The sequence below is a fragment of the Dankookia sp. GCM10030260 genome, from assembly GCF_042666655.1.
Classification (GTDB): domain Bacteria; phylum Pseudomonadota; class Alphaproteobacteria; order Acetobacterales; family Acetobacteraceae; genus Paracraurococcus.
The window spans coordinates 1-53597 of the sequence record NZ_JBHTDE010000012.1 but is presented as its reverse complement, the minus strand read 5'-3'; the positions used below and the strand labels follow the sequence as shown (position 1 = coordinate 53597).

56 protein-coding genes and 2 pseudogenes (1 of these 58 running past the window's edge) are annotated in these 53597 nt (G+C 72.3%); 37 read left to right on the top strand and 21 right to left on the bottom strand.

Annotation, left to right across the window (positions count from 1 at the left end; translation table 11 throughout):
- On the top strand, positions 1 to 269 hold the end of the coding sequence (locus ACFQS7_RS25150) for an alpha/beta fold hydrolase (protein WP_380069901.1). It extends 577 nt beyond the left edge of the window; 269 of the gene's 846 nt are visible here — the last part of the coding sequence; the start codon falls outside the window, past its left edge; it ends in the stop codon at positions 267 to 269.
- 163 nt (positions 270 to 432) lie between these two features.
- Here ACFQS7_RS25150 and ACFQS7_RS25145 read toward each other — a convergent pair whose 3' ends face one another.
- From ACFQS7_RS25145 to ACFQS7_RS25135, 3 genes are all read right to left on the bottom strand, one after another.
- Positions 433 to 1224 (bottom strand): SDR family NAD(P)-dependent oxidoreductase, encoded by a 792-nt coding sequence (locus tag ACFQS7_RS25145; RefSeq protein ID WP_380069900.1) that lies wholly within the window; start codon positions 1222 to 1224, stop codon positions 433 to 435.
- A gap of 78 nt (positions 1225 to 1302) precedes the next feature.
- Positions 1303 to 2322 carry a porphobilinogen synthase gene (gene hemB, locus ACFQS7_RS25140; protein ID WP_380069899.1) on the bottom strand — a complete coding sequence of 340 codons (1020 nt, stop codon included), beginning with the start codon at positions 2320 to 2322 and terminating at the stop codon, positions 1303 to 1305.
- Positions 2319 to 3620, bottom strand: a complete 1302-nt coding sequence (locus ACFQS7_RS25135) for an O-acetylhomoserine aminocarboxypropyltransferase/cysteine synthase family protein (protein ID WP_380069898.1) — start codon at positions 3618 to 3620, stop codon at positions 2319 to 2321. The genes hemB and ACFQS7_RS25135 overlap by 4 nt, the downstream gene beginning before the upstream one ends.
- 177 nt (positions 3621 to 3797) lie before the next feature.
- Between ACFQS7_RS25135 and ACFQS7_RS25130 the strand changes: the two genes are divergently transcribed.
- The 12 genes from ACFQS7_RS25130 (at position 3798) to thiL (ending at position 14644) form a co-directional block, all read left to right on the top strand.
- Positions 3798 to 4886, top strand: coding sequence for an acyltransferase family protein (locus ACFQS7_RS25130; protein ID WP_380069897.1), 1089 nt, complete (start codon positions 3798 to 3800; stop codon positions 4884 to 4886).
- 154 nt (positions 4887 to 5040) lie between these two features.
- Positions 5041 to 5493 (top strand): ribose 5-phosphate isomerase B, encoded by a 453-nt coding sequence (rpiB, locus tag ACFQS7_RS25125; protein WP_380069896.1) that lies wholly within the window; start codon positions 5041 to 5043, stop codon positions 5491 to 5493.
- A 124-nt stretch (positions 5494 to 5617) separates the two neighbouring features.
- Positions 5618 to 6922 (top strand): serine hydroxymethyltransferase, encoded by a 1305-nt coding sequence (gene glyA / locus ACFQS7_RS25120; protein WP_380069895.1) that lies wholly within the window; start codon positions 5618 to 5620, stop codon positions 6920 to 6922.
- 27 nt (positions 6923 to 6949) lie between these two features.
- The gene (nrdR, locus tag ACFQS7_RS25115) at positions 6950 to 7402 is read left to right on the top strand and encodes a transcriptional regulator NrdR (protein WP_380069894.1); all 453 of its coding nucleotides are present in this window, start codon (positions 6950 to 6952) and stop codon (positions 7400 to 7402) included.
- Between the two features lie 77 nt (positions 7403 to 7479).
- Positions 7480 to 8508, top strand: coding sequence for an alpha/beta fold hydrolase (locus ACFQS7_RS25110; RefSeq protein ID WP_380069893.1), 1029 nt, complete (start codon positions 7480 to 7482; stop codon positions 8506 to 8508).
- 64 nt (positions 8509 to 8572) lie between these two features.
- Positions 8573 to 9562, top strand: a complete 990-nt coding sequence (locus ACFQS7_RS25105) for a Bug family tripartite tricarboxylate transporter substrate binding protein (protein ID WP_380069892.1) — start codon at positions 8573 to 8575, stop codon at positions 9560 to 9562.
- A gap of 80 nt (positions 9563 to 9642) precedes the next feature.
- Complete coding sequence (gene ribD / locus ACFQS7_RS25100; protein ID WP_380069891.1) at positions 9643 to 10755, top strand: bifunctional diaminohydroxyphosphoribosylaminopyrimidine deaminase/5-amino-6-(5-phosphoribosylamino)uracil reductase RibD; 1113 nt, start codon at positions 9643 to 9645, stop codon at positions 10753 to 10755.
- A 2-nt stretch (positions 10756 to 10757) separates the two neighbouring features.
- On the top strand, positions 10758 to 11387 hold the full coding sequence (locus tag ACFQS7_RS25095; RefSeq protein ID WP_380069890.1) for a riboflavin synthase: 630 nt from the start codon (positions 10758 to 10760) through the stop codon (positions 11385 to 11387).
- 12 nt (positions 11388 to 11399) lie between these two features.
- Positions 11400 to 12539 carry a 3,4-dihydroxy-2-butanone-4-phosphate synthase gene (ribB, locus tag ACFQS7_RS25090; RefSeq protein ID WP_380069889.1) on the top strand — a complete coding sequence of 380 codons (1140 nt, stop codon included), beginning with the start codon at positions 11400 to 11402 and terminating at the stop codon, positions 12537 to 12539.
- Positions 12536 to 13018: a 6,7-dimethyl-8-ribityllumazine synthase gene (gene ribH / locus ACFQS7_RS25085; protein ID WP_380069888.1), complete on the top strand. Its 483-nt coding sequence runs from the start codon at positions 12536 to 12538 to the stop codon at positions 13016 to 13018. The genes ribB and ribH overlap by 4 nt, the downstream gene beginning before the upstream one ends.
- Complete coding sequence (gene nusB / locus ACFQS7_RS25080) at positions 13018 to 13668, top strand: transcription antitermination factor NusB (RefSeq protein ID WP_380069887.1); 651 nt, start codon at positions 13018 to 13020, stop codon at positions 13666 to 13668. Before ribH ends, nusB begins: the two co-directional genes overlap by 1 nt.
- Positions 13661 to 14644, top strand: a complete 984-nt coding sequence (gene thiL / locus ACFQS7_RS25075; RefSeq protein ID WP_380069886.1) for a thiamine-phosphate kinase — start codon at positions 13661 to 13663, stop codon at positions 14642 to 14644. The genes nusB and thiL overlap by 8 nt, the downstream gene beginning before the upstream one ends.
- Positions 14645 to 14720: 76 nt before the next feature.
- Here thiL and ACFQS7_RS25070 read toward each other — a convergent pair whose 3' ends face one another.
- Entirely contained in the window at positions 14721 to 15263 is a 543-nt protein-coding gene (locus ACFQS7_RS25070) for an outer membrane protein assembly factor BamE (protein ID WP_380069885.1), read from the bottom strand.
- A gap of 77 nt (positions 15264 to 15340) precedes the next feature.
- Here ACFQS7_RS25070 and ACFQS7_RS25065 point away from each other — a divergent pair, with 77 nt between their 5' ends.
- From ACFQS7_RS25065 to ACFQS7_RS25045, 5 genes are all read left to right on the top strand, one after another.
- Positions 15341 to 15898, top strand: a complete 558-nt coding sequence (locus tag ACFQS7_RS25065) for a ubiquinol-cytochrome C chaperone family protein (RefSeq protein ID WP_380069884.1) — start codon at positions 15341 to 15343, stop codon at positions 15896 to 15898.
- Positions 15888 to 16400 (top strand): YceD family protein, encoded by a 513-nt coding sequence (locus ACFQS7_RS25060; protein ID WP_380069883.1) that lies wholly within the window; start codon positions 15888 to 15890, stop codon positions 16398 to 16400. Before ACFQS7_RS25065 ends, ACFQS7_RS25060 begins: the two co-directional genes overlap by 11 nt.
- A 114-nt stretch (positions 16401 to 16514) precedes the next feature.
- Positions 16515 to 16715, top strand: coding sequence for a 50S ribosomal protein L32 (gene rpmF / locus ACFQS7_RS25055; RefSeq protein WP_380069882.1), 201 nt, complete (start codon positions 16515 to 16517; stop codon positions 16713 to 16715).
- Positions 16716 to 16750: 35 nt separating this feature from the next.
- Entirely contained in the window at positions 16751 to 17800 is a 1050-nt protein-coding gene (plsX, locus tag ACFQS7_RS25050) for a phosphate acyltransferase PlsX (protein ID WP_380069881.1), read from the top strand.
- Positions 17801 to 17814: 14 nt separating this feature from the next.
- A complete protein-coding gene (locus ACFQS7_RS25045) occupies positions 17815 to 18795 on the top strand; it encodes a beta-ketoacyl-ACP synthase III (protein ID WP_380069880.1) in 981 nt (326 codons plus the stop codon).
- Positions 18796 to 18804: 9 nt separating this feature from the next.
- Here the strand turns inward: ACFQS7_RS25045 and ACFQS7_RS25040 are convergent, their stop codons facing one another.
- Both ACFQS7_RS25040 and ACFQS7_RS25035 read right to left on the bottom strand, forming a co-directional pair.
- Entirely contained in the window at positions 18805 to 20700 is a 1896-nt protein-coding gene (locus ACFQS7_RS25040; protein ID WP_380069879.1) for a putative bifunctional diguanylate cyclase/phosphodiesterase, read from the bottom strand.
- Positions 20701 to 20705: 5 nt separating this feature from the next.
- Positions 20706 to 21854, bottom strand: coding sequence for an FIST signal transduction protein (locus ACFQS7_RS25035; RefSeq protein ID WP_380069878.1), 1149 nt, complete (start codon positions 21852 to 21854; stop codon positions 20706 to 20708).
- A gap of 202 nt (positions 21855 to 22056) precedes the next feature.
- Between ACFQS7_RS25035 and ACFQS7_RS25030 the strand changes: the two genes are divergently transcribed.
- The 3 genes and pseudogenes from ACFQS7_RS25030 to ACFQS7_RS25020 all read left to right on the top strand — a co-directional run bounded on the left by ACFQS7_RS25030 (position 22057) and on the right by ACFQS7_RS25020 (position 24232).
- The gene (locus tag ACFQS7_RS25030; RefSeq protein ID WP_380069877.1) at positions 22057 to 22371 is read left to right on the top strand and encodes an integration host factor subunit alpha; all 315 of its coding nucleotides are present in this window, start codon (positions 22057 to 22059) and stop codon (positions 22369 to 22371) included.
- 13 nt (positions 22372 to 22384) lie between these two features.
- A pseudogene (locus ACFQS7_RS25025) lies at positions 22385 to 22661 on the top strand (MerR family transcriptional regulator); the annotation flags it as partial.
- Between the two features lie 239 nt (positions 22662 to 22900).
- On the top strand, positions 22901 to 24232 hold the full coding sequence (locus ACFQS7_RS25020; protein WP_380069876.1) for an acetyl-CoA hydrolase/transferase family protein: 1332 nt from the start codon (positions 22901 to 22903) through the stop codon (positions 24230 to 24232).
- Positions 24233 to 24392: 160 nt separating this feature from the next.
- Here the strand turns inward: ACFQS7_RS25020 and ACFQS7_RS25015 are convergent, their stop codons facing one another.
- From ACFQS7_RS25015 to ACFQS7_RS25005, 3 genes are all read right to left on the bottom strand, one after another.
- Complete coding sequence (locus ACFQS7_RS25015) at positions 24393 to 26006, bottom strand: ABC transporter substrate-binding protein (RefSeq protein WP_380069875.1); 1614 nt, start codon at positions 26004 to 26006, stop codon at positions 24393 to 24395.
- Complete coding sequence (locus ACFQS7_RS25010) at positions 26003 to 26188, bottom strand: hypothetical protein (RefSeq protein ID WP_380069874.1); 186 nt, start codon at positions 26186 to 26188, stop codon at positions 26003 to 26005. Before ACFQS7_RS25010 ends, ACFQS7_RS25015 begins: the two co-directional genes overlap by 4 nt.
- A 259-nt stretch (positions 26189 to 26447) precedes the next feature.
- A complete protein-coding gene (locus ACFQS7_RS25005) occupies positions 26448 to 27866 on the bottom strand; it encodes an amidase (protein WP_380069873.1) in 1419 nt (472 codons plus the stop codon).
- Between the two features lie 175 nt (positions 27867 to 28041).
- Here ACFQS7_RS25005 and folE point away from each other — a divergent pair, with 175 nt between their 5' ends.
- The 6 genes from folE to ACFQS7_RS24975 all read left to right on the top strand — a co-directional run bounded on the left by folE (position 28042) and on the right by ACFQS7_RS24975 (position 31260).
- Positions 28042 to 28653: a GTP cyclohydrolase I FolE gene (folE, locus tag ACFQS7_RS25000; RefSeq protein ID WP_380069872.1), complete on the top strand. Its 612-nt coding sequence runs from the start codon at positions 28042 to 28044 to the stop codon at positions 28651 to 28653.
- A 205-nt stretch (positions 28654 to 28858) separates the two neighbouring features.
- Entirely contained in the window at positions 28859 to 29263 is a 405-nt protein-coding gene (locus ACFQS7_RS24995; RefSeq protein WP_380069871.1) for an AtzH-like domain-containing protein, read from the top strand.
- 185 nt (positions 29264 to 29448) lie between these two features.
- Positions 29449 to 29916 carry a RidA family protein gene (locus tag ACFQS7_RS24990; protein WP_380069870.1) on the top strand — a complete coding sequence of 156 codons (468 nt, stop codon included), beginning with the start codon at positions 29449 to 29451 and terminating at the stop codon, positions 29914 to 29916.
- A gap of 34 nt (positions 29917 to 29950) precedes the next feature.
- Positions 29951 to 30634 carry an alpha/beta fold hydrolase gene (locus tag ACFQS7_RS24985; protein ID WP_380069869.1) on the top strand — a complete coding sequence of 228 codons (684 nt, stop codon included), beginning with the start codon at positions 29951 to 29953 and terminating at the stop codon, positions 30632 to 30634.
- A 165-nt stretch (positions 30635 to 30799) separates the two neighbouring features.
- On the top strand, positions 30800 to 31057 hold the full coding sequence (locus tag ACFQS7_RS24980; RefSeq protein WP_380069868.1) for a hypothetical protein: 258 nt from the start codon (positions 30800 to 30802) through the stop codon (positions 31055 to 31057).
- Between the two features lie 2 nt (positions 31058 to 31059).
- Entirely contained in the window at positions 31060 to 31260 is a 201-nt protein-coding gene (locus tag ACFQS7_RS24975; protein ID WP_380069867.1) for a hypothetical protein, read from the top strand.
- Between the two features lie 18 nt (positions 31261 to 31278).
- On the opposite strand, the gene ACFQS7_RS24970 is transcribed toward ACFQS7_RS24975, so the two are convergent.
- Positions 31279 to 32559, bottom strand: a complete 1281-nt coding sequence (locus ACFQS7_RS24970; RefSeq protein WP_380069866.1) for a M20 family metallo-hydrolase — start codon at positions 32557 to 32559, stop codon at positions 31279 to 31281.
- A 115-nt stretch (positions 32560 to 32674) separates the two neighbouring features.
- On the opposite strand from ACFQS7_RS24970, the gene uraH reads away from it, so the two are divergent.
- Complete coding sequence (uraH, locus tag ACFQS7_RS24965) at positions 32675 to 33031, top strand: hydroxyisourate hydrolase (RefSeq protein ID WP_380069865.1); 357 nt, start codon at positions 32675 to 32677, stop codon at positions 33029 to 33031.
- Positions 33032 to 33101: 70 nt separating this feature from the next.
- Positions 33102 to 33737 (top strand): NAD(P)H:quinone oxidoreductase, encoded by a 636-nt coding sequence (gene wrbA, locus ACFQS7_RS24960; protein WP_380069864.1) that lies wholly within the window; start codon positions 33102 to 33104, stop codon positions 33735 to 33737.
- 173 nt (positions 33738 to 33910) lie between these two features.
- On the opposite strand, the gene ACFQS7_RS24955 is transcribed toward wrbA, so the two are convergent.
- Positions 33911 to 35608 carry a methyl-accepting chemotaxis protein gene (locus tag ACFQS7_RS24955; RefSeq protein ID WP_380069863.1) on the bottom strand — a complete coding sequence of 566 codons (1698 nt, stop codon included), beginning with the start codon at positions 35606 to 35608 and terminating at the stop codon, positions 33911 to 33913.
- Between the two features lie 241 nt (positions 35609 to 35849).
- On the opposite strand from ACFQS7_RS24955, the gene fusA reads away from it, so the two are divergent.
- The 3 genes from fusA (at position 35850) to ACFQS7_RS24940 (ending at position 41843) form a co-directional block, all read left to right on the top strand.
- The gene (gene fusA / locus ACFQS7_RS24950; protein ID WP_380069862.1) at positions 35850 to 37961 is read left to right on the top strand and encodes an elongation factor G; all 2112 of its coding nucleotides are present in this window, start codon (positions 35850 to 35852) and stop codon (positions 37959 to 37961) included.
- 220 nt (positions 37962 to 38181) lie between these two features.
- Complete coding sequence (hldE, locus tag ACFQS7_RS24945; protein WP_380069861.1) at positions 38182 to 39639, top strand: bifunctional D-glycero-beta-D-manno-heptose-7-phosphate kinase/D-glycero-beta-D-manno-heptose 1-phosphate adenylyltransferase HldE; 1458 nt, start codon at positions 38182 to 38184, stop codon at positions 39637 to 39639.
- A 101-nt stretch (positions 39640 to 39740) separates the two neighbouring features.
- Positions 39741 to 41843 carry an ATP-binding protein gene (locus tag ACFQS7_RS24940; protein WP_380069860.1) on the top strand — a complete coding sequence of 701 codons (2103 nt, stop codon included), beginning with the start codon at positions 39741 to 39743 and terminating at the stop codon, positions 41841 to 41843.
- Here the strand turns inward: ACFQS7_RS24940 and ACFQS7_RS24935 are convergent.
- Both ACFQS7_RS24935 and ACFQS7_RS24930 read right to left on the bottom strand, forming a co-directional pair.
- Complete coding sequence (locus ACFQS7_RS24935) at positions 41833 to 42279, bottom strand: MaoC/PaaZ C-terminal domain-containing protein (protein ID WP_380069859.1); 447 nt, start codon at positions 42277 to 42279, stop codon at positions 41833 to 41835. The genes ACFQS7_RS24940 and ACFQS7_RS24935 overlap by 11 nt on opposite strands.
- A 161-nt stretch (positions 42280 to 42440) precedes the next feature.
- Positions 42441 to 43223, bottom strand: coding sequence for an SDR family oxidoreductase (locus tag ACFQS7_RS24930; RefSeq protein ID WP_380069858.1), 783 nt, complete (start codon positions 43221 to 43223; stop codon positions 42441 to 42443).
- A 126-nt stretch (positions 43224 to 43349) separates the two neighbouring features.
- Between ACFQS7_RS24930 and ACFQS7_RS24925 the strand changes: the two genes are divergently transcribed.
- Together ACFQS7_RS24925 and ACFQS7_RS24920 are read left to right on the top strand one after the other, a co-directional pair.
- Complete coding sequence (locus tag ACFQS7_RS24925; protein WP_380069857.1) at positions 43350 to 44300, top strand: SPFH domain-containing protein; 951 nt, start codon at positions 43350 to 43352, stop codon at positions 44298 to 44300.
- A complete protein-coding gene (locus ACFQS7_RS24920; RefSeq protein ID WP_380069856.1) occupies positions 44285 to 44710 on the top strand; it encodes an NfeD family protein in 426 nt (141 codons plus the stop codon). Before ACFQS7_RS24925 ends, ACFQS7_RS24920 begins: the two co-directional genes overlap by 16 nt.
- Positions 44711 to 44713: 3 nt before the next feature.
- Here ACFQS7_RS24920 and ACFQS7_RS24915 read toward each other — a convergent pair whose 3' ends face one another.
- Positions 44714 to 45190, bottom strand: a complete 477-nt coding sequence (locus ACFQS7_RS24915) for an EF-hand domain-containing protein (protein ID WP_380069855.1) — start codon at positions 45188 to 45190, stop codon at positions 44714 to 44716.
- Positions 45191 to 45361: 171 nt separating this feature from the next.
- Positions 45362 to 47053, bottom strand: a complete 1692-nt coding sequence (locus ACFQS7_RS24910) for an L-lactate permease (RefSeq protein ID WP_380069854.1) — start codon at positions 47051 to 47053, stop codon at positions 45362 to 45364.
- A gap of 186 nt (positions 47054 to 47239) precedes the next feature.
- Here ACFQS7_RS24910 and ACFQS7_RS24905 point away from each other — a divergent pair, with 186 nt between their 5' ends.
- The 3 genes from ACFQS7_RS24905 to ACFQS7_RS24895 all read left to right on the top strand — a co-directional run bounded on the left by ACFQS7_RS24905 (position 47240) and on the right by ACFQS7_RS24895 (position 49063).
- Positions 47240 to 47596 (top strand): hypothetical protein, encoded by a 357-nt coding sequence (locus ACFQS7_RS24905; protein ID WP_380069853.1) that lies wholly within the window; start codon positions 47240 to 47242, stop codon positions 47594 to 47596.
- A 180-nt stretch (positions 47597 to 47776) separates the two neighbouring features.
- Positions 47777 to 47977 carry a hypothetical protein gene (locus ACFQS7_RS24900; protein WP_380069852.1) on the top strand — a complete coding sequence of 67 codons (201 nt, stop codon included), beginning with the start codon at positions 47777 to 47779 and terminating at the stop codon, positions 47975 to 47977.
- Between the two features lie 108 nt (positions 47978 to 48085).
- On the top strand, positions 48086 to 49063 hold the full coding sequence (locus tag ACFQS7_RS24895; RefSeq protein ID WP_380069851.1) for a tripartite tricarboxylate transporter substrate binding protein: 978 nt from the start codon (positions 48086 to 48088) through the stop codon (positions 49061 to 49063).
- Between the two features lie 446 nt (positions 49064 to 49509).
- Here the strand turns inward: ACFQS7_RS24895 and ACFQS7_RS24890 are convergent, their stop codons facing one another.
- From ACFQS7_RS24890 to ACFQS7_RS24865, 6 genes and pseudogenes are all read right to left on the bottom strand, one after another.
- Positions 49510 to 50553: an LLM class flavin-dependent oxidoreductase gene (locus ACFQS7_RS24890; protein ID WP_380069850.1), complete on the bottom strand. Its 1044-nt coding sequence runs from the start codon at positions 50551 to 50553 to the stop codon at positions 49510 to 49512.
- A gap of 40 nt (positions 50554 to 50593) precedes the next feature.
- Entirely contained in the window at positions 50594 to 51073 is a 480-nt protein-coding gene (locus tag ACFQS7_RS24885; protein WP_380069849.1) for a PIN domain-containing protein, read from the bottom strand.
- On the bottom strand, positions 50986 to 51216 hold the full coding sequence (locus ACFQS7_RS24880; RefSeq protein WP_380069848.1) for a type II toxin-antitoxin system VapB family antitoxin: 231 nt from the start codon (positions 51214 to 51216) through the stop codon (positions 50986 to 50988). Before ACFQS7_RS24880 ends, ACFQS7_RS24885 begins: the two co-directional genes overlap by 88 nt.
- 42 nt (positions 51217 to 51258) lie before the next feature.
- The gene (locus ACFQS7_RS24875; protein WP_380069847.1) at positions 51259 to 52572 is read right to left on the bottom strand and encodes a DUF445 domain-containing protein; all 1314 of its coding nucleotides are present in this window, start codon (positions 52570 to 52572) and stop codon (positions 51259 to 51261) included.
- A 113-nt stretch (positions 52573 to 52685) separates the two neighbouring features.
- Positions 52686 to 53219: an inorganic diphosphatase gene (gene ppa / locus ACFQS7_RS24870; protein WP_380069846.1), complete on the bottom strand. Its 534-nt coding sequence runs from the start codon at positions 53217 to 53219 to the stop codon at positions 52686 to 52688.
- A gap of 148 nt (positions 53220 to 53367) precedes the next feature.
- Positions 53368 to 53597, bottom strand: a pseudogene (locus ACFQS7_RS24865) (hypothetical protein); the annotation flags it as partial.

Below are 53597 nucleotides of genomic sequence, written 5' to 3'. Positions count from 1 at the left end.
TCGCGCTGCACTACGACCCGGCGATCGCCGTGCCCCTGCGCGGGATCCAGCCGGCGGACATGGACCTCTCGCCGATCTGGACGCGGGTGACGGCGCCGGTGCTGCTGCTGCGCGGGGCGGAGAGCGACCTGCTCTCGGCCGAGACGGCGCGCGCCATGGCGCAGCGTCCGGGGGTGCGGCTGGCGGAGATCGCCGGTTGCGGCCATGCGCCGGCGCTGATGCATGCAGACCAGATCGGGCTGGTCACGGAATTCCTGGCGGGCGCCTGAACCGGCGTGTCTTCGAGGCAAGGCCGGGGAGGAAGTATCCTCCCTGGATCCTCCTCTATTTCTCTGAGTCGGCACCTGCCGCGCGGTAGGTGCCACGCCCAGAAAAAGGAAGGGTGGGGTTTGGGGAGGGAACACTTTTCCCTCCCCAACCTTGCTGACTGCGTCAGAACCCCGGCCGCGGCGTCAGTTCCATCATCACCTGGTCGAGCCCGCCATCCACCAGGATCTCGCCGCCGTTGACATAGGCGCTGCGCGGGCTGGCGAGGAAGATCACCGCGTCGGCGATGTCCTGCGGCGTGCCGATGCGCCGGCTCGGCAGCATCTTCTCCCGCCGCTCCTTCACGTCGGGCTGCTGGTAGAAGGCTTCCGACATCGGGGTGCGGATGAAGCCCGGGCTGACCACGTTGCTGCGGATGCCGTCCGGGCCCCATTCCAGCGCCAGCTGGCGCGACAGCATCGCGGCGGCGGCCTTGGACGCGCTGTAGGCCCCGCTGCGCGGCTGCGGGTTGGTCGCGGCGATGGAGGCGATATGCACCATGGCGCCGCCGCGGCCGATCATCTGGTGGCGGAAGGCCTGGGCGCAGAGCAGGTAGCCGGTCAGGTTCACGTTGAGCAGCGTGTTCCATTCCTCCAACTGCAGGTTGGCGAGCGCGCCCGGCCGCAGGATGCCGGCATTGTTCACCAGGATATCGGCGGCGCCGAGCCGGTCCGAGCTGGTCAGCGCCGCATCGGCGATGCTGCCCTCCGAGCCGGTGTCGCAGAGGATGGCGGTGACCCGGCCGCCGGCGTCGAGCAGCTGGCGTTCCAGCGACTTCAGCGAGTCGAGCTCGCGGTCGAGCAGGGCGACGGCGCAGCCGGCCTCGACGAAGGAGGCGGCGATGGCGCGGCCCATGCCGCCCGCCGCGCCGGTGACGACGGCGATCTTGCCGCCCAGCCCAAGCCAGTCGGTGTTCATGCGCTTATCCTCCCCCAATCCCGGCGCATGAGAGGCACCGGGCGGGGGGAGGTCAAGGGGCGGGGGTGCTGCGCCCGGTCAGCCCGCGCGCAGCAGTTGCGCGGCCTCGACGGCAAAATACGTCAGCACGCCATTGGCGCCGGCGCGCTTGAAGCCGAGAAGGCTCTCCAGCATCGCCCGGTCGTGCTCCAGCCATCCGTTGTTCACCGCGGCCATGATCATCGCGTATTCGCCGCTGACCTGGTAGGCGAAGGTCGGCACGCCGAAGCGGTCCTTCACCCGGCGGACGATATCCAGGTAGGGCATGCCCGGCTTGACCATCACCATGTCGGCGCCCTCGGCGAGGTCGAGCGCCACCTCGCGCAGCGCCTCGTCGGTATTGGCCGGGTCCATCTGGTAGGTCTTCTTGTCGCCGCGCAGCGCGCGGCCCGAGCCCACCGCGTCGCGGAAGGGGCCGTAGAAGGCACTGGCATACTTCGCCGCGTAGGACATGATCCGCGTGTCGATCAGCCCCTTCGCGTCGAGTGCCGCGCGGATCGCGCCGATCCGGCCATCCATCATGTCGGAGGGCGCGATGACGTCGATGCCGGCTTCCGCCTGGTTCACCGCCTGGGTCACCAGGATGCCGACGCTGTCGTCGTTGTGGACATACTCGCCGGCCCGCGTGTCGCGGATCACGCCATCATGGCCGTGGTCGGTGTAGGGGTCGAGCGCCACGTCGCCGACCAGGCCGAGCTCGGGGAATTCCCGCTTCAGCAGGCGCGCCGCGCGGCACATCAGGTTCTCGGGGTTGAGCGCCTCGGTGCCCTCGGCATTCTTGATCTCGGGCGGCGTCATCGGGAACAGCGCGATCGCCGGGATGCCGAGCGCCGCGGCCTTCTCCACGTGCCCCGCCAGCCGGTCGAGCGTGACGCGCACCACGCCGGGCATCGAGCCGACATCGGTGGTCTGGCCGCTGCCCTCGCGGATGAAGATCGGCCAGATCAGGTCGTCCACGCTCAGCGCATTCTCGGCGACCAGGCGGCGGGTCCAGGCATCGCGGCGGTTGCGCCGCATGCGGGTGTTGGGGAAGCTCCCCGTGGGCGTGGCGATGCTCATGCTGCTGCCTTCAGGGCCTGGTCCAGGTCGGCGATGATGTCGTCGATATGCTCGATGCCGATCGACAGCCGGACATAGCCCGGCGTCACGCCGGTCTGCGCCTGTTCCTCGGCCGAGAGCTGGCTGTGGGTGGTGCTGGCGGGGTGGATCGCCAGCGACCGCGCATCGCCGATATTGGCGACGTGGTAGAACATCTGCAGCGCGTCGATGAAGCGCTTGCCGGCCTCCATCCCGCCGGCGAGCTCGAAGCCCATCAGGCTGCCGTAGCCGCCGCGCAGGTGGGCGTCCGCACGGCGCTTCGCCTCGCCGGTCTGCAGGCTGGGGTGGATCACCCGGGTGACGCCCTTCTGCTCCGCCAGCCAGCCGGCGACGCGGATGGCATTGGCGCAGTGGCGCTCCATCCGCAGCGGCAGCGTCTCCAGCCCCTGGATGTGGAAGAAGGCGTTCATCGGCGTGGTCGCCGCGCCCAAGTCGCGCAGCAGGCAGGTGCGCATGCGCAGGATATAGGCGATGGGGCCGAGCGGCTTCACCGCCTGGGTCCACACCGCGCCGTGGTAGCTGGGGTCGGGGGTGTTCAGCGTGGGGAAACGGTCACCACCGGCCTCCCAGTCGAAATTGCCGCCATCGACGACGATGCCGCCGATGCTGGTGCCGTGCCCGCCGATGAACTTGGTGGTCGAGTGCATCACCACAGCCGCGCCATGGTCCAACGGCCGGCAGAGGATCGGCGCCGCGGTGTTGTCCATGATCAGCGGCACGCCGAGCTTGCGGCCGATGGCGGCGACTTCCGCGATCGGGAAGACCTGCAGCTTCGGGTTCGGCAGGACCTCGGCGTAATAGGCGCGGGTCCGGCTGTCGGTGGCGCGGGCGAAGGCCTCGGGGTCCGTGGGGTCCACGAAGCGGACCTCGATGCCCATCTGCTTCAGCGTATTGGCGAAGAGGTTCCAGGACCCGCCGTAGAGGTCGGTGGAGGAGACGATGTTGTCGCCCGCCCCGGCCAGGTTCAGCACGCAGAAGGCGGTGGCCGACTGGCCGGAGGCGACGGCCAGCGCCGCGACCCCGCCCTCGAGCGCCGCGATCCGCGTCTCCAGCGCATCCTGGGTCGGGTTCATGATGCGGGTGTAGATGTTGCCCAGCTCCTGCAGCCCGAACAGCCGGGCGGCATGGCCGGTGTCCTGGAACTGGAAGCTGGTGGTCTGATGGATCGGCACGGCGACCGAGCCGGTGGTGGGGTCCGCCCGGTGGCTGCCACCATGCAGGGCCAGGGTCTCCGGGCTGGTCCAGACGGGCTTCGACATGGTTCTTCTCCGTGCACTTCGATCGGCGTTTCCCGGTTACTCGTCGCATTTCCGGCGCCATCGCGGAAGGGGGAGCGCCGCTCGCCCTGCGGTGTGGCGCACGAATGGATTTGTGAAGGCAATGAGCAGCGCCCCGGGCCTAGATGGACACACCGGGCGAGCCGGCGGGACCAGGGCATGGGCGAGGGGGATCCGGTGGGCCAGGGCGGCGCACCCCGGCGCGCCAAGGAAAGGCTGGCCTGGCCGGACCTGGCGCGCGGCGCCTGCATGGTGCTGGTGGTGCTGCTGCACAGCGACCATGCGCTGCGTCATGTCGGCCAGAACGACGAACACCTGCACCTGCTGAACGAGCTGCTGGTGCCGCTGCGCCAGCCGCTGTTCTTCCTCATCTCGGGCATGCTTGGCGCCGGGGTGCTGGGGCGTGGGGCGCAGGGGGTGCTGGTCCACCGGGTCGGCCGCTATCTCTGGCTGTTCCTGCTGTGGTGGGTGCTGGGGCGGTTCCTCCAGCTCAGGCTCGATCCCTACGGGCCCTTCGGGATGGAGCCGATCTTCACCAGCCCGCCCGACCTGGCCCGGTTGTTCGCCACCGGGCAGGACGACCACTGGTTCTTCTATGCGCTGGCGGCCTTCTTCGGCCTGGCCCTGGTGCTGTCCCGGCTGCCCGGCTGGCTGCATGCCGCCATCGCGCTGCTGCTGGCGGTGCCGGGCCTGCTGGACTGGGGCCGGGCCAGCGGCATCAGCGCGATCGACCAGCTCTGGTACTACCCCTTCTTCGCGTTCGGGGCGCGGCGCTCGGCCTGGCTCTGGACGTTGGCGCCGCGGCTGGGGGGCTGGCCGGCGCTGCTCGGCGTCGGGCTGCTCTGGGCCGCGGGGACGCGGGTCGCGGTGCACTACGACCCGCTGCTCGGCACGCCGGCGACCGCGGCCCTGGCGCTGCTGGCGATGCCGGCGGGGCTGGGCATGGCGGTGCGGCTGGCCGCCTGGGGCGGGCCGCTGGCGCGCGGGCTGATCCTGGTCGGGCGCAACACCCTGCCGATCTACGTGCTGCACCCGCTGGTCATGCGGGTCTTCTTCCTGGTCGTCCCGCGGCCGGAGGCGCTGCCGAGGGCCGGCTGGGTGCTGCTGGCGACGGGGATGGCGGTGGCCGGCTCCTTCCTGCTGGGCCGCGTGCTGGGGCGCATCCCCGGCCTGTTCGGCCTGCCGCCGCTGCCGGTGGCCCTGCTGTCGCCACGCCGTGCCGGCGACCCGCAGCGGGAGTCCGCCTGAACGGCGCCTGTCCCGCGCTGCATGGCGGGTCTGCGCATCCCTGGGCTGGCGGGCCGCCGCCGCCGCTGCCATCTCCGCGGCAAGGCAAGGGTCCGGGGCACAATCCCTGGGGTTTGCCATCGCCCCAACCCCCTGCGCATGGTAGGTTTGCATCATGAGCCCCGCGCCCCTCACCATCGCCATCGGTGGCGACCATGCCGGTCTGCCGCTGAAGACCATCCTGCAGGAGGCCCTGGCCGCCGCCGGCCACGCCGTGGTCGATTTCGGCACCAATGCCACCGTCAGCGTCGATTACCCGGATTTCGCCCACCAAGTCTGCGCCGCGGTGGAAGGCGGCAGGGCCGGCTTCGGCGTGCTGGTCTGCGGCACCGGGATCGGCATGCAGATCGCCGCCAACCGGCATGCCGGCATCCGCGCCACGGTGCTGCACGGCACCACCGAGGCGCGGCTCACCCGGGCACATAACGACGCGAACGTCGCCTGCTTCGGCGCCCGCACCACCGGGCCGGAAGTGGCGCTGGACGCGCTGGCCGCCTTCCTGGCGACCGCATTCGAGGGCGGCCGCCACCAGCGCCGGCTCGACAAGATCAACCAGGCCGCCACGTGAGGATGCGTGGACGCACGCCCTACCGTGGCGAGGTCGCCGGGCGCCGGCACCGGTGCCACCGGGCATCCTTCCGCAGCGCCGCTGCCTCCTGAGCTTCTGACCGCTTCTTCCCAGGGCCGATCCGATGAACGAGACCACCGCCTACCGCATCCCCGAGCGTTTCTTCGCCGCCTCGCTTGCCGAAGCCGACCCCGAGCTGGCCGCCTCGGTCGCCCATGAGCTCGGCCGGCAGCAGGACGGGATCGAGCTGATCGCCTCGGAGAACATCGTCTCCCGGGCGGTGCTGGAGGCCCAGGGCTCGGTCATGACCAACAAGTACGCCGAGGGCTATCCCGGCCGCCGCTACTACGGCGGGTGCGAGTTCGTCGACGTGGCCGAGACCCTCGCGATCGAGCGGGCGACCAGGCTGTTCGGCTGCGGCTTCGCCAATGTCCAGCCGCATAGCGGGGCGCAGGCCAACCAGGCGGTCTTCCTGGCGCTGCTTGCCCCGGGCGATGCCTTCATGGGCCTCGACCTGGCCGCCGGCGGGCACCTCACGCATGGGTCGCCCGCCAACCTCTCGGGCAAGTGGTTCAAGCCGGTGCCCTATACGGTGCGGCGCGAGGATCAGCGGATCGACATGGCGGAGGTCCGCCGCATCGCGCTGGAGGCCAGGCCCAAGCTGATCATCGCCGGCGGCTCGGCCTATGCCCGGGTCTGGGACTTCGCGGCGTTCCGGGCGATCGCCGACGAGGTCGGCGCCTGGTTCATGGTGGACATGGCGCATTTCGCCGGGCTGGTCGCCGGCGGGGCGCATCCGTCGCCCTTCCCGCATGCACATGTCGCGACCACCACGACCCACAAGACCCTGCGTGGGCCCCGCGGCGGCATGATCCTCACCAACGACGAGGCCCTGGCCAAGAAGTTCAACTCGGCGGTCTTCCCCGGCCTGCAGGGCGGCCCCCTGATGCATGTCATCGCCGCCAAGGCCGTGGCCTTCGGGGAGGCGCTGAAGCCGGAATTCCGCAGCTATGCCCGCGCCGTGGTCGGCAATGCCGCGGCCCTGGCGGAGGAGCTGAAGGCGCAGGGCCTCGACCTGGTGACCGGCGGCACCGACAACCACCTGCTGCTGGTCGATCTCCGCCCCAAGAAGCTGACCGGCAAGGCGTCCGAAGCGGCGCTGAACCGCGCCCACCTGACCTGCAACAAGAACGCCATCCCCTTCGACCCGGAGAAGCCGATGGTGACCTCCGGCGTCCGGCTCGGGACGCCTGCCGGCACCACGCGCGGCTTCGGCGAGGCCGAGTTCCGTGAGGTCGGCAAGCTGATCGGCGAGGTGCTGGACGGGCTGGCCCGGGCCAACGACCCGGCGGCGAATTCGGCCGTGGAGGAGAGCGTGAAGGCCCGCGTCCTCGGGCTCTGCCAGCGCTTCCCGATCTACCCGGCCTGACCGGGCGGGAAGGGGGAGGGCAAGGACATGCGCTGCCCCTTCTGCGGGAGCGACGACACCCAGGTGAAGGACAGCCGCCCGGCGGAGGACAATGCCGCCATCCGCCGGCGCCGGTCCTGCCCCGCCTGCGGCAGCCGCTTCACCACCTTCGAGCGCGTCCAGCTGCGCGAGATCACGGTGCTGAAGACCGATGGCCGCCGGGTGCCCTTCGACCGGGAGAAGCTGGCGCGCTCCATCCGCGTCGCGCTGCGCAAGCGGCCGATCGACGAGGACCGCATCGAGCGCATCGTCAACGGCATCCAGCGCAAGCTGGAGACCGAGGCGGAGACCGAGGTCACCTCCCGCCAGATCGGCGAGATCGTGCTGCAGACGCTGAAGGAGGTGGACCAGGTGGCCTATGTCCGCTTCGCCAGCGTCTACCAGAATTTCGGGGAAGCCCGGGATTTCCGGGAATTCCTCGGGAAGATGGACGGCGGGTAGCTGCTGCCGGCTGGACGCCGCCGGCCTCGCCGCCGCACTCTGCCGCCGGGATCGCAGATTTCCCGGGAGGGCCATCGATGGACCAGGCGTGGCGCGAGGGCGCGGTGCGGACGGCGCGCCATACCAGCTTCACCCTGGAATGCGGCCCGGCCGACGGCCCGCTGCTGATCTTCCTGCATGGCTGGCCGGAGCTGTCGTTCAGCTGGCGCCACCAGCTGCCCTGCTTCGCCGCCATGGGCTTTCGCTGCGTCGCGCCCGACATGCGCGGCTATGGCCGCTCCTCCAGCCACCCCGCGCCCTCCGACTACGCGCTGGAGCCGATCACGACCGACATGCTGGAGCTGCTGGCGGGGCTGGGGCGGGAGCGGGCGGTCTGGATCGGCCATGACTGGGGCAGCCCGGTGGTCTGGAGCCTGGCGGCGCACCACCCGGGGCGGTGCCTCGGCGTGGCCAATCTCTGCGTGCCCTACATCCCCGCGGGCTTCACCCTGCCCAACCTGGTCGCGCTGGTCGACCGCCGCACCTACCCGGCGGCCGAATATCCCGCCGGGCAATGGGACTACCAGTACTTCTATGAGGAGAACCCGGCCCGGGCGCGGGCGGTGTTCGAGGCCGACGTGGATGCGACGGTGCGCGCGCTGTTCCGCCGCGGCAACCCGGCGGCGCGCGGCAAGCCCGGCCGGACCGCCACCATCCGCCGCGACGGCGGCTGGTTCGGCGGCGCCGACCGTGCCCCCGACGTGCCGCTGGACGAGGCGGTGCTGACCCCGGCCGACCACGCCCGCTACGTCGCCGCGCTCACCCGCAGCGGCTTCGCCGGGCCGGATTCCTGGTACCTCAACCACGCCGCCAATGCCGCCTATGCCGCCCGCGCCCCGGCGGGCGGCCTGCTGGCCATGCCGGTGCTGTTCCTGCACGGTGCCTACGACACCACCTGCGAGACCATGGACAGCGACCTCGCGCAGCCGATGCGGCAGGCCTGCGCCGACCTGACCGAGGTGGTGGTGCCGTCGGGCCACTGGATGGCGCAGGAGCGGCCCGCGGCGGTGAATGCCGCGCTCGCCCGCTGGCTGGCGCAGCGCGTGCCGGCCGCCTGGCCGGGCTGAGCGCGGCGCTGGACGCCGCCCCGCGGCTCTGGTCTGCTCCCGCGAAACGGGAGGAACCGAGGCCATGCTGCCGCTCCGCCGGCGCGCCCTGCTGGGCGCCCTTGCCGCCGCGCCCGCCATCGCCCGCGCCGCCGAGCCGGCGCCCGCCCCCTGGCCCTCCCGCCCCATCCGGCTGATCGTCGGCTACCCCGCCGGCGCCTCCACCGACCTCTGCGCCCGGATCCTGGCCGAGGACATGCGCGCCCGGCTCGGCCAGCCCGTGCTGGTGGAGAACCGACCCGGCGCCAATGGCAGCCTCGGCGCCGCCGCGGTCGCCGCGGCCGAGCCGGACGGCCATACCCTGCTGCTCAGCAACACCAGCACCATGACGGTCAACCACCTGCTCTACCGCGACATCCGCTACCACCCGCTGAAGGACCTGCTGCCGGTCGCCTCCATCACCCTCAGCCCCTTCATCCTGACTACGTCACCGAAGAGCCCGCGCACGAGATCCATCCGCACGGTGGCCGAGCTGCTGGCCCTGGCCCGCGCCACCCCGGGCGGGCTCAGCTACGGCTCCGGCGGCAACGGCAACCTGCAGCACCTCTACATGGAGCAATTCGCCGGCCTGGCCGGGATCAGGCTGCTCCATGTCCCCTTCCGCGGCGCCGCCCCGGCGGAGAACGCGCTGCTCGCGGGCGACGTGGACCTGGTGCTGCAGACGCCCTCCGCGGTGCCGCTGATGCGCTCCGGCGCCCTGACCCCGATCGCCGCCACCGGCGCCACCCCCTGGCGCGACCTGCCCGAGGTGCCGACCCTGGCGGAATCCGGCTTCCCCGACCTCGTCTTCACCTTCTGGAACGGGCTGGTCGCCCCGGCCGGGCTGCCGCCGGCGGTCCTCGACCGACTTGTCGGGCTGCTGGAAGCGGCCGCCGCGGCGCCCGCCACCCGCCAGCTCCTGCTCAGCCAGGGGGAGGTGATGGTGCTGCGGCCGGAGGCCTTCCGCGCCCGCATCGCCGCCGACATCGCCCGCAACGCCGCGGTCATCCAGGCGGCCGGGATCGAGGTGCAATAGGCCGCCGATGCCCCCCCTTTCCCCGGAACCGCCGCTGCGCCAATTTGCCGGGATGACCGCCTCCATCGCGCGCTGAGTCGATGCCCGATCCCGCCGTGGACCAGGCCCATATGGCCGCCGCCCTCAGCATCGCCCGGCGCGGCCTCGGCAATACCTGGCCCAACCCTGCGGTCGGCTGCGTGCTGGTGCGGGCCGGCCGGGTGGTCGGCCGCGGCTGGACCCAGCCCGGCGGCAGGCCGCATGCCGAGACCGAGGCGCTGGCCCGGGCCGGCGACCTCGCCCGCGGCGCCACCGCCTATGTCACGCTCGAGCCCTGCTCCCATTGGGGCCGCACCCCGCCCTGCTGCGACGCGCTGATCCAGGCCGGCGTGAAGCGGGTGGTGGTGGCGACCGGCGACCCCGACCCGCGGGTCGATGGCCGCGGGCTGCAACGGCTGCGGGACGCCGGGGTGATCGTCGAGCTGGGCCTGGGCGGCGCCGAGGCCCGCGCCATCAATGCCGGCTTCGCCCGCCGCATCACCAAGGGGCTGCCGCTCGTCACCCTGAAGCTGGCGACGACGCTGGACGGCCGCATCGCCACCGCCGGCGGCGAGAGCCAGTGGATCACCGGCCCCGAGGCGCGCCGTGCGGCGCATGCCATCCGCGCCCGGCACGACGCCATCCTGGTCGGCAGCGGCACGGTGCTCGCCGACGACCCAGAGCTCACCGCGCGGCTGCCGGGGACCGCCCGGGTCCCGCTGGCGCGGGTGGTCGCCGATGCCCGGCTGCGCACGCCGCTCGACAGCCGGCTGGTCCGCACCGCGCGGGATGTGCCGACCTGGATCGCCACCCGCACCAACCAGCGGCCCGGCGTCCTCGCCCCCTATATCGAGGCAGGGGTGCAGATCCTCCCGGTGCCGCGCACCCGGCCCGGGCTCGACCTCGGCGCCCTGCTCGGCGCGCTGGCGCAGCGCGGGGTGACCCGGGTGATGGCCGAGGGCGGGGCGGGGCTCGCCGCCGCCCTGCTGCGCGGCGGCCTGGTCGACCGGATCGCCTGGTTCCATGCGCCGGGAATCATGGGCGGGGACGGGCTGCCGGCGGTCCAAGCCTTGCCGCTGGCCGCGCTTTCCGCCATGCCACGCTTCCGCCGGGTGGCAGGCCGTCCCGTCGGCGCCGACTGGCTCAGCGAATTCACCCGCGAGGAGGACGGTTAGCCATGTTCACCGGGATCGTCACGGACCTCGGCACGGTGCGGGAGGTCCAGCCGCTCGGCGACGGCAACGACATGCGCCTGGTGATCGGCACCTCGCCGGCCTTCCTGGCGGAGCCGGCCGCGGCCGTCATCGGCGCCTCGATCGCCTGCTCCGGCTGCTGCCTGACCGCCGTGCAACTGGGCGGCGACTGGTTCGCGGTCGATGCCTCGGCCGAGAGCCTGTCGAAGACCACGCTCGGGCTGCTGCGCGCCGGCAGCCGGATCAACCTCGAACGCTCGCTGCGCCTGGGCGACGAGCTGGGCGGGCACCTGGTCTCCGGCCATGTCGACGGCGTCGCCGAGGTGCTCTCGGCGGTGCCGGAGAATGCCTCCGTGCGCTGGCGCTTCCGGCTGCCGCCCGGTCTGTCGCGCTTCGTCGCCGAGAAGGGCTCGGTCGCGATCGATGGTGTATCGCTGACGGTGAACGAGGTTGACGGGGACGTGTTCGGGGTCAACATCATCCCGCACACCGCCGCCGTCACCACCTTCGCCACCCTGCAGCCGGGCGGCCGGGTGAACATCGAGATCGACACCCTGGCGCGCTACGTCGCCCGGCTGGTGTCGGCAGACCAGGGCGCCACCGGCGTTCGCTAGAGGAATCCGAGCATGACCGCCGCCGCGCCGCAACGCGTCAATTTCTCCGATTTCATCAGCCCGACCGAGGAGCTGATCGAGGAAGCGCGCCGCGGCCGCATGTTCATCCTGGTCGACGACGAGGACCGCGAGAACGAGGGCGACCTGGTCATCCCCGGGCAATTCGCCACGCCCGACGCCATCAACTTCATGGCCCGCTTCGCCCGCGGCCTGATCTGCCTGGCGATGACGCGGCACCGGGTCGACCAGCTCGGCCTGCCGCTGATGGCCGCCGCCAACGGCACCCGCCACAGCACCGCCTTCACGGTCTCGATCGAGGCGAAGGAGGGCGTCACCACCGGCATCTCGGCGGCCGACCGGGCCCACACCATCGCCACCGCGATCAACCAGGAGCTGGGCCGCGAGCATATCGTCACGCCGGGCCATGTCTTCCCGCTGCTGGCGCGCGACGGCGGCACGCTGGTCCGCGCCGGGCACACCGAAGCCTCGGTCGACATCGCCCGCCTGGCCGGCCTCAACCCGTCCGGGGTGATCTGCGAGATCATGAACGACGACGGCACCATGGCCCGCATGCCGGACCTGGTCGCCTTCGCCCAGCACCACGGGCTCAAGCTCGGCACCATCGCCGACCTGATCGCGCATCGGCGGCGCACCGAACGCCTGGTGCGGCGGGTGCAGGAAGGCCAGATCGACCATCCGATCGGCGGCGACTGGCGGCTGGTGGTCTATGCCAACACGCTGGAGTATGCGGAGCACCTGGCGCTGGTGAAGGGCGACGTCTCGGCTCCCGGCCCGGTGCATGTGCGGATGCATGCCGCCAACCTGCTGCACGACATCGTCGCCGGCGACGGCACCGAGGACCTGCACGACGCCATGCGCATGATCGGCGCGGCCGGCCGCGGCGTGGTGGTGGTGATCCGCGACTGGCGGCTCACCAACATGAGCGAGCAGGTGAAGCGCAACAAGGATCGCCGGGTCTCGCCGCCCGAGATCCGCGACTACGGCATCGGCGCGCAGATCCTGGCGGATCTGGGCGTCCGCGACATGGTGCGGCTGTCCAACAACCCGCGGCCGATCGTCGGCCTCGAGGGCTACGGGCTGCGGGTGGTCGAGACCCGGCCGCTGACCAGGACGAACAAGGACAAGGCATGAGCACGATCGACGCGCCGGAGCGCGCGGCCCAGCCGATCCCGGGCCCGGCGCCGCGGCTGCTGACCATCCAGGCGCCCTATTACGACCAGGTGGTCGGCGGCATGCGGCGCGGCGCGGAACGCGTCTTCGCCGAGGCCGGCGCGCTGCACCAGACGGTGGACGTGGCCGGCGGCTACGAGCTGCCGGCGGCGCTGCGCATGGCGCTGGCGCAGACCGCCGAACGCTATGACGGCTACCTGCTGCTCGGCGCCGTGGTGAAGGGCGAGACCGACCACTACACCTTCATCTGCGACGCCATCTGCAACGGCGTGATGCGGATCAGCGCCGAAACGGGGGCGGCCATCGGCTTCGGCCTGCTGACCGTGGACACGCTGCAGCAGGCGATCGCCCGCGCCGCGGACGACAAGCACAACAAGGGGGCCGAGGCGGCGCATGCACTGCTCGGCCAGGTGGCGCTGCGGCGGCGCTGGGGCCTCTGATGCCCGCGCAGAAGACCGAACTCAGCGAGCTCGACCGGTTGCGGGCGGAGCACGAGGCGGAGCAGCGGGCGCAGCAATCGCCGGCGCCCGCGCCGCAGCCGCGCCCGGCCCCCGCCGCGCCGAAGCCGGGGAAGAAGCCAGGCCCGCCCAAGCTGCGCGGCCGGCCGCGCACCGGCGCCCGCGTCGCCGCGGTGCAGGCGCTGTTCCAGAGCGAGCAGAACAACGAGGCGGCCGAGGCCGTCGTCAGCCAGTTCCAGCGGCATCGCCTGGGCACCCAGCCGGGCGACGGCGGCTACGAGGAAGGCCGGGCGCCGGAGGCCGACGCGCCGCTGTTCGCCGCCATCGTCATGCTGGTGGCGAAGGACTCCGAGGCGGTGGACAAGCTGGTCGCCGCGCATCTGGATGCCGCCTGGCCGCTTGCCAAGCTCGACCCGGTGCTGCGCGCCCTGTTGCGGGCCGCGTGCGCCGAGCTGCGCGAGCCGGTCGCCACCGCGCCGCCGGCCAAGGTGCTGATCAACGAGTACCTCGACATCGCGCATGGCTTCTTCGGCGGCGACGAGCCGCGCTTCGCCAACGGCGTGCTGGACGCCATGGCCCGCAGCCTGCGGGCGGCCGAATTCACCGGCCCGCCGCGCCGCCGCGGTGGCTGAGGATCCGGTCTCGCTACCCGGCGAATTCGCCCTCATCGCCCGGCATTTCCGCCGGCTCGCCGGGCCGGGCGCGCTCGATCTCTCGGACGATGCCGCGCTGCTCGACCCGCCCGCTGGCCGGCAGCTCGTGCTGGCGGCCGATGCCATGGTCGCCGGGGTGCATTTCCTGCCCGACGACCCGCCGGAGACGATCGGCCGCAAGCTGCTGCGGGTGAACCTCTCGGACCTAGCGGCGATGGGGGCGGCGCCGCTCGGCTACCTGATGACCACGGCGCTGCCGCGCGACCTGCCGGCGGACTGGCTGGGCCGCTTCGTCGACGGGCTGGCGGCCGACCAGGCCGAATTCGGGCTCTCGGTGCTGGGCGGCGACACGGTCTCGACCCCGGGGCCGGTGGCGCTGTCGCTGACCATCCTCGGCACCGTGACGCCCGGGGCGGCGCTGCGGCGGGGCGGGGCCAGGCCGGGCGATTCGCTCTGGGTCTCGGGCAGCATCGGCGACGGGGCGCTCGGGCTGCTCGTGCTGCAGGGCAAGCTGCCGGCGGATGCGGCGGGGCACCTGGCGGAGCGCTACCGGCTGCCGCGGCCGCGGCTGGCGCTGGGCCAGGCGCTGGCGGGTCTGGCACGGGCGGCGATGGATGTCTCGGACGGGCTGGTGCAGGACCTCGGCCATCTCTGCCGGGCGGCCGGCTGCGGCGCGGTGCTGCGGTCCGCCGAGGTGCCGCTCTCGCCGGCCGCCGCGGCGCTGGTGGCGGCCGACCCGGCGCTGCTAGCGCTCTGCCTGACCGGGGGCGACGACTACGAATTGCTGTTCGCCGCGCCGCCGGAGGCCGATGCCCAGGTGCTGCAGCGCGCCGCCATTGCGGGAGCGCCGGTCACGCGGATCGGGCGCTTCGAAGCTGGGCCTCCCGAAGTTCACGTGCCGGATACGACCGGGATGCCGCTCCGCTTGCCGCAAGGCGGCTGGAGCCATTTCTGACGCCGCGCCGGTGCCGGCGAATCCGGAAGGATGGCTGGGGGTCCGGGGGAATGCCTGCCCCCGGCCTCGTTTCCCCTTACCGCAGCGTCCCCGAGCCGCCACCCGGCGCGTTGCCGCCGCCGGTCTGCAGGTTCGACCCCGGCCCGAACCGGCCGACATTGCCGAACAGCGCCTGCAGCAGGGTCCGGTCGTTGCCCGGGGTCGGGGTTTCCCGCGTCACCATGGTGACGGCCTGCGCCTGGTCCTCGCCGACCCGCTTGATGTCCTGCACCGTGCCGCGGGCATCGAAGGTGATCACCACCGTTTCCTGGTCGGTCACCGACAGCGCCCGGCCCGGCCGCTGCCGGGTCTTGCTGCTGATGTAGTACCAGACGCCATCGCCGAAGGTGCTGGTCTGGGTCGGCGAGCCGAGCACCGCCTGGACATCCTGCCGGGTCTGCACGCCCGGCGTGATCTCGGACAGCTGTTCATCGGTGATGCGGTTGCCGCGCTGGATGGTCGGCGCCTGGAAGAAGCTGCAGCCGGGCAGGGCCAGCAGGGCGACGAGGACGAGTGCCGTGCCGCGCGAAGCGCGCGGACGGCGGGGCGGCGCGTTGACCGGGCGGGAGGGGCGATCCATGTCTTTGCGCGAATGCCACCTCGCCGCGGCATGGTCAACCTCGCTGCGGCATCACCGACCGTAAGGACCCCGCCGCCATGGGCCTCTCCGCCCTGTTCCGCCGCAAGCCGCATGAGCGGGCCGGATTCGAATTATATGGCAGGGCGGTCACCGCTGCCCGTGACCCCTGGTTCTTCGGGACGCTCGGGGTGCCGGATTCCCTGGACGGCCGCTTCGACCTGGTCGGGCTGCACGTCGCGCTGCTGATCCGCCGGCTGCGGAAGGACCCCGACAAGCGCGGCGCGGTGCTGGCCCAGGCGGTGTTCGACGCCATGTTCGCCGACATGGACATCAACCTGCGGGAGATGGGGGTCAGCGACCTGGCCGTCGGCCGCCGGGTGCGGGCGATGTGGGAGGCCTTCCATGGCCGCGCCCAGGCCTACGAGGCCGCGGTCGAGGCCGGCGATGCCGCGGCGCTGGCCGCCGCCCTGCAGCGCAATGTCTGGCGTGCCGAAGGCGCGGCGAGCCCGGCGGCCGGCCTGCTCGCCGCCCGGGCGCTGCAGGTCGCCGCCGCCCTGGCGGAGCAGCCGCTGGCCGCCCTGCTGCGCGGCGAGGTCCGGTTCCCGGCCCCGGAGGTGTCCGCCGATGCCGCCTGAGGCGCCCAAGGGGCCGATCGAATTCTCCCGCCCGCTGCCGCTCGGCCGTGTCGGGCCGGAGGGACGGACCGAAGCGCTGGTGGCGACCGCGGCCGAATGCGCCGCGCTGGCCCGCCGATTCGGCATCCTCGGCGTCGACAGCCTGCGCGCCACGCTGCGGCTGGAGCCGGATGAGGACGGTGCCGTCGTGGTGACCGGCCGGCTGGAGGCGGCGGTGGTGCAGGCGTGCGTGGTGACGCTGGAGCCGGTGCCGCAGCGGGTCGCCGAGGAGATCGTCTGCCGGCTGCTGCCGGCCGGGCGGGAGCCGGCGGAAGGGCCGGACGACCCTGACGAGATCGAATGCGCGCACGACGTGGCCGACCTGGGGGAGGTGGTGGCCGAGCAGCTCGCCTTGGCGCTCGACCCCTATCCGCGGGCGGCGGGGGCGGAATTGCCGGCCGAGGCGACCGACGATTCCGCCGGAGCCTTCGCCGCGCTCGCGGCGTTGCGCCGCAAGGTCTAGAAGGGCCCGCGGCCGGCCGGTCCGGGCCGTGATGCTTGCGTGTGGGGGGGGCTGGTGCTACAGCCGCCCGCTCCCGCAGAACCCTGCTGTTTGTGACAAGAAAGGCTCGGCACCATGGCCGTTCCGAAGAAGAAGGTTTCGCCCTCCCGTCGCGGTATGCGCCGGGCGCATGAGGCGCTGCCTGCCCAGGCACATGCCGAGTGCCCGAACTGCGGCGAACTGAAGCGCCCGCATCATGTCTGCAGCTCCTGCGGTCATTATGACGGTCGTGAAGTGATCGCCGCCGACGCCGTGAAGGGCGTGGTCCGCACCTGAGCCGCCGGGCCCCGGCCGGCAAGGAATCGCAGATCGTGTCGCACGCTTTCTCCCTGGCGATCGACGCCATGGGGGGTGACAACGCACCCGACATCGTCCTGGACGGGATGGAGCTTGCCGCCGAGCGGCATCCCCAGGCCCGCTTCCTGCTGGTCGGCGACGAGGCCCGCATCGGCGCGATGCTGGCCCGCCGCCCGCGGGCGGCCAAGGTCTGCATGATCCGCCACGCGCCGGACGTCATCTCCTCCGAGATGAAGCCGACCGCGGCGCTGCGGCAGGGCCGCAACAGCTCGATGCGCATCGCCATCGACAGCGTCGCCGCACGGGAATCCGCCGGCGTCGTCTCGGCCGGCAATACCGGCGCGCTGATGGCCCTGGCCAAGATCGTGGTGAAGTCGCTGCCGGAGATCGACCGGCCGGCGCTGGCTGCCATCATGCCCTCGGCCCGCGGCGACGTGGTCATGCTCGACCTCGGCGCCAACGTGGCGTGCGATGCCCGCAACCTGGTCGAATTCGCGGTGATGGGCGAGACCTTCGCCCGCGCCGTGCTCGGCCTGACCACGCCGAGCTTCGGCCTGCTCAATGTGGGCTCCGAGGAATTGAAGGGCGACGACCGGGTCCGCGCCGCGGCCGACATCCTGCGCGAGAGCCATATCGGCAGCGGCTTCCACGGCTTCGTCGAGGGCCACGACATCACCGCCGGCACCGTCGACGTGGTGGTGACCGACGGCTTCACCGGCAACGTCGCGCTGAAGACCGGCGAGGGTGCGCTGAAGCTGATGCGCGACCTGCTGCGCCAGGTCTTCACCAGCAGCGTCCCGGCGCGGCTGGGCTACCTGCTGGCGCGGCCGGCGCTCGACCGGCTGCGCGAGTGGATGGACCCGCGGCGCTACAACGGCGCCATCCTGCTCGGCCTGAACGGCGTGGTGGTCAAGAGCCACGGCGGCACCGATGCGCTGGGCTTCGCCCATGCGGTCGACGTTGCCATGGACATGGTGACGCACCACTTCAACGACCGCATCCGCGAGGGCCTTGCCCGCCTATCCACCGTGCCGGCCGCGCCGCTGGCGCCCGCCCGGCCCTAGGGATCGAGACCGCCATGGTGACCCGCGCCATCATCGCCGGCTGCGGCGGTTACCTGCCGGAACGCATCGTCACCAATGACGGGCTGGCCGAGGCCTTCGGCATCGAGACCTCGGATGCCTGGATCGTCGAGCGCACCGGGATCCGCCAGCGCCATATCGCCGCCCCGGGGGAAACCGCCTCCTCGATGGGCGCCGCGGCGGCGCGCCGCGCGCTCGACCGCGCCGGCATCCCGGGCGAGGCGGTGGACCTGGTGGTCTGCGCCACCGCGACGCCGGACAGCGCCTTCCCCGCGACCGCGGTCCGCATCCAGGCGGCGCTGGGCTCCACGCGGGGCTTCGCCTTCGACATCTCGGCCGCCTGCACCGGCTTCGTCTATGCGCTGGGCATGGCCGAATCGCTGATCCGCACCGGCCAGGCACGCTGCGCCGTGGTGGTGGGGACCGAGGTCTTCTCCCGCATCCTCGACTGGACCGACCGCGGCACCTGCGTGCTGTTCGGCGACGGCGCCGGCGCGGTGGTGCTGGTGGCCGGCGAAGGCCGGGGCGATGCCAGCGACCGCGGCATCCTGTCCACCCACCTGCACTCCGACGGCCGCTTCGGCGACATCCTGCTGGTCGATGGCGGGGCGGGCTCGAACGGCGAGGCCGGCCGCCTGCGCATGGCCGGCAAGGAGGTCTTCCGCCACGCCGTCTCCAAGCTCGCCTCGGTGGTGGATGAGGCTTTGGCGGCGAACGGGCTGGCGCAGTCCGATATCCGCTGGCTGATCCCGCACCAGGCCAATGCCCGGATCATCGACGCGATGGGCAAGAAGCTCGGCCTGCCGCGGGAGCGCGTGGTGGTGACCGTCGACCGCCATGCCAATACCTCGGCCGCCTCCATCCCGCTGGCGCTGGCCGATGCCGACGGCCGCGGGCTGATCGAGCGCGGCGACCTGATGGTGCTGGAAGGCATCGGCGGCGGGCTGACCTGGGGCGCGGCGCTCGCCCGCTTCTGAGGCCGCCCTTCAGACGGCGCTCGGCTCGGCCACCTTCGGCTGGGCCAGCAGCAAGGCCCGGGCCGCGGTCCCCCGCAGCGGCCGGCCGAACAGCCAGCCCTGGCCCTCGGTGCAGCCATCGGCGCGCAATTGCTCGAACTGCTCGGGGGTCTCCACCCCCTCCGCGCTGGTCCGCATGCCGAGGCTGCTGCCGAGGCCGGAGATGGCACGCACGATCGCCCGTGCATCGCCGCGCTTCTCCAGGTCCCGCACGAAGGACTGGTCGATCTTGATCTTGTCGAAGGGGAAGCTGCGCAGGTAGCTGAGCGACGAGTAGCCGGTGCCGAAATCGTCCATCGAGATGCGGATCCCCAAGGCCCGCATCCGGTGCAGCACCGACATGGTCTGCGCGGTATCCTGCAGCATGATCGATTCCGTCACCTCGATCTCCAGCCGCGCGCCGGCGAGGCCGGACTCGGCCAGGGCCTCGGCCACCGCGTCGACCAGCCGCGGGCTGCCGAATTGCACGGCGGAGACGTTGACCGCGACCGAGACCCCGGGCGGCCAGCCTGCCGCCTCGATGCAGGCCGTCCGCAGCACCCATTCGCCGAGCGGCATGATCAGCCCGGTCTCCTCCGCCAGGGGCACGAAATCGGCGGGGGAGACCAGCCCGCGTTCCGGGTGGTGCCAGCGCAGCAGGGCCTCGAAGCCGGTGATCCGGCCGGAGGCGAGGTTGATCAGCGGCTGGTAGAGCAGGTGGAATTCGCCGGCCGCCAGGGCATGGCGCAGGTCGAGCTCGAGTTGCCGCCGCGCCTGCATGCGGGCATCCATCTCCGGCTCGAAGAAGCGCCAGGTGCCGCGGCCATCGGCCTTGGCGCGGTACAGCGCCAGGTCGGCCGATTTCAGCAGCAGGTCGGCGCTGCCGCCATCCTGCGGCGCGAGCGCGATGCCGACACTGGCGCCGACCACCACCTGGTGTCCCTCGATCACGTAGGGTTCGGCCAGCTCGGCGATCAGCCGGCGGGCCAGGGCGGTGGCGGCGTCCGGCTGCGCCAGGGTGGCCTGGATGATGGCGAATTCGTCGCCGCCGAGGCGCACCACGGTGTCGGTCTCCCGCACCAGGGCGCGCAGGCGGAGGGTGACGGCGCGCAGCAGCTCGTCCCCGACAGGGTGACCCAGGGTGTCGTTCACCGCCTTGAAGCGGTCGAGGTCGAGGCAGAGGACGGCGAATTGCTCGCCCCGCCGGGCGCGGGCCAGCGCTTCCTCCATCCGGGTGCGGAGCTGGGCGCGGTTGGGCAGGCCGGTCAGCGCATCGTGCCGCGCCATGTGCTCGACCCGCGCCTCGGCCGCGCGGCGCTCGGTCATGTCCTGGAAGGTCAGGATGCAGCCGCCGCCCTCCAGCGCCCGGCCGGCGACCGCGACGATGCGGTCGCCGCGCCGCTCCTCGAAGGCATAGGCGCTGCCGGGGGCGAAGATGCGGCGGCGCGCGGCATAGACCTCCTCCGCATCGGCGTCCGGGAAATGCCCGGCGGCAGTGCAGGCGGCGACCACCTCGGCATAGGACATGCCGACCCGCAGGCTGCCGGGCGGCAGGCTCAGCACCGCGTTCAGCCTTGCATTGGCGACCACCAGCCGTTCCGCGGCGTCGTACATCGCCAGGCCCATCGGCATGTTGTCGAGCGCTGCCTCGAACCGCCGGTTCTGCGTGCTGAGCGCCTGCACCATGGCTTCGAGCCGGGCATTGGCGGCGGCCAGTTCCTCGGCCATCAGCCCCATGGCGCGTTCGGTGCGGCGGCGGTCGCGCTCGGCCTCGGCATAGGCGGCGCCGACCTGGGCGCCGAGCCGGGCGAGGTCCACCGCGCCGGCGGCATCGGTCGCGCGGGCCAGCTGCCTGGCGAAGAGCCGGTGCTGCGGGAGGGGGGACATGCGGGTCAGGCCGTTTCCGAGAGCAGGGTGATGGTCATGGTCTGGTTGTGCAGCTCGGCGGTGCCGGAGGCCGGGTGGGGAGCGATCTCGCCATAGGAGTAGAAGCCGAGGCGGCGGACCCCCGGCGGCAGCCGGCCGGCCACGGCCTCGATCTCCTCGTGCGTGGCCTGGCCCAGCAGCAGGCGGCGGCCGATGCAGCTGACCAGCAGCGCCACGCTGTCGCCCGGTGCGCGGACGCCGCCCGCCGCCCGGGCCGCGGCCTCCGCGGCGCCTGCGGTCAGCCGCTCGGCGCCGCCGCGCATGAGTTGGGCGGCCCAGCCCTCCGGCACGTCGCCGGCGAAGGTCATGCTGCGCGCCGTCCGGTCGATGGCCAGCAGGGTGCGGACCACGTCGTGGTCCGGCTGGTCCGGGTGCCAGACCCGCAGCGGGTAGAACAGCCCGGTGCCGGGCAGCCCGGCGGCTTCCTCCCCCAGGTAGCGTTCATAGAGGTCGAGCGCCGGGGCGCCGTCCAACTCGCGCAGGATGTTGCCGGCCGACCGGGTGACGCGGCGGACCGGGCCGAAGGCCTCCCAGCCGCCGGCGCTGCCATGGGCCAGGCGCAGCGCGTCGCCATAGAGGCCGATGGTGGCCACCAGGCCCTCCTGCGGCGGATGGTCGCCGGCGCCGACCAGGGTGGCGCGGAAATGCGGGCCGTCCCCGGCCAGGCCGCCGGTCACCGGCACCTGGGGACCGAGCGCCGCGACCAGGCCCTCGACCAGCGCGCTGCCGTTCACCCGCAGCCCGTCGGCGAGGACGAAGACCCCGGCGAGGTCCGGCGCGGCCAGGGCCCGGCCGAGCGACGCGCCGCAGCGGCGCGACTGCGCCGGTACGCAACCGGGCTCGACCGCCAGGCGCAGCCCTGTGGCGCGGAAGGCCATGGCGAGGGCGGCGACGCCGTCATCCTCCACCTCCTCGCCGCGGATCTGGCCGCCGGTGCTGCAGCCCAGCACCAGGGCGCCCGGGTAGGCAGCCCGCAACTCCCGGTGCCGGGCGCCGTCCGCCAGCGCGTCCCGCGCGCCGAAATAGAGCACCAGCCCGGCCGCCGGGCCGATGGGCTCGCCGCCCCGCCAGCCGGTGGCCGGGGTCCAGACCTTCTCCTCGCAGCGCATGCGCATCCTCCGCCAGCCGCCGGGCCGGGCCGGGTCGGCAGGATGCGCCGCGAGGGGATAAGGCCCGGTTAGCGCCGGGACGATGGTACGAGGCAACCCGAAGGCCACGCCCGGCCAGCTTCGATGCGCCGCTGCGATCCCGCGCTTGACCACCGCAACCGATGCAGGTTTCTTAGGTCGGATAAGGGCTTGCGGGACCCAGTTGCACATGAACACGCTGACGCGTGCCAGCCTTGCGGAGGCGATCTACAGCCAGGTGGGGCTGTCGCGGAACGAATCCGCGGCGCTGCTGGAAGCCGTGCTCGACCGCATGGCAGGCGCCCTCGAGGCCGGGGAGGCGGTGAAGATCTCCGCCTTCGGCACCTTCATGGTGCGGCAGAAGGGCCAGCGGGTCGGCCGCAACCCGAAGACCGGCATCGAGGTGCCGATCCTGCCGCGCAAGGTGCTGTCCTTCCGTCCCTCCCAGGTGCTGAAGGCGCGGATCAACGGCCAGGCCATGGCCGACGGGGACGACGAGGCGTGAGCCGGGCTTGCCGATGACCGACGACAGCGGCGAGGCCCAGCGGCTGCGCGCCCGCAAGGCGCCGACCGCCTTCCGCACCATCTCCGAGGTGGCGGACGACCTGCATATCCCGCAGCACGTGCTGCGCTTCTGGGAGACCAAATTCCCCCAATTGAAGCCGCTGAAGCGCGGCGGCGGCCGGCGCTACTACCGGCCGGAGGATATCGCCCTGCTGCGGCGGATCTCCGACCTGCTCTACACCCAGGGCTATACCATCAAGGGCGTGCAACGGCTGCTGCGCGAAGGCGGCCTGGCCGAGGGCGAGCAGGAATCACCGCCGGGCGAGCCCGAGGCGCCGCCCGGCAGCGTCAAGGCGGTGCTGGAGGAACTCGAGGAACTGGCCGAGGAGCTGCACGCGCTGGCCGGGCGGTAGGCCGCCGCGAACGGGCAGCCCTGGCGTCGCGCGGCGACGGGGTCGTTGCAATCACCGGCCGGGATGGACAAAGCTGGTCGTCGGAGCGCGGCCGTGCCGGCCGCAACGGGAGCCAGCATGCAGATGCGCCGCGCGGCACGGCCCGCCGAGACGATTTCGGCCGCGGCCGCGGCTTCCCTGGTGCGCTCCGGCATGTGGCTCGAATACGGCGGCATCTACAGCCAGCCGGACCTCTTCGATGCCGCGCTCGGCGCCCGCATCCACGAATTGCGGGACCTGACGATCCGCAGCGCGCTGACCCTGCGGCCGCGCGCGCCGATCGAGGCCGACCCGGCGGGCGACCACGTGCAGCTGGTCAGCCTGCATTTCGGCGGCTACGACCGCAAGCTGCACGATGCCGGGCGCTGCCACTACCTGCCCGTCAACCTCGGCGAGATCCCCGACTACTACCGGCGCTTCATCGACCCGGTCGACATCGTCATCCTGAAGTGCTGCCCGATGGATGCCGCCGGGTTCTTCAACTTCAGCGCGGCCAACCTCTACTACCGTGCCTTCATCGAGCGCGCCCGGCTGGTGATCGTCGAGACCTCGACCACGCTGCCCTATGCGCATGGCGTGGCGAACGGCGTCCATGCCAGCGAGGTGGACTACGTCATCGAGGGCGACAACGCGCCGGTGCCAACCCTGCCCAACCCGGCGGCGACGGCGGTCGACCAGGCGGTGGCGGGGTTCATCACCGCCGAGATCGAGGATGGCGCCTGCCTGCAGATCGGCATCGGCGGCATGCCGAACGCGGTCTGCGGGCTGCTGGCCGATGCCGGGGTGAGGGATCTCGGCATCCATACCGAAATGCTGCCGGACGGGCTGGCCGAGCTCTACCGCAAGGGGCTCGTCACCGGCGCGCGCAAGGCGCTCGACCCCGGCAAGGTGGTCTATACCTTCGCCGTCGGGTCGGAAGCGCTGTACCGCACCATCGACCGCAACCCCGACCTGCTGTGCAACGCGCTCGACTATACCAACATGCCGCATGTCATCATGCGCAACCCGCGCGCGGTGGCGATCAACAGCACCACGCAGGTCGACCTGACCGGGCAGGCGGCGTCCGAGTCGGACGGCAACCGGCATATCTCCGGCACCGGCGGCCAGGCGCAGTTCGTCCGCGGCGCCTATGCGTCGGAAGGCGGCAAGTCCTTCATCTGCCTTCCCTCCACCTACGACAGGCGGGGTGCCCGGCGCAGCCGGATCGTGCCGCACCTCACCCCCGGCAACACCGTCACCACCACCCGGGCGGACATGATGTACGTGGTGACCGAATACGGGATGGTGAACCTGAAGGGCCGCTCGGTGCCGGAGCGGGTGCGGCTGCTGATCTCCATCGCGCATCCCGACTTCCGCGAGGAGCTGGAACGCGCGGCGCATGGCATGGGACTGCTGCCGCGCGCCCGCTAGAGCAGATCGTGGCCGGGCGTGAACGCCCGGACGCGTGAATCTGCTATTAAAACAAAGAGATACAGCGGTGCCGCGTTCACTTTCGAACGCAAACCGCTGTAGAGCGCGATGGCTTGAGGCGGAGTCGCCGAAAGGCCTGGATCGCGCGACCCAACGGACGCTAGCCCATCCGGATCGCGGTCAGGTCCTGGATCCAGTGCTGCGCCTGGACGAAGCCCTTCACCTTCGGGCTCATCGCCCGCGGGTTCATGTCGTGCACCACGAACAGCCAGGTGGCGTCCTCGACCATCCTCGCATGCAGTTCGGCCAGCAGCGCGTCCTGCTTCTCTGGGTCGAATTCGGCCCGCACCGCGGCGCAGAGCCGGTCGAATTCCGGCACCCTCGCATTGCCCCAGTTGTTGCCGCGCGGCGGGATCTTGGTGCTGTCCAGCGTGCTGAGGAAGCCGAAGTCGGGATCGACCCAGGACCAGGAATTGTTCAGCCCCGAGATGCCCGCCTGGTCCGGCATCTGCGCGCCCTGGCCGCGCCGCTGGGTCATGGTGGACCAGTCGATCACCTCGAAGCCGACCTCGACGCCGACCGCGCGCAGCATCTCCTGCATCGCCTCGTTCATCAGCTGCGGCTGCATCTGCCCTGACCCCGAGGCGCTGATGGTGACGCGCAGCTTCAGCGGCCTGGCCGGACCGTAGCCGGCCTCGGCCAGCAGCCGCTTCGCCTCGGCCGGGTCGTAGCGGATCTGCCAGGCGGGCTTGCCGAACCAGGGGTGGCCGGGGGGCACGTTGCCGACCGCGGGCTTGCCGAAGCCCTGCAGCAGGCCGGCGATGCCGTCCCGGTCGATCGCCAGGTTGAGCGCCCGGCGGACCCGCAGGTCGGCGGTCGGCGCGCCCTCGACCCGGGAGAGGAACCAGGGCCAGGTATGCTGGTAGGTGTTGGTGACGATCTGCATGCCGGCGGATTTCAGCCGGGCCGCGGCGTCGGGCGGCGGCGCCTCGATGAAGTCGACCTGGCCGGAAAGCAGCGCCGCGGTGCGGGTATTGGCGTCCGGGATCGGCAGCAGCACCAGGCGGTCGGTCTGCGGGATGCGCGCCTTGTCCCAATAGTCGGGGTTGCGCAGCAGCTCGAGCCGCTGGCGCGGCACCAGCCGGTCGAATTTCCACGGCCCGGTGCCGGAGGGGGCGCGGACATAGGCGTCCCAGCTCCGCCCCACCTTCTCCCACTGCGCCGGGGAGGACATCATGATCCGCCCGAAGTAATAGGGCACCATGGCGTCCGGCAGCCTGGTGGTGATCGCCACGGTGAAGGCATCGACCTTCTCGACCGAGGCGATGGCGTTCAGCCGACCGAAGGTCTGCGCCGCCTGCCGCGGGTCGTAGTGCGGCGCCTGCGGGTCCATCAGCTTCTGCATGTTCCAGACCAGCGCATCCGCGTCGAACCGGCTGCCGTCGTGGAAGCGCGCGGCCTGGTGCAGCCTGAAGGTCCAGCGCCGGCGATCGGCCGGATCGGCCTCCCAGCTCCGCGCCAGGCCGGGGATCAGCCGGGTCGGCCGGTCGGCGCGGGAGAGGTCCCAGTTCACCAGCGTCTCGTGCAGCGTGCAGCCGGCGAAGCGCCAGCCCTCGCCACCCTGGTCGGTCTGCCCGCCGAGATAGGGGATGTCGGACAGCGTCATGGCGACGCGCAGCACCGTCTCCGCCTGGGCGCCGGCGGGGAGGGCCGAGGGGAGGGGAAGCGCGGCGGCGCCGGCGAGGAGGCCGAGCTGGCGGCGACGGAGCCTCATGGCCGCACCGCGAAGGCGCTGGCGGGTTCCAGCCCGGCCGGCAGGTCCTGCGGCTGCCGGGCGATGCCGGCCCGCATCCGGCCGGCGGCGGCGACCAGCCGGGCGGTCAGCGCCGGGTCCGGCAGGTCGATCCCGGCGCGCAGCAGCATGGCCTGCGCCTCGGCCTCGGTCATCTCGGACATGCTCGATCCTCCTTGCGGGAGGCCGGCCGATTCACGCCTTCGCGCCTGGCGGCGCTGTGGCGATCGGACGGCGTAAGCGCGGCCGGCCGATTCACGCCTTCGCGCCTGACGGCGCTGCGGCGATCGGACGGCGTAAGCGCGGCCGGCCGATTCACGCCTTCGCGCCTGGCGGCGCTGCGGCGATCGGACGGCGTAAGCGCGACCGGCCGATTCACGCCTTCGCGCCTGACGGCGCTGCGGCGATCGGACGGCATGGTCGTCATGCGGGCAGCCGGCGCCAGTGGCCGGTCGCCTCCTCGAAGGCATGGGCGACGCGCAGCAGCACCGGCTCCGCGCAATGCGGCGCGACGAGCTGCAGCGAGAGCGGCAGGCCGGCGCTGTCGAACCCGGCGCAGATGCTGGCGGCAGGGTGGCCGGACACGTTCAGCACGCAGGTGGCGCTGGCCATCATGTACTCCTGGAACCGCGCCTCGCCCTCCGACCAGCGCGGCACCCGGGTCAGCACGCAGGGCATGAGCACGGCATGGCAGGGCCGGATGGCGGCATCCGTCGCCTCGGCCATCTGCCGCCGCCAGCGCTGCGCGGTGACGTAGTCGGCGCCGGAGACGCCCATGGCGCCGAGGAATTTCTCCTGTAGGGCATGGCCCATCAGGGGGAATTTCGCCCTTATGTCGGGGCCGTGGATCGACAGCGCCTCGGCCGAGGAGATCGGCCGCATGCAGTCGCGGTACTGCTGCACGGAATAGGGCAGGTCGACTTCGACCAGCTCGGCGCCCAGGTCCCGCAGCACGGCGACCGCCGCCTCGAAGGCCGCGGCCACCTCCGGGTCGGCCGGGAAGTCGCGCTCGTGGAAGCGGCGCAGGATGCCGATGCGCAGTCCCATGATCCCGCCGGCGATGCCCTGCGCGTAATCCGGCACCGGCACATCGAGGCTGGTCGGGTCGGCCGGGTCGTGGCCGGCGAGGACGTTCATCGCCAGCGCCGCATCGCGCGCCCGCCGGGTGAGCGGCCCGGCGACGTCGAGCGTGTAGGCATTGGGCAGGATCCCCGCCCGGCTCAGCCGGCCATAGGTCGGCTTGAGGCCGTGCAGCCCATGCGCCGCCGCCGGCAGCCGGACCGAGCCGCCGGTATCCGACCCCAGGCCGAGGGCGCAGAAGCCGGCGGCGACGGCGACGCCGGTGCCGTTGCTGGACCCGGCGGTGTAGTAGTCCGGGTTCCAGGCATTGTTCGGGGCGGGGATCGGCAGGTCGTCCTGCAGGTCGCCCAGGCCGGTGCCGTATTCCCAGGTATTGTGCTTGCCGATCAGGATGGCGCCCGCCGCCTGCAGCCGGGCATGCAGCGTCGCATCGGTGGCCGGGACATTCTCCCAGCGGGCGCGCGAGGCGGCCGTGGTGCGGATCCCCGCCGTGTCGTAATTGTCCTTCAGCCCGTAGGGGATGCCGTGCAGCGGGCCGCGCGGGCCCTGCCGCGCGATCTCGGCCTCCGCCGCCCGGGCCGCGGCCATGGCGGTGTCGCCCAGCACGGTGATGTGGGCATGCAGCGCGCCGTCGCGCGCGGCGATGCGGTCCAGTATCGCGGCGGTGAGCTCGACCGGGGAGAGGGCGCGGCGGGCGATCAGCGCGGCGGCCTCGGCGATGCCGAGGCGGGCGGGATCGGTCGCCTGGTGCAGGTCCGGCATCAGCGATGCCGGTCGTGGGTCTCGAGCGGGCGCAAGGCAACCTCCCCGGGCTGGGCCAGGCCGGCGACATCGCGTTGCTCCCGCAGCGCAGCATCCGCCCGAAACGAAGCGCGGCGCAAGGGGGATACCGCGCGGCCCTGCCGCGTTGCCGTCGCTTTGCCAAGGGAGGATGCCCATGCCCAGCACGCCGGTCGCCGAGACGCGCCTGCCACCCGCCCGCCCGAGCCGGGCGGAGGCCGAAGCGGCCGTCCGCACCCTGTTGCGCTGGGCCGGCGACGACCCGGCGCGGGAGGGGCTGCTGGACACGCCGGCCCGCGTCGTCCGGTCCTACGAGGAATTCTTCGCCGGCTACGCGATCGACCCGGTTGCCTTGCTGGAGCGGACCTTCGCCGAGACCGAGGGCTATGACGAAATCGTGTTGCTGCGGAACATCCGGCTGGAAAGCTACTGCGAGCACCACATGGTGCCGATCATCGGCGTCGCGCATGTCGCCTACCTGCCGGAGCACCGGGTGGTCGGGATCAGCAAGCTGGCCCGCGTCGTGCACGCCTATGCCAAGCGGCTCCAGATCCAGGAGAAGCTGACCGCGCAGATCGCCAATACGATCGAGGCCGTGCTGCGGCCGCGCGGCGTCGCCGTGGTGATCGAGAGCGAGCACCAGTGCATGACCACCCGCGGCGTGCACCAGCACGGCGCCTCCATGGTCACCAGCCGGATGCTGGGTGCCTTCCGCGACGATGCGAATACCCGGCGGGAGCTGATGGCGCTGCTGCGGACGGGGAGCTGAGGCATCGGGGAAGGCAAGGCCAGGGAGGAAGCATCCTCCCTGGACCCTCCTCTATTTTTCCGAGTCGAGACCTGCCGCGCGGCAGGTGCCGACCCAGAGAAAGCAAAAGAGGGGTCTGGGGAGGAAATGCTTTTTCCTCCCCAGCCTTGCCTTCCTGCCCGGCAGCGTTCGCGCCATCCTGGCACCGCAGCAGGAGCCTGGCCGCATGCAGATCGACGACCCCACCGTGATCGCGGAGGCGCGCGCCGTCTTCGACCGCTACGAGCGCGCCATCGCCGAGAACGACACCGCGGTGCTGGACGACAGCTTCTGGGCCGATCCGCGCACGGTGCGCTTCGGCACCACCGAGATCCTCTATGGGATCGAGGCGATCCGCGCCTTCCGCGCCGGGGTCGCCCGTTATGCGCCGCGCGCCATCCGGAAGGTCCACATCACCGCCTTCGGCCAGGATGTCGCCTGCACCCATCTGGAGTACCAGCGCACGGATACCGGCCTGGTCGGGCGCGAGACCAAGATCATGGCGCGCATCCCCGGGCTTGGCTTCAAGGTCGTCTCGGCGCATGTCTCGCTGCTGGCGGGCACGGATCCCGGGCGCGTGGCGAAGGCATGACGGTCCGATGACCGAAGCGCCGCAGGGCGCGGCGGTCTGAATCGGATCGCCGGAAACAGCATCCGATGACCGAAGCGCCGCAGGGCGCGGCGGTCTGGATCGGATCGTCGGAAACAGCATCCGGTGACCGAAGCGCCGCAGGGCGCGGCGGTCTGGATCGGGTCGTCAAACACAGGAGCAGGGCGATGGCGGGCAGGGTCGAGGCACGGCTGGCGGAACTGGGCATCGTGTTGCCGGCCCCGGCGGCGCCGGTGGCGAACTACATCCCCTACAACCTCGCCGGAAAACTGGTCGTCGTCTCGGGCCAGATCCCGCTGCGGGAGGGCAAGATTGCCTTCACCGGCAAGCTCGGCGCCGGGGTCTCGATGGAGGACGGCCGGGCCGCGGCGCGGCTCTGCTTCGTCAACCTGGTCGCCCAGGTGAAGGCGGCCTGCGGCGGCGACCTGGACAAGGTCACCCGCGTCGTCCGGCTCGGCGGCTTCATCGCCGCGGGACCCGACTTCACCCAGCATGCGGTTGTGATGAACGGCGCCTCCGACCTGGCGGTCGAGGTCTTCGGCGAGGCCGGGCGGCATGCCCGCACCACCATCGGGGTGCCCTCGCTGCCTGGCGACGCGGCGGTCGAGGTCGAGGGCATGTTCGAGATCGCCTGACCCGCGCCGCCGATACCCCGAGCGAGGCATCGCCATGGCCACCTATCTGATCTGCCACGGCGCCTGGTCGGCCGGCTGGGCCTGGAAGAAGCTGCGCCCGCCGCTGCAGGCGGCGGGGCACGCGGTCTTCACCCCGACCTACACGGGACTGGGCGAGCGCGCCCACCTGGCGCATCCGCTCATCGACCTCGAGACCCATGTCCAGGACATCCTGGCGGTCATCGAGGCCGAGGGGCTGCGCGACATCCTGCTGGTCGGCCACAGCTATGGCGGCATGGTCGCGACCGGCGTGGCCGACCGCGTGCCGGGGCTGATCCGGCATCTCTGCTACCTGGATGCCTTCGTGCCGCGGGACGGCCAGTCGCTGCACGACCTGGTCGGCGGCGCGCCGGTCGCCGCACCCATCGCCGGCTGGCTGGTGCCGCCCAACCCCGCGGCGCCCGACACCTCCGAGGCCGACCTCGCCTGGACCCTGCCGCGCCGGGTGCACCAGCCGGCCCGCTGCTTCAGCCAGAAATTGCGGCTGGCCAATGCCGTGCCGGGCGTCCCGCGCAGCTACATCCATTGCACCCGGAAGCAGGGGCCGGACGTCTTCGCCCAGTTCGCCGACCGCGTCCGCGCCGACCCGGCCTGGCGGTTCCACGCATTGGATGCCAGCCACAGCCCGAACATCACGGCGCCGGAGGCGCTGGCGGCGCTGCTGCTCGAACTCGGCTGACGCCGCGCACCGATGCGGGCGGCGGTGCCGGCAGGCGCCGGCGGGGCGGCGTGGCAGGCCCGCCGCCGCGCATGCATCCTGCCGCCGTCCGGGCCATCTCGGCCGGGCGACCCGGTTCCCGGCCGGCGCGGCAACCATCCGGCCCCTTGGAAGTTTCGCTGCGTGATGATGATGATCCTCGCCCTGCTGATCCCACCCTTGGCCATCCTGCTGTCCGGCCGCCCCTTCCAGGCGGTCTTCAATGGGCTGCTCTGGCTGTCGGGCCTTGTCCTGATGATCCTGCCCCTGGTGCCCGGGCTGCTGCCCTGGGGCCTCGCGGTGGTCTGGGCCGTGCTGGTCGTCCGCGCCCGGCAGCAGGAGGCGCGTGACCGCCGCCTGGTCGAGTCGGCACTCAGCCAGGACCGGGCCCGGCGCCCGGGCTGAGCATGGCCCGCTGGCTCTCCGGCCTCGGCAGCCTGCTCGTGCTGCTCGGCCTCGCTGCGGCCTGGATCGGCTGGGACGCCCTGCTCTGGATCCCGGAGGCGGCGGTCGCCGCGGTCCGCCGAAACCCGGAAACCTATGGGGTGGTCGCCGCCGGCCTGGTGCTGATCATGCTGGCCCGCATGCTCGGGCGGCGCGGCGGCTGATCCGGCGGCGGCCCGGCTTCAGCCGTTCGCCAACTCGGCCAGCACCTGCGCCAGCACCCGCGTGCCGCGGGCCAGCTGCGCGGCCGAGGAATACTCCGCCGGGTTGTGGCTGATGCCGCGCCGGCTGGGGATGAAGATCATCCCGCTGGGGCAGAGCGGCACCATGAACTGCGCGTCGTGAAACGCACCGGACGGCATGCGCTTCGCGCGCAGCCCCTGCGCCGCGGCGGCGCGTTCCACCGCGCCGGTGACCTCGGGCGCGAACTGCACCGGCAGGGCATGGAAGCGCTCGGTCACCGCCACGCCGCAATTCCTCACCGCCGCCCTGATGGTCGCCTCGATCGCGTCGCCGCGCGCGATCAGCACCGCGGCATCGGGGTGGCGGAAGTCGATGGTGAAGCGGACGGTCTCGGCCACGCTGTTCGAGCTGTTCGGCGCCACCTCGATCCGCGCCACGGTGAAGCGCAGCACGTCGGCCGGGTCCTCCATGAGCTGGTTCAGCGCGGTGATCGCCCGCACCATGTCCTGCACCGCGTCGCGCCGGGTCGAGACCGGGGAGGTGCCGGCATGCGCGCTCTCGCCGGTCAGCTCGACCAGGAACCAGCGGCTGCCCTGGATGCCGGTGACGACGCCGATATCGATCCCCTCATCCTCCAGGATCGGGCCCTGCTCGATATGCGCCTCGACATAGGCGAAGGGTGCCTGGCCCTCGACCACGCCGAGGCCGCGCCGCGGCAGGTCAGCCTCGCTCGCCAGCAGGGCGCGCAATTCGTCGCCGAAGCGGAGCCCCTCGCCATCGGTGACCGCATCCCAGGTGTCCGGCGCGCTGTGCCCGGCATAGGCCATGCTGCCCATGCAGCCGGGGGCGAAGCGGCTGCCTTCCTCGTTGGTCCAGGCGACGACCTCGATCGGGCGGCGGGTGCTGACGCCGGCCTCGCGCAGCGCCTGCACCGCCTCCAGCGCCGCGACCACGCCCCAGATGCCGTCGAAGCGCCCGCCCGCCGGCTGGCTGTCCATGTGGCTGCCGGAGAGCACCGGCGCCGCATCAGGCTGCGTCCCCTCATGCCGCAGGAACAGGTTGCCCAGCGCGTCGACCGAGGCGGTCAGCCCGATCGCCGCGCCCCAGCCGATCACCAGCCGGCGGGCAAGGCGGTCGAGCGGGGTGAGCGCCTGGCGGTTGACGCCCGGCGAGCCGTCGGCTCCGGTGATGGCGCCGAGTGCCGCGAGCTCCATCAGCCGGTCCCATTGCCGCGCCTCGCTGACCGCCGCCACCGCATTCGGCGCTACCGTCGTGCCCATCCGACCCTCGTCCCGATCCGTCGTCGCGCCTAGAGCGCGCGTCGCCGGCCGCCGTCAAGCCGGCGCGGCGCGAATCGTGCTAGGAAACGGCGACCCCAGCGAGAGCCTCCCCGCCATGGCGCATGACAGCTATCTCAGCACCCATGTCCTCGACACCGCGCGCGGCCGGCCGGGGGCCGGGGTGACGGTCGAGCTCTGGCGGCTGGAGCCCGACCCCGGCCACATCGTCACCACGGTGACCACCGGGGACGGCCGCAACGCCGAACCGCTGCTGCCCGAGGCCGGCTTCATCCCCGGCCGCTACGAGCTGCGCTTCCATGTCGGTGCCTATTTCCAGGCGGCCGGCCTGGCCAGCGAGCCGCCCTATCTCGACGTGGTGCCGGTCCGCATCCATCTCGCGGCCGGGCAGGGCCACTACCACGTGCCGCTGCTGTGTGCGCCGTTCAGCTACACCACCTATCGCGGGTCCTGAACGGCACGCCCCGGCGCAACCATCCCGGGTCGCCGCGCGTCATGCCGCGGACAGCGGAAAGGTCCCGGCGATGGCACGCATTCTCGTTCTCTACTACTCGATGTACGGCCATGTGGAGACCCTGGCCGGGGCGGTCGCCGAGGGCGCCCGCGGCGCCGGCGCCGAGGTGGTGATCAAGCGGGTGGCCGAGCTGGTCCCGCGCGAGGTGGCCGAGAAGGCCCATGCCAAGCTGGACCAGGCGGCGCCCGAGGCCTCCCCGCAGGAGCTCGACCAGTACGACGCCATCATCCTCGGCTGCCCGACCCGTTACGGCCGGATGGCGGCGCAGATGGCGCAGTTCTGGGACCAGACCGGCGGGCTGTGGGCGCGCGGCGCGCTGATCGGCAAGGTCGGCAGCGCCTTCACCAGCACCGCGAGCCAGCATGGCGGGCAGGAGACCACGCTGATGGCCATGCACACCATGATGTTCCACCACGGCATGGTGCTGGTCGGGCTGCCCTACAGCGCGCCCGGCCTGACGGTGCTGGACGAGGTCAGCGGCGGCACCCCCTATGGCGCCACCACCATCGCCGGCGGCAAGGGCGAGCGGCAGCCGAGCGCGAACGAGCTGGAACTGGCCCGCTTCCAGGGCCGCCACGTGGCGCAGATCGCGGCGAAGCTGGCGCCTGCCGGGCATGGCGCGGGGGAGGGCGGCTCGCCGCTGTAGCGGCGGAGGGGCCGGCGCGCGACACCTCCTGTCCGGCGCCGGCCTGGCCCGGCCCGGCTTTCCCTACCCGCCGCCTGCCTCACCCCGCGGTTCGGGCGCGGCCGCGCCGGCGTCGCGGTGGCGGCTTAAGCCGCCGCCCGGCGATGCCCCGCCGCGCCGGCCCATGCCCCCGCTCAGGCCGCGCGGACCCGGCCGAGGAAGCTGCCGACCTCCGCCCGCAACGTCTCGGCCTGCCGCGCCAGCGTCGAGGAGGTCACCTGCACTTGGCTGGCGGCCCCGCCGGTCTCTCCGGCCGCGCCGGTCACTCCCTCGATCGCGCTGGCGATCTCGGCGGTGCCCTGCGCCGCGCGCTGGACGTTCTCGGCGATGTCGCGGGTCGCCGAGCCTTGCTGCTCGACCGCTGCGGCGATCGCCGCCGTCACCTGGTTGATCTGGCCGATGCTTTCGCGGATGGCGCCGATATCCGCCGCCGCGTCGCGGGTCGCGGCCTGCATCGCCTGGATCTGGGTGGCGATGCTGCCGGTGGCCTGGGCGGTCTGGTTGGCCAGCGCCTTCACCTCGGAGGCCACCACAGCGAAGCCCTTGCCGGCCTCCCCGGCGCGGGCCGCCTCGATCGTCGCGTTCAGTGCCAGCAGGTTGGTCTGGCCGGCGATGTCGCCGATCAGCCGGGTCACCTCGCCGATCTTGGTCGCCGCCTCGGTCAGGTTGGCGACCGTGGCGTTGGTCCGGTTGGCCTGGTCGACCGCGCCGGCCGCCATCCGCGCGCTGTCGGAGACCTGGCGGCTGATCTCGCCCACCGAGGCGGCCAATTCCTCGGTCGCGGCGGCGACGGTGCCGACGTTGCCGCTGGCGACCGCGGTGGCTTCGCTCACGGTGCTGGCCCGCTGGCTGGTCGAATCTGCAATGCCGACCATCGAGGTGGCGGCGGCGGACAGCTCGGTCGTTGCCGAGGCGATGCCCTCGACCACCGCGCCGACGCTCGCTTCGAGGCTGTCGGCCAGCGTCGCCAGGGCCTCGCGCCGGTCCTGCTCGGCCCGTCGCTTCAACCCTTCCTGCTCCTCCCGCAGCGCGGCGGCCTCCGCCAGCCGGCCGGCCAGGCCCTGCAGCGCGCGCGCCATGGCGCCGATCTCGTCGCCGCGGTCGGCATGGGCGACCGCGGCGGCGTGGTCGCCGGCGGCGAGACGCTGGACGGTCGCATCCAGGCTGGCGAAGGGGCGCAGGATCGTCGCCCGCGTCAGCCAGATCCCGGCGGCCAGGCTCAGCGCGATGCCGAGCCCGAGCGTCAGCAGCCCCAGGCGGGCGGCCGACTCGCTCGTGCCGGTCAGCGTCGCGGACCGCACATCCGTCGCAGCCAGCAGGTCGTTCATGATCTTGCGGCAGAGGTTCCGGAGGTCGGCGAAGTCGCGGGCGAAATCGCCTTGAAGGAAGGCCAGCGCCTCGGTCGCCTGGCCGGCCTGGATCAGCTTCAGCCCGCGGATCCCACTGGCGACCAGGCCGGGGAAGTCGCGTTCGAACCGCGCCAGGTCGGCCGCCATCGGGGTGCCGGCGACACCGGCACGGACCGGCTCAGCACGCGCCTTGCCATCGGCCGGCATCGCTTCCAGGGCCCTTATCGCACGCGCGAGCGCGGCCGGGTCGCGCAGCGCCGCGGCCTCCCAGACCTCCCGGTCCAGGTCGATGACCAGGGCGTTCAGCCGCGCGGCATGGGTCGAGGCCTTGGCCTCGCGCTGCAGCAGGTCGGAATAGGCGGCGTTGGTCGTCAGCAGGGTACGGCCGATCATTCCGCCCGCCCCGAGACCGGCCACGGCCAGCAGCAGGACCGGCAACATCGCCTTGATCGAAATCCGCAGGTCGCGGAAGGCTTGCAGCATCGAATGGTCTCCAGGGCGAACGAGGCGGCCGGCCTCGGTCAGGGGGCGTGGAAAGCCCTGGTCTAGCGGCTCGGCGGTGACGAACCGGTTAAGTCCGGCCCCACGTCCAGGCGAAACCCGCTTGCAAAAGCGGGCGGAAGGGGGCATGTGCCGCGCGATACCACACCGACGACAAGACCGTTCGGCGGGCGGCGCGGGGACCTCAATCGGAGGTTCTACGCGGCTGGGCCCGCTCTCGCCTATGGAGGCCCACGTGGCGCACACCGACCTAGACAAGATCCGCAACATCGGGATCACGGCGCATATCGATGCCGGGAAGACCACCACGACCGAGCGGATCCTGTACTACACCGGCAAGTCCCACCGGATCGGTGAGGTGCACGACGGCAACACCACCACCGACTACATGGCGCAGGAGCGCGAGCGGGGGATCACGATCACCTCCGCCGCGGTGACCGCCCGGTGGAAGGACTACCAGATCAACATCATCGACACGCCCGGCCACATCGACTTCAACATCGAGGTGAACCGGTCGCTGCGCGTGCTCGACGGCGCCATCTTCATCATCGAGGGCGTCGCCGGCGTGCAGCCGCAGTCCGAGACGAACTGGCGCCTGGCCGACCGCTACAACGTCCCGCGCATCATCTTCGTCAACAAGCTCGATCGTACCGGCGCCGATTTCTACAAGGCCTGCGCGACCCTGACCGAGAAGCTCGGCATCAACTGGGTCGCCCTGCAGCTGCCGATCGGCATCGAGGACACGATGAAGGGCCTCGTCGACCTCGTCGAGATGAAGGCGATCGTCTGGGAGGGCGACGACCTCGGCGCCTCCTACCACGAGGAGCCGATCCCCGAGGACATGGCCGACCTGGTCGCCGAATACCGCGCCAAGCTGGTCGAGACCGCGGCGACGGCGCTCGACGAGGCGATGGACGTCTACCTCGAGACCGAGGACCTGCCGGTCGACCTGCTGAAGAAGTGCCTGAAGAAGGGCACCATCACCGGTGAATTCCGCCCCGTGCTCTGCGGCACCGCCTTCAAGAACAAGGGCGTGCAGCCGCTGCTGGACGCGGTGATCGACTACCTGCCGAGCCCGACCGAAGTGGCCGGCATCAAGGTCGCGCCGGAAGAGGGCCAGGACGAGACGGTCGAGCGCGAGATCATCCCGGCCGACCCGAGCGGCGCCTTCGCCGGCCTCGCCTTCAAGATCATCAACGACAAGTTCGGCAACCTGACCTTCGTCCGGGTCTACCGCGGCACGCTGAAGACCGGCGACACCCTGGTGAACACCACCAAGGGTCACAAGGAACGCGTCTCGCGCATGTACCAGATGCATGCCGACAAGCGTGAGGAGATCACCGAGGTGATCGCCGGCGACATCGCCGCCTTCGTCGGGCTGAAGGACACCGGCACCGGCGACACGCTGACCACGCCGAACCTGCAGGGCTCGAAGGCGAACGAGGTCGTGCTCGAGCGGATGGCCTTCCCGGTCCCGGTCATCGACATCAGCGTCGAGCCGAAGACCAAGGACAGCGTCGAGAAGATGACCCTCGGCCTGCAGAAGCTGGCCGGCGAGGATCCCTCCCTGCGGCTGAAGACCGACCAGGAAACCGGCCAGACCATCCTGTCCGGCATGGGCGAGCTGCACCTGGAGATCATCGTCGACCGGCTGAAGCGCGAGTACGGCGTGGAAGCCAATATCGGCGCGCCGCAGGTGGCCTACCGCGAGACCATCACCAAGGCGCATACCGAGACCTACACCCACAAGAAGCAGTCGGGCGGCTCGGGCCAGTACGCCGAGGTGAAGATCACCTTCGAGCCGAAGGAGCGGAACACCGGCATCGAGTTCTCCAACTCAGTGGTCGGCGGCTCCATCCCGAAGGAATACATCCCGGCGGTCGACAAGGGCATCAAGGTGCAGGCCGACACCGGCGTGCTGGCCGGCTTCCCCACGGTGGATTTCAAGTTCTCCCTGGTGGACGGCAAGTACCACGACGTCGACTCTTCTGCGCTCGCGTTTGAGATCGCCGCCAAGGCCTGCTTCCGCGAAGGCATGAAGAAGGCGGGTCCCGTCATCCTCGAGCCAATCATGGACGTCGAGGTGACCACCCCGCAGGACCATGTCGGCGACGTGGTCGGCGACCTCAACCGCCGCCGCGGCGTGATCCAGAGCCAGGACATGGCCGGCACCTCGGTCATCGTCCGCGCGCATGTGCCGCTGAAGGAGATGTTCGGCTACATCTCCAACCTGCGCGGCATGACCAAGGGTCGTGCGAGCTTCTCGATGCAGTTCCACCACTACGACCCGGTGCCGCGCAACGTCGCCGACGAGATCATGAAGAACAGCGCCTGAGGCAGGAAGGTTGGGGAGGAAAAAGCATTTCCTCCCCAAAACCCCACCCTTCCTTTTCCTGAGTCGGCCCTCGCCGCGCGGCCGGTGCCAAACCCACAGAAATAGAGGAGGGTCCAGGGAGGATACCTCCTCCCTGGCCTTCACTTCCTTCCAGGCCGACCGGCGCGGGCACTCCCCGCGCCGTTTGCTTTTGCGCCGCCCGGCGGTCTATTCCGGCCGCATGTTCGACTTCTCCGCGCTGCGCATCCTCGTCCTCGGCGACGTCATGCTCGACCGCTTCCTCTACGGCGCGGTGGAGCGCATCTCGCCCGAGGCGCCGGTGCCGGTGGTGCGCCTCGCGCGCAGCCTCGCCATGCCGGGCGGCGCCGGCAACGTCGCCCGCAACCTCTCGGCCCTGGGTGGCCAGGCGGTGCTGGTCGGGCTGGTCGGGCAGGATCCGGCGGCGGCCGAATTCCGCGCCCTGATCGCCGCCGACCCGCGCATCACGGACGCCACCGTCGCCAGCGCCGGCCGCCCAACCATCTGCAAGATGCGGGTCATCGCCGGCACCCAGCAGGTGGTCCGGCTGGACGACGAGGTCGCCACCCCGGCCGACGCCGCCGAACAGGCCGCCCTGATCGCCGCGGTCGAGGCGGCGCTGCCCGGCTGCGCCGCGCTGATCCTGTCCGACTATGCCAAGGGCGTGCTGACCCCCGGCCTGATCGCCGCCGCCATCGCCGCGGCGCACCGGCTCGGCATCCCGGTCCTGGCCGACCCCAAGAGCGACGATTTCGCGCTCTACCGCGGCGCCGACTGCCTGACGCCCAATGCGAAGGAGCTCGGCCGCGCCGCCCGGCAGGCCGTGGGCACCGAGGCCGAGGTGGCCGCCGCCGCCCGCCAGGTCATGGCCGCCGCCGGCCTGCCCGCCCTGCTCTGCACGCGGGCGGAGAAGGGCATGACGCTGGTGCGCGCCGAGGGCGGCCTGGACAGCGTCCCGGCCGAGGCGCGCGAGGTCTTCGACGTCTCCGGCGCCGGCGACACCGTCATCGCCGCCCTCGCCCTGGCGCATGCGGCGGGCCATGGGTTGCCGGAGGCGATGCGGATCGCCAATGCGGCGGCCGGGATCGTCGTCGGCAAGCTCGGCACCGCCACCGTCTCGGCGGACGAACTGGCGCATGCGCTGCGTGCCGGCAGCGGCTCGACCCCGGGGGAGGAGGCGCTGCTCGACCGCGAGGCTGCGCTCAGGCTGGTGCGCGACTGGCAGGCGCATGGGCTGCGGGTCGGCTTCACCAATGGCTGCTTCGACATCCTCCACGCGGGCCATGTGTCGCTGCTCCGGGCCGCCCGTCGCCGCTGCGACCGGCTGGTGGTGGCGCTGAACACCGATGCCAGCGTCGCCCGGCTGAAGGGCCCGGCCCGGCCGATCAACGGCCTGGCCGACCGCGCCGCGGTGATCTCGGCGCTGGCCGCGGTGGATGCCGTGGTCGCCTTCGCCGAGGACACGCCGCTCGACCTCATCCGCCTGCTGGTCCCCGACGTGCTGGTCAAGGGCGCCGACTATACGGTGGAGCAGGTGGTCGGCGCCGATATCGTCCAGGCCGCCGGCGGCACGGTGGCGCTGATCGACCTGGTCCCCGGCCGCTCGACCACCGGCCTGGTCGATCGCCTGGCGGCCGGGCGTCCCGTCCTTGCAGGATAAGGAAGAACCAGGCAGGGATTGCCGGCAAGACTAAACCAAGAGTTGCGTTACCCTTTTGAGGCTGGGTTGCCCGTGCGATGCCGCCCGCCGGGAGGCGGCGCATGAACAGGGATACCACCAGGGACATCCCACGCGACCGTAGCCTGCTGGTCGTCGCGCTCTGCGCCTTCCTGCCGTTGGTCGCGCCGGCCGTCTTCGCCGTGCTGGAGGCGGCCCGGTCCTACCAGACAGCGGATGAGGCACGGTTGCGCGGCGCTGCCAGGGGGGTCGCCGCGGCGGCCGATGCACACCTTTCCGCCTATGTCTCCGTCGCCCGGGCGCTGTCCTACCACCCGATGCTCGACAGCGGCGGCGACCTCGCCCGCTTCGTGGCCAATGCCCGGCCGATCGGCGCGGAATTCGGTGGCTGGTTCGTCATCATCGGCCCCGGCCCGGAGTACGAATTCCAGGCGATCACCCTGGCGGGGGCGCAGCCGATGCCGCCGCGGCTGCGCGACCCCAGCCTCGACCCGGCCCTGGTCCAGCCCTTGGCCGCGGTCTTCGAGCGTGGCGAGGCGGCGGTGTCCGATCTCTTCACCGGCCCGGTGAGCGGGCGCCCGCTGATCTGGGCACTGGCGCCGGTACGCCGGGACGGACGGGTGACCCGCGCCATCGGCCTGGCGTTCGAGCCATCGCAATCGCAGGCGCTCCTGGCGCGCCAGGACCTGCCGCTCGGTGGCTTCGCCGCCGTCGCCGACGCCAATCGCCGCATCGTCGCGACCTCCATCGAGGGCAATGCGGCGCTGCTGGGCAGGCCGATTCCGGCGTCCGCCGCCGCCGAGGCAGGCCGCGCCGGCGGCCTCTTCCAGGGCCGGAACCTGCGCGGCGAGGAGACCATCTTCGCGTCCGAGAGGCTGCAGACCGCGCCGGGCTGGTCGGTTGTGGTGGCCAGCTCGCGTGCCGTGCAGCTGAACTCCGCCCGGCGGGTCATCGGCTGGACGCTCGCCGGCGCCCTCGCGCTGCTGCTGGGCCTGGCCGCGGTCGGCTCCGCCGCATGGCGGCAGACCCTGCGGGCAACGCAGGACGAAGCCGCGGCGCTGCGCAGCGGCCGGGCGGAGATCGAGCGCCTGCTGGGCAACCTGCCGGCCGTGGTCTTCCTGCGCGCGGTGGAGCCCGGCGGCCAGGCCCAGCTGCTCCACCAGAGCGGCGACACCGCGGCCGTGTTCGGCTGGCCGGCCGAGCGGTTCGTCCGCTTGTCCGACCTGACCGAACTGGTCGCGCCGGGCACCCTGGCGCTGGTCCCCTTCATGCAGGAGGTGCTGCGCGCCGGCAGCGGCTCGACCGAATGGCGCCTGCGCCAGCCGGATGGCTCCTTGCGGTGGATGCGGACCACCGCGCGGGTGCTGTCGCGCTGGCCGGATGGCGGGGCGGAGGTGGTCGGCTACATCGTCAACATCCATGCCGAGCGCGCCGCGGCGGCCCGGGCCGCGGCCTCCGGCCGGCTGGCCGCGCTGGGCGAGATGGCGGCGGGGCTGGCGCATGAGGTGAAGCAGCCGCTCGCCGTCATCGCGCTGGCCGCCGAGAACGCCGCCCGGGCCCTGCGCGCCGGCAAGCCGGACGGCGCGACCGGCCGGCTTGCCCGCATCGCCGCCCAGGCGGCGCGGGCGGGGGAGCTGATCGAGCATCTGCGCCGCTTCGCGCGGGGGGCCGAGGAAGGCGAGGTGCCCGGCCCGGTGCCGCTGCGCCAGGCGCTGGACGGCGCCCTGGCGCTGGTCGGCGCCTCGCTGCGGGATGCCGATGTGGCGTTCGAGGTGGCGCTCGGCCCGTCGCCGGGGCCGGTGGTGATGGCCCAGCTGGTGCCGCTGGAGCAGGTCCTGACCAACCTGATCGCCAATGCGCGGGATGCCTTCGCCGGCCAGCCCGCGGGCGTGGTGCGGCGGCTGCGCATCGGCGCGGCGGTCGAGGGGGGGCTGGTGCGGATCACCGTGGCGGATACCGCCGGCGGCATCCCCGATGCGGTGATGGCACGGCTCTTCGAGCCCTTCGTCACCACCAAGGATGCGGACAGGGGAACCGGGCTGGGCCTGTCCATCTGCCACGGGCTGGTGCGCGGCATGGGCGGGACGATCGAGGCGCGCAACACCGGGGAAGGCGCGGCCTTCTCGATCACCCTGGCCGCGGCGCCCGGCCTGGCGGCGGCCGGGCCGGAGCGGCTCAGCGCCTGAAGATGTGGGTGCCGAGGATCTCCAGCACCACCGCGCCATCGGCCTGGCGCCGCCCGGTATAGAGCACCTTCACCACGCCGCGGTCGGGCTTGGAGCGGGACGGGGCCAGCGCCTCGATCCGTGCGCTCACCGCGATCTCGTCGCCCGGCCGCACCGGGGCCGGCCAGCGCACCACCTGCTCCGCCCCGCCCATCGAGACCTGCGCCACCCAGCCGCTGCGGATGATGTGGCTGAAGCAGGCGGCCTGGGTGTGCAGGCCGCTGGCGATGAGTCCGCCAAAGGGGCCGGCGGCGGCGGCCGCGGGGTCGATGTGGAAGGGCTGCGGGTCCCAGCGGCGGGCGAAGTCGAGGATCTCGGCGAGGTCCATCCGGACGCTGCCGAAGTGGAATTCCTGGCCGACCGAGAGGTCGTCGAAGGAGGCGAGGGGGGTGATCATCGCGGGTCTTCCGGACAAGGTAGGCAAGGCCAGGGAGGAAGTATCCTCCCTGGCCCCTCCTCTATTGTTTCGAGCTTGGCATTCTCCGCGCGGCAGGTGCCAACCCGCGAAAAGCAAAGGTGGGGCTTGGGGAACACATGCTTCTTCCGCCCCAGGCTCTCCTACATCAGCGACTGCATGTCGCCATCGACCGCAAGCGACTGCCCGCTGATCGTCGCGCCGAAGGGGCTGCACAGATACAGCGCCATGTTGGCGATATCCTCCGGCGTCACGTAGCAGCGCAGCGAGACGGGCTTCAGCGCCTCGGCCTCCTGCTCGGCGAAGGACCGGCCGTTCGCTTGTGCCTTCGCTTCCAGCACCCGGCGGATGCGGTCGCCGGCGACCAGGCCCGGCAGGATGGCGTTGACCCGGATGCCCTCCGGCCCCAACTCGATCGCCAGCGACTTGGTGAAGCCGATGACGCCCCATTTCGCCGCGGCATAGGGGCTGCGCAGCGGGAAGCCGAAGCGGCCGGCGGCGGAGGAGAGGTTGACGATGGAGCCACCCCCCGCGGCGCGGAGCGCCGGCACCGCGCGGCGGGCGCAGTGGAACATGGCCTCCAGGTCGATCTGCAGCGTCCGGCGCAGCGCCTCCGGCGTCACGTCCTCGACCCGCGCGGTGGGGCCGGCGATGCCGGCATTGTTCACCAGCACGTCGAGCCCGCCCAGATGCGCGACCGCGGCATCGACGAAGCCCTCGCAGCCCTCCACCGTCTCCATGTCGGCCAGCATCGAGGGATACGGGCAGGCGGCCAGTGCCTCCCGGTCCACGTCGCAGAGGAAGACGCGGGCGCCGCAGCTGGCATACCCGTCCGCCAGGGCGCGGCCGATGCCGCCGGCACCGGCGGTGATCGCCACCCGAAGCCCGTCCAGCCGCACCGTCAGCGGTGCCCGATTGGCCTGCATCGACCCCATCCTCCCGTTCCGCCGCGATGCTAGGCGACAAGGTGCCCGGCGCAAGCCGGGTTTCCCCGGGGCGTGGCTGCCTGTCCCGTGTTATGCGGCGTCGCAACGAATATCCGGAAGGATGCCATGAACGGTACCGAGATCGTCCTCCTCGTCCTGCTGCTGCTCGCCGTGCTCACCGTCTCCCAGGGGATCCGCACCGTCCCGCAGGGGGAGGTCTGGACGGTCGAGCGATTCGGCGCCTTCACCCGGTTGCTGCAGCCTGGGCTGAACCTGGTGATCCCCTTCATCGACAAGGTGGGCCGGAAGCTCAACGTGCAGGAGGTGGTGCTCGACATCCCCGAGCAGTCGGTCATCACTCGCGACAATGCCTCGGTCCTGGTCGACGGCATCGTCTATTACCGGGTCATGGACCCGGCCAAGGCGGCCTATGCGGTGCAGCGGATGGAGCAGGCGCTGACCGCGCTTGCGATGACCAACATCCGCGCGGTGATCGGCGAGATGGACCTCGACCAGACGCTGAGCAGCCGGGAGCGCATCAACTCCTCCCTCCTGGTGATCATCGACGGCGCCACCGACCCCTGGGGCATCAAGGTCAGCCGGGTGGAACTGCGCAAGGTGGAGCCGCCGGAGAACCTGGTCCGCGCCATGAACCTGCAGATGACCGCCGAGCGCGAGCGCCGCGCCACCGTGATGCGGGCGGAGGGCGACAAGCAGGCGCTCATCCTCGCCGCCGAGGGCCGCCAGGAAGCCGCCCAGCGCGACGCCGCGGCGCGCGAACGCTTGGCCGAGGCCGAGGCGGCGGCGACCCGGATGGTGAGCGAGGCGGCGGCCGGCGCCGGTGAGGCGGCGCTGCGCTACTTCATCGCCGACAAGTACGTGAAGGCCTTCGAGGCCCTGGCCGGCAACCCCAGCAGCAAGCTGGTGGTGGTGCCGATGGAATCGGCGGCGCTGGCCGGCGGCGTTGTGCAGGCGCTGGAATTGCTCCGCCCGCCGGGCGGTCCGCGCCCGCCGACGGGCCCCGCCGTGCCGCCGGCCGGCACCCTGCCGGGAGGCGGGCCGTGGAACCAGGGCTGATCTGGATCCTCGGCGGGCTGCTGCTGCTGATCGCCGAGCTCGGCCTGCCGGGGATCTTCCTGCTCTGGATCGGGCTGGCGGCGATCGGCACCGGCATCGTCGTGCTGCTGGCGCTGCCGCCCTTCCCGGCGGTGGTGGCGATCTTCCTCGGCCTGCTGGCGGCCGCCATCGCCCTGGCGCTGCGGCAAAAGGGCCGGCGGCCGGCATCCCGGGTCAACGCGCCGGATGCCGGCCTGGTCGGCCGGCACGGGATGCTGCTGCCGATGGAGGGGCCGGAGCTGCGCGTCCGCATCGGCGACAGCGACTGGCCGGCCCGGCTGCCGGCCGACGTGAAGGTGCCGGAGGCGCCGCTGCGGGTGCGGGTGGAGGGCGTGGCCGGCACGGTGCTGGTGGTGCGGCCGATCGCCTGAACGCTACCCGGGCGCGGGTGCAGGCTTCGGCTTCGGCTTCGGCGGCTTCGGTATCTCGGCGCGCGTCAGGCGGCCGTCGCGGTCGGCGTCATGGGCACGGAACCAGCCCTCGGACAGCGGCTGCAACTCCTCGATGGTGACGCGGCCGTTGCGGTCGGCGTCGGCGGCGCGGAAGCCGGCCTGGGCGCGCGGGCGGCCGGGCAGCTCGGTCGGCTCCAGCGTGCCGCTGCGGTCGCGGTCCGCCTGATCGAACCGCCGGCGAAGCCAGGTCCAGACCTCGTCATGGGTGACCGCGCGGTCGCGGTCGGCGTCCGCGTCCAGCGGATCGCCGCCGAACATCCCGCCCGGGCTGTCCGGCCCGCCCCAGGGCGACCAGCCAGGCGTGCCGCCCGCGCCGATGCGCGCGCCGGTGCCCTGGGCGACGGCGGCGCCCGGCAGGATAAGCAGGGCACCCACCGCCAGCACGAACATGGTCCGCATCCTCGTCTCCCCCGATGTCACGGGACGGTAGCGCGGCCCGGTCCCGACTTGGCCAGCACGAAGCCGCGCGTGCGGTCGCCCGCGTGCGGCCATGACCGTGGCACCGCCCTAGCGCCTTGTCTTCGAAGCAGATCAACGCGTCCGGACGCCCCCGCCCGGACGCGATCCACGCTATCCCCCCACCACCATCGCGGTGAACGGCCACACATAGGCCATCAGCGTCACCAGCACGCCGACCAGGCAGGCCAGCGCGACGGAGTGGAAGAAGACGTAGCGCAGGATCTCGCCCTCATGCCCGAACCAGCCGGTGGCGGTGGAGGCGACGACGATGCTCTGCGCGTCGATCATCTTGCCCATCACGCCGCCGGAGGAATTCGCCGCCGCCATCAGGATCGGCGACAGGCCGATCTGCTGCGCGGTGATCTTCTGCAGCCCGCCGAACAGCACGTTGGACGCGGTGTCGGATCCGGTCAGCGCGACGCCCAGCCAGCCCAGCAGCGTGCCGAAGAAGGGATAGAGCACCCCGGTCGAGGCGAAGGCCAGGCCCATGGTGGCATCCAGCCCGGAATACCGCGTGAGGTAGCCGAGCCCCAGCATCGCCGCGATGGTCAGCAGCGAATAGCGCACCACCCAGATCGTCCGGCCGTATTCGCGGATCATCTGCAGCGGGTTGAAGCCCATCGCCAGGCCGCCGACCAGCGCCGCGAACAGGATGCCGGTGCCGGTCATCGACAGGATGTTGAAGGCGAAGACCGCGCCCTCCGGCACCGGCTCGGCGACCACCGGCGGCACCTTGATGACGGCCCGGTGCAGCCCCTCGATCGGAATCGCCAGGTTGTAGATGCCGTTGAGGAAGGCCTTGATGTCGCCGAGGCCCCACAGGAAGACGAAGACGGTGAGGATCAGCCAGGGCATCCAGGCCAGCAGCGTGCCGCCCCGGAAGGCCACCGCCGGCCCGGCGCCGGCCGGCGCCGGGCCGGTGCCCTTGGCCGTCGCCTCCTCGACCGCCGCGGCGCGGCCGCCGAGCCGGGCGCTGGTCCAGATCTGCCGCGGCTTCCAGACCTGCAGGAAGCCGGTGAGGCAGGCCAGCGAGACCAGCGCCGCGATGACGTCGACCAGGAAGGGGCCCATGTAGTTCGACACCAGGAACTGCGGCACCGCGAAGGACACGCCGGTAACCAGGATCGCCGGCCAGACGTCCAGCATCCCGCGGAAGCCGGCGAAGGCCCAGATCAGCCAGAACGGCACGATCAGGGAGAAGAACGGCAATTGCCGGCCGATCATCGCCGACAGGTCCATCAGGTCCAGCCCGGTCACCGCGGCCAGGGCGATCACCGGCGTGCCCAGCGCGCCGAAGGCGACCGGCGCGGTATTGGCGATCAGCGAGAGGCCGGAGGCCGCCAGCGGCGAGAAGCCGAGCCCGATCAGCACCGCCCCGGTCACCGCGACCGGCGTGCCGAAGCCGGCCGCGCCTTCGAAGAACGCACCGAAGGCGAAGGCGATCAACAACAGTTGCAGGCGGCGATCCGGCGTGATGCCGGCGATCGTCTCCTGCAGCCGCTTGAAGGAGCCGTTCGCCACCGTCAGCCGGTAGAGAAAGATGATGTTCAGCACGATCCAGCCGATCGGGAACAGGCCGGAGGCGATGCCCAGCCCGGCTGCCCGTCCGGCGATGCCCGCCGGCATGCCGAAGACGAGGACCGCCACCAGCAACGCCACGACCAGCGCGGCAATTGCCGCGACATGCGCGGCGATATGCAGGAAGGCGAGGGCGATCAGCATCGTCGCCACGGGCAGGGCGGCGATCAGCGCCGAGAGGAGGATCGACCCGAAGGGGTCGTAAAGCTGGTTCCAGGTGGCCATGGCCGGGACTGCGCCTTTATCAATGCTGGTGGACTCGCCGCCGCGGCTTCTAGGCCCGCCGCCGGCATCGGCGAAGGACCGGAAGCCGCGTGGGCGGCGCCACCTGGGCCGCGGCGATGCAATTCCTCGCCACCGGCCCGGCGCTGCGGGCTTGAACCGGGGCCCGGCCTGGGCAACATGCCCCGCATGGACACGTACCGGCGCCCCGGAGCGGCCTCGCAGGACCCGCCTCCGCCCATCATCGACATGACGCCGGACGGCGAGTTCCGCGATCCCCTGCCGCCGCCGCGCAGCCGGCTGGACCGCGTGCTCGGCAAGGTCGGCGGCGTCGCGCTGCTGCTGACCCTGGCCGCTGGCGGGCTGCTGCTGGTGGCGCTGGCCATCCTCTTCGTCGGGCTGCTGCTGCCGGTTGCCATCGGCGCCGGGCTGGTCGCCTTCGTCTCGCTCTGGTGGCGGCTGCGGCGCCTGCGCCGCGCCGGCGGTGGCCCCGGCGGCCCTGGCGCCGGGCCGGGCGGCGTCCGTTTCGTGGTCCTGCGCCGCTGAGCCGGCGCCGGCCGCCTGCCGCGGTGACCGGAGAGGTGCCGCCTGTCCACGCCCTTCGAGGTCGATCCCAGCCGCCTCTATGACGTCGCCCCGGACGGCACGCCCCGCACCGATCGCGGCCGGCCGCCCGGCTGGCTGGATGCCCGGCACCGCAGGCTGATCGGCTGGGCCGCGCTGGGGGTGGCAGTGGTCGGCGGCCTGGCCGGGCTCTGCGTGCTCGCGCTGGCGCTCGGGGCACGTCTGGCGGCGGCGGGGCTGGCCTTGGCCACCCTGGCGGCGACGCCGCTGCTCGGCGTCGGCCCGGTGCTCGACTGGTGGCGGCACCGCCGGCCGCGTCGCCGGCGCCATGCCAGCCGGCCGGAAGACTTCCCACCGGCTTAGCGACGCATGGGCGGGCGCCTGCAGGTGAATCCGCTGATCCGTCATGGGGATCTCGGCAAACCGCCGGGTTGCTATAGAGACCGGGTGACTCCAGGGGGAAACACAGTGATGACCCATCGATACGGGCGCCGCACGGCGCTCGGCCTGGCCGGTGCTGCGCTGGCCGCGCCCGTTTCCAAGGCCTGCGCCCAGGGTCCCGGCGCCATCCGCATCGTCGTCCCCTTCGCCCCGGGCGGCTCGACCGACGCGGTGGCGCGCCTCGCCTCGGTCGGGCTCTCCCAGCGGCTCGGCCAGCCGGTGGTGGTGGAGAACCGCTCGGGCGCCGCCGGCGCCATCGGCACGGAAGCCGTGGTCCGCGCCGCGCCCGACGGCCAGACCTGGCTGCTGACCTTCGACAGCCATGCCGTGCTGCCGGCGCTGCTGCCGAACCTGGGTTTCGACCTGACCCGCGACCTCGACCCGGTGATGCTGATCGGCGGCGCACCCTATGTCATCGCCTGCCGGCCGGACCGGCCCTTCCAGGACCTCGCCGGGCTGGTGGCGGCGGCCAAGGCGAAGCCGGATGCGGTCTCCTACGGCTCGACCGGGAACGGGACGATCGGCCACCTGACCATGATGCTGCTGCAGTCGCGGACGGGTGCGCGGATGCCGCATGTCGCCTACCGGGGCGGCGGGCTGGCGGTGAACGACACCGTCGCCGGGCATGTCGACGTGATGATCGGCAGCGCCGCGCTGCTGGCGCCGCATATCGCCGGCGGCTCGCTGCGCGCCGTCGCCCAGTTCGGCCCGGCCCGGCTGCCCGCCCTGGCCCAGGTGCAGACCGCCGACGAGGCCGGCTTTCCCGGGCTGCAGGCCGAGGCCTGGTGGGGCGTCTTCGCCCCGGCCGGGACGCCGGCGCCGCTGGTCGCCCGGATGAACGCCGCGCTGCGCGAGAGCCTGTCGGAGCAGCGGGTGCGGAAGCAGATGGAGGAGACCCAGGCGGCCCGCCTGGTGCTGTCCGACCCGCCGGCGCTGCAGGCCTTCGTCGAGCGGCAGGTCGCCACCTGGGGCGCGGTGGTGCGGGAGAATGCGATCCGGCCGGATTGAGGCAAGGCTGGGGAGGCGGTTTCCTCCCAAGGCACCGCCTCCATTTCCGTGGATCGGCCGCTGCCGCACGGTGGGTGCCGACCCACAAGAAGTCAGGGTGGGACTGGACGCATGCGTCCACCGGGGGAGGGAAATGCTTGTCCCTCCCCAACCTTGCTTGTCGGAACCGGGGCGGGAGACGTGGCGCTTGCGCTTCCGGGCAGGCCAGGATATAGGAAAATAGTCAAGTCCGGGGCCATGCCCGATCCGGTGGGCGACCATCGGCCGGCCGCCGTCAGGACGATTATCTCCTGCATCCCGCGCCGCGCAATGCCCCGCCGGCCATGGCCTTGCGTGGCGAAGGGCCGAACCGGACGCACCGGCGTTGCGCCGTTCGGGGCCGCATTGGGCGGGATTGCAGCGGAGTGCGCCGTCTTGGCTCGGAGCAAGCCCGGTCCACTGCCGAATTACGCCGCCGCGGCCGCGACCGGCCGGGCACCCAGGCCGAAAGCCTCGGCCAGCAGCCGGTAGCTGCGCTGCCGCGCCGCCGGGTCGTGGCAAGGGGTCAGGACCGCGACCTCCTGCACGCCATGCGCGGCGGCGAGCGCTTCCAGCTTCGCCTTCACCTGCTCCGGCGCGCCGACCAGGGCCTTGGCGCGGATCGGCGCCAGATGCGCCCGTTCGGCCTCCGTGAACGGGTAGGCCTCGGCCTCCTCGACGCTCGGCAGCGGCGGGAAGCGGCCGGTGTCGCGGTAGAGCCGCCAGAGCTCGCGCGACTTGTACAGGCGCCAGGCCTCGGCCTCCGTCTCCGCGGTCAGCGCGAAGACGCCGAGCGCGCAATGCGGCGCGGCGAGCCGGCCGGGATGGTCCGGGTGCGGCCGGAAGCCCTCGCGGTACAGCGCCGTCACCTGTTCCGACCCACGGTCGCTGATGAAATGGGCGAAGCAGTAGGGCAGGCCGAAATAGGCGGCGACCTGGGCGCCGTAGTCGCTGCTGCCCAGCATCCAGACCTGCGGCCGGCCCGGCACCTGCGGGTTGGCGGCGACGGCGCGGAAGGGATGGCCCTCCGGCAGCCCGTCGCCCAGCCAGCCCAGCAGGTCCATGACCTGGTTCGGGAAATTGTCGGCGGCCTCATTGGCCCGCGGGTTCAGCGCGAAGGCGGTGCGCCCGTCGCTGCCCGGGGCGCGGCCGACGCCGAGGTCGATCCGGCCGGGCGCGATGGCCTCGGCCACCTTGAACTGCTCGGCCACCTTCAGCGCGGCGTAGTGCGGCAGCATGACGCCCGCGGTGCCGATGCGGATGCGGGCGGTGGTGGCGGCGATGGCGGCGACCAGCATCTCGGGCGCCGAGCCGGCATGGCTGTCGCTGTTGTGGTGCTCGGCCAGCCAGTAGCGGCCATAGCCCCATTGGTCGGCGAGCCGCGCCAGGGCCAGGGTTTCCTGGATCGCCGCATCGGCGCCGCGGCCGGAGGCGATGGTCGACTGGTCGAGGATCGAGAGGCCAAGGGTCATGCGGCGAGTGTAGCCGGGTGCGGCGGCGCGGGAAGGGCGCTCATGCCGCCACCAGTTGCAGGCCGAGATGGTCGGCCATCGGCCCGAAGCCGCGGTCGCGCTGCAGCAGCGGCACCGCATGGGCGATGCACCAGGTGGCGATGATGAGGTCCGGCGTGCTGCGCGGGGTGACGCCGCTTTCCCGCAGCCGCCGGTGATGCGCCGCGGCCTGGGTGGCCAGCGCATCGTCCAGCATGCCGACGACCTCGAAGCTGCGCAGCCTGCGTTCCATGCCGCGGGCCCGGGCCTCGGTCGAGGAGCCCTGCAGCACGTCCAGCAGCACGAGGTCGCCGATGGCCAGGATCCCGGTGCCGGCCGGCCGCCGGAAGATCCGGGCGGCGCGGCTTTCCACCCGCCGGATCACGTCGATCAGGACGCCGGTATCGACGGCGATCAGCGGAGCGGCGCCTGGTCCTCGTGCAGCGCCGGGTCGCGCGGCGCGTCCTCGGGCGGCTGCCGGTAGGCGGGGTCGCTGCCCCACAGCGGCGCCGCGGCCTCCCGCTGCCGGGCCAGGCGGGCCAGCGGGCGCAACCCGGCCTCGACCGCCGCCTTCTTGGTCGGGTGGCCGCCGCCCGCCATGGCCTCGACGGTCAGCCCGTCGTCGATCTCGATGTCCGTGCACATGACATGCATGTGTGCCAGCGGGAAGCAGCGGCACACCAAAACTCAGAACGCCACCCGACCGAACACCGCCGTGAGCAAGGCATACAGCGCCCCGCCGACCAGAAAGCCGACCAGCGTGCCGTTCATCCGCACATATTGCAGGTCACGGCCGACACGCAGCTCGATCTTCTCGGTGACCTGCGCGGTGTCCCAGCCGGCGACCACCCGGGCGATGAAGCCGGCCAGCTCGGCCCGCGCGGCCGGCATCAGCCGCACCAGCATCCGCTGCACCGCCATGTTCAGCCTGGCCCGCGCCGAGGGGTCCTCGGCCAGCAGGGTGCCGGCATTGGCGAAGGCGCCCTCCAGCAGCGCCACCGCGCGGCCCTGCGGGTTGGCCGCGTCGGCCTCCAGCGCCGCCCGCAGCCGGGCCCAGACATCGCTCACCCAGGCGGCGACCGAAGGGTGCGACATCGCCTGCCGCATCGCCCGGCCGAGCGCCGCGGCGCGCTCCGGGTCGGTCTCCAGCCGGTCGACCTCGGTCTTCAGCCAGAGCTCGAAGGCGCGCCGCAGCTCGCTGTCGGCGGCTTCCATCCGGGCCAGCTCGGCATTCACCCCGGCCAGCACGCGCCCCGCCACCGTGGCGCCCAACGCCCAGCCGACCAGCCGGCCGCCTTCCTCCCGCACCTTGGTCTCGATGGTCTGGCGGAGCGTCTCCTCCTTCTCCACCAGCAGGCGGCGCAGCTCGGTGATCGCCAGGTCCACGACCTCCTGGTGCCGGCCACCCTCGACCAGGCTGCGCAGCGCGCGGGCCACCACCCGGGCACCGCCGGCACCCCCCGCCAGCCGCGGCAGCAGCCGCCCCAGCAGCCGGCGCGCCCGGCCGTCCTCCAGGCTCGCCAGCAGCCGGGGCAGGGCGGCGGCGATCGCCTGCGCCGCCGGCCGCGCGGTCTCGGGGTCGGCGACGAAGCTGCGCAGGATGCCGGCCAGGTCCAGCCGGCCCAGCACCCGCGCCACCTCGGCCTCGGTGAACACGTGGTTGGCGACGAAGCGGCCGAGCCCCTGGCCCAGCCTTTCCTTCTGCGCCGGGATGATGGCGGTGTGCGGGATCGGCAGGCCGAGCGGCCGGCGGAACAGCGCCGTCACCGCGAACCAGTCGGCCATCCCGCCGACCACGCCGGCTTTCGCTGCCGCCTGCAGCAGTTCGGTCCAGTAGCCCGGCGGCAGCGCATAGGCGCCCAGCATCAGCCCCGCCATCGCCGCCAGCAGCCCGGTGGCGATGGCGCGCTGCCGCGCCAGCGCCCGGCGCAGCGGGGCTTCCGGGTCGGCCGGGCGCCGGATGGCGCCGGGCGCCGGGTCCGGGGGGGGGAGCGCGTTCATCGGCCGCCCACATGGGAAGCCCGGTGCCCCGTCGCCAGCGGCCGCAGCAGCCCGCGGCAGGTCAGCCGGGCGCCCCGCGCCGCCGCGCGGGGCAGGCAGTGCCCGGCCAGGGTTCAGCCCTTCGCCTTGGCCCGCTCGATCGCCTCGACGATCAGCCGCTTGGCCTCCTCGGCATCGCCCCAGCCGGCGACCTTCACCCACTTGCCGGGCTCGAGATCCTTGTAGTGCTCGAAGAAGTGCTGGATCTGGTCGAGCGTGATCTGCGGCAGGTCGGTGTAGTTGTGCACGTTCTGGTAGCGCTTGGTCAGCTTCGGCACCGGCACCGCGATGATCTTCTCATCCCCGCCGCCGTCGTCCTCCATCTTCAGCACGCCGACCGGGCGCACCGCGATCACCGCGCCCGGGATGATCGGGCGGGTATTGGCGATCAGCACATCGATCGGGTCGCCGTCGTCGGACAGCGTGTGCGGCACGAAGCCGTAATTCCCCGGATAGCGCATCGGCGTATAGAGGAACCGGTCAACGACCAGCGTCCCGGCCTCCTTGTCCATCTCGTACTTGATCGGCTCGCCGCCGATGGCGACCTCGACGATGACATTGACGTCCTCGGGCGGGTTCTTGCCGATGCTGATGGCGTCGATACGCATTGCTTTCTCCGATGCAGCGCCGTGTGCGCGAGCGGCCAGGCCGTCCGGACCCATACCGCACCGCAACATAACAGCACGCAGGCGAGAGCCGAACCCCTACCTGCGCACCGCCGGCGCGGCCCCCTCATGCCACCAAGTGCGTCCCGCGTCACGCCGGCTCCATCCATCCGGCGATCCGCCGGCCGCCGATGGCGCGGTGCATGGAGGCGATCAGGCGGATGTTGGCCGGTCCCAGCCGGCCTCCCCAATGTGCCCTGGCGTGGCGCAGCAGCCCGAGGATCACCGGCATGTAGATCTCGGACAAATCCGGATCGGGCAGCCAGAAGGACGGCGCCGGCAGGGCGGAGTAGAGCCTGAGCCGCCGCGCCATGACGATCG

What these genes read in the sequence shown, in the direction of transcription:
- ACFQS7_RS25145 (WP_380069900.1), bottom strand. Translation starts at nt 1,224, where the DNA reads ATGAACACCGACTGGCTTGGGCTGGGCGGCAAGATCGCCGTCGTCACC.
- hemB (WP_380069899.1), bottom strand. Translation starts at nt 2,322, where the DNA reads ATGAGCATCGCCACGCCCACGGGGAGCTTCCCCAACACCCGCATGCGG.
- ACFQS7_RS25135 (WP_380069898.1), bottom strand. Translation starts at nt 3,620, where the DNA reads ATGTCGAAGCCCGTCTGGACCAGCCCGGAGACCCTGGCCCTGCATGGT.
- ACFQS7_RS25130 (WP_380069897.1), top strand. Translation starts at nt 3,798, where the DNA reads ATGGGCGAGGGGGATCCGGTGGGCCAGGGCGGCGCACCCCGGCGCGCC.
- rpiB (WP_380069896.1), top strand. Translation starts at nt 5,041, where the DNA reads ATGAGCCCCGCGCCCCTCACCATCGCCATCGGTGGCGACCATGCCGGT.
- glyA (WP_380069895.1), top strand. Translation starts at nt 5,618, where the DNA reads ATGAACGAGACCACCGCCTACCGCATCCCCGAGCGTTTCTTCGCCGCC.
- nrdR (WP_380069894.1), top strand. Translation starts at nt 6,950, where the DNA reads ATGCGCTGCCCCTTCTGCGGGAGCGACGACACCCAGGTGAAGGACAGC.
- ACFQS7_RS25110 (WP_380069893.1), top strand. Translation starts at nt 7,480, where the DNA reads ATGGACCAGGCGTGGCGCGAGGGCGCGGTGCGGACGGCGCGCCATACC.
- ACFQS7_RS25105 (WP_380069892.1), top strand. Translation starts at nt 8,573, where the DNA reads ATGCTGCCGCTCCGCCGGCGCGCCCTGCTGGGCGCCCTTGCCGCCGCG.
- ribD (WP_380069891.1), top strand. Translation starts at nt 9,643, where the DNA reads ATGCCCGATCCCGCCGTGGACCAGGCCCATATGGCCGCCGCCCTCAGC.
- ACFQS7_RS25095 (WP_380069890.1), top strand. Translation starts at nt 10,758, where the DNA reads ATGTTCACCGGGATCGTCACGGACCTCGGCACGGTGCGGGAGGTCCAG.
- ribB (WP_380069889.1), top strand. Translation starts at nt 11,400, where the DNA reads ATGACCGCCGCCGCGCCGCAACGCGTCAATTTCTCCGATTTCATCAGC.
- ribH (WP_380069888.1), top strand. Translation starts at nt 12,536, where the DNA reads ATGAGCACGATCGACGCGCCGGAGCGCGCGGCCCAGCCGATCCCGGGC.
- nusB (WP_380069887.1), top strand. Translation starts at nt 13,018, where the DNA reads ATGCCCGCGCAGAAGACCGAACTCAGCGAGCTCGACCGGTTGCGGGCG.
- ACFQS7_RS25070 (WP_380069885.1), bottom strand. Translation starts at nt 15,263, where the DNA reads ATGGATCGCCCCTCCCGCCCGGTCAACGCGCCGCCCCGCCGTCCGCGC.
- ACFQS7_RS25065 (WP_380069884.1), top strand. Translation starts at nt 15,341, where the DNA reads ATGGGCCTCTCCGCCCTGTTCCGCCGCAAGCCGCATGAGCGGGCCGGA.
- ACFQS7_RS25060 (WP_380069883.1), top strand. Translation starts at nt 15,888, where the DNA reads ATGCCGCCTGAGGCGCCCAAGGGGCCGATCGAATTCTCCCGCCCGCTG.
- rpmF (WP_380069882.1), top strand. Translation starts at nt 16,515, where the DNA reads ATGGCCGTTCCGAAGAAGAAGGTTTCGCCCTCCCGTCGCGGTATGCGC.
- ACFQS7_RS25045 (WP_380069880.1), top strand. Translation starts at nt 17,815, where the DNA reads ATGGTGACCCGCGCCATCATCGCCGGCTGCGGCGGTTACCTGCCGGAA.
- ACFQS7_RS25040 (WP_380069879.1), bottom strand. Translation starts at nt 20,700, where the DNA reads ATGTCCCCCCTCCCGCAGCACCGGCTCTTCGCCAGGCAGCTGGCCCGC.
- ACFQS7_RS25035 (WP_380069878.1), bottom strand. Translation starts at nt 21,854, where the DNA reads ATGCGCATGCGCTGCGAGGAGAAGGTCTGGACCCCGGCCACCGGCTGG.
- ACFQS7_RS25030 (WP_380069877.1), top strand. Translation starts at nt 22,057, where the DNA reads ATGAACACGCTGACGCGTGCCAGCCTTGCGGAGGCGATCTACAGCCAG.
- ACFQS7_RS25020 (WP_380069876.1), top strand. Translation starts at nt 22,901, where the DNA reads ATGCAGATGCGCCGCGCGGCACGGCCCGCCGAGACGATTTCGGCCGCG.
- ACFQS7_RS25015 (WP_380069875.1), bottom strand. Translation starts at nt 26,006, where the DNA reads ATGAGGCTCCGTCGCCGCCAGCTCGGCCTCCTCGCCGGCGCCGCCGCG.
- ACFQS7_RS25010 (WP_380069874.1), bottom strand. Translation starts at nt 26,188, where the DNA reads ATGTCCGAGATGACCGAGGCCGAGGCGCAGGCCATGCTGCTGCGCGCC.
- ACFQS7_RS25005 (WP_380069873.1), bottom strand. Translation starts at nt 27,866, where the DNA reads ATGCCGGACCTGCACCAGGCGACCGATCCCGCCCGCCTCGGCATCGCC.
- folE (WP_380069872.1), top strand. Translation starts at nt 28,042, where the DNA reads ATGCCCAGCACGCCGGTCGCCGAGACGCGCCTGCCACCCGCCCGCCCG.
- ACFQS7_RS24995 (WP_380069871.1), top strand. Translation starts at nt 28,859, where the DNA reads ATGCAGATCGACGACCCCACCGTGATCGCGGAGGCGCGCGCCGTCTTC.
- ACFQS7_RS24990 (WP_380069870.1), top strand. Translation starts at nt 29,449, where the DNA reads ATGGCGGGCAGGGTCGAGGCACGGCTGGCGGAACTGGGCATCGTGTTG.
- ACFQS7_RS24985 (WP_380069869.1), top strand. Translation starts at nt 29,951, where the DNA reads ATGGCCACCTATCTGATCTGCCACGGCGCCTGGTCGGCCGGCTGGGCC.
- ACFQS7_RS24980 (WP_380069868.1), top strand. Translation starts at nt 30,800, where the DNA reads ATGATGATGATCCTCGCCCTGCTGATCCCACCCTTGGCCATCCTGCTG.
- ACFQS7_RS24975 (WP_380069867.1), top strand. Translation starts at nt 31,060, where the DNA reads ATGGCCCGCTGGCTCTCCGGCCTCGGCAGCCTGCTCGTGCTGCTCGGC.
- ACFQS7_RS24970 (WP_380069866.1), bottom strand. Translation starts at nt 32,559, where the DNA reads ATGGGCACGACGGTAGCGCCGAATGCGGTGGCGGCGGTCAGCGAGGCG.
- uraH (WP_380069865.1), top strand. Translation starts at nt 32,675, where the DNA reads ATGGCGCATGACAGCTATCTCAGCACCCATGTCCTCGACACCGCGCGC.
- wrbA (WP_380069864.1), top strand. Translation starts at nt 33,102, where the DNA reads ATGGCACGCATTCTCGTTCTCTACTACTCGATGTACGGCCATGTGGAG.
- ACFQS7_RS24955 (WP_380069863.1), bottom strand. Translation starts at nt 35,608, where the DNA reads ATGCTGCAAGCCTTCCGCGACCTGCGGATTTCGATCAAGGCGATGTTG.
- fusA (WP_380069862.1), top strand. Translation starts at nt 35,850, where the DNA reads ATGGAGGCCCACGTGGCGCACACCGACCTAGACAAGATCCGCAACATC.
- hldE (WP_380069861.1), top strand. Translation starts at nt 38,182, where the DNA reads ATGTTCGACTTCTCCGCGCTGCGCATCCTCGTCCTCGGCGACGTCATG.
- ACFQS7_RS24940 (WP_380069860.1), top strand. Translation starts at nt 39,741, where the DNA reads ATGAACAGGGATACCACCAGGGACATCCCACGCGACCGTAGCCTGCTG.
- ACFQS7_RS24935 (WP_380069859.1), bottom strand. Translation starts at nt 42,279, where the DNA reads ATGATCACCCCCCTCGCCTCCTTCGACGACCTCTCGGTCGGCCAGGAA.
- ACFQS7_RS24930 (WP_380069858.1), bottom strand. Translation starts at nt 43,223, where the DNA reads ATGCAGGCCAATCGGGCACCGCTGACGGTGCGGCTGGACGGGCTTCGG.
- ACFQS7_RS24925 (WP_380069857.1), top strand. Translation starts at nt 43,350, where the DNA reads ATGAACGGTACCGAGATCGTCCTCCTCGTCCTGCTGCTGCTCGCCGTG.
- ACFQS7_RS24915 (WP_380069855.1), bottom strand. Translation starts at nt 45,190, where the DNA reads ATGCGGACCATGTTCGTGCTGGCGGTGGGTGCCCTGCTTATCCTGCCG.
- ACFQS7_RS24910 (WP_380069854.1), bottom strand. Translation starts at nt 47,053, where the DNA reads ATGGCCACCTGGAACCAGCTTTACGACCCCTTCGGGTCGATCCTCCTC.
- ACFQS7_RS24905 (WP_380069853.1), top strand. Translation starts at nt 47,240, where the DNA reads ATGGACACGTACCGGCGCCCCGGAGCGGCCTCGCAGGACCCGCCTCCG.
- ACFQS7_RS24895 (WP_380069851.1), top strand. Translation starts at nt 48,086, where the DNA reads ATGACCCATCGATACGGGCGCCGCACGGCGCTCGGCCTGGCCGGTGCT.
- ACFQS7_RS24890 (WP_380069850.1), bottom strand. Translation starts at nt 50,553, where the DNA reads ATGACCCTTGGCCTCTCGATCCTCGACCAGTCGACCATCGCCTCCGGC.
- ACFQS7_RS24880 (WP_380069848.1), bottom strand. Translation starts at nt 51,216, where the DNA reads ATGTGCACGGACATCGAGATCGACGACGGGCTGACCGTCGAGGCCATG.
- ACFQS7_RS24875 (WP_380069847.1), bottom strand. Translation starts at nt 52,572, where the DNA reads ATGAACGCGCTCCCCCCCCCGGACCCGGCGCCCGGCGCCATCCGGCGC.
- ppa (WP_380069846.1), bottom strand. Translation starts at nt 53,219, where the DNA reads ATGCGTATCGACGCCATCAGCATCGGCAAGAACCCGCCCGAGGACGTC.